This window comes from Cuneatibacter sp. NSJ-177, assembly GCF_022867805.1.
Taxonomy (GTDB): Bacteria; Bacillota; Clostridia; order Lachnospirales; family Lachnospiraceae; genus Pseudolachnospira.
The window spans coordinates 115,343-173,013 of the sequence record NZ_JALIFO010000014.1 but is presented as its reverse complement, the minus strand read 5'-3'; the positions used below and the strand labels follow the sequence as shown (position 1 = coordinate 173,013).

Below are 57,671 nucleotides of genomic sequence, written 5' to 3'. Positions count from 1 at the left end.
AAGGAGCGGGAGCCCCACCGGTTTGACGGCGCTTCCCACACGCTTAGCCGCGGGAAGGTTGTGGATTTTAACCTGATGCTGCGGAAGGGGATCTGCGAGGGTTCGCTCCAGGCTAAGATACTGGCTCAGGGAGAGCGCTGGAGCGGCTGTTATCGAGAGAGTTCGGTTCGTTCTACTTATTTTGTCTACTGTTTCCAGGGCTGCCTGACGGTATGCCATCCGGGCTGCCCGGATCAATCCCTGGAAGCTGGAGAAGGACTCCAGATTGATCGGAAAGCCGGGGAGGAAGAACTTTCCTGGCGTTTGGATAATCCTTCGGAGGAGAAGGAAGCGGTTGTTGTGATCGCTGAGATTTTTCAAAAATAGCAGTTTCAGCGCGGATCATCGGGACGTATGCGCAGCATGTGCCCGTTTGTGTTGTGGCTGCCGTCAACCTCAGGGCCGCTGGGAGAGGGATCGTGGATCCTTGCCCGCAGCGGCCCTTTTTGAATTCCCGATTTCTGCGATCGCTGCTAAAAAACGAAGGAACCGGCGGTTGGGAGCCCTGTGCTGGATCCCTTCTTGTTCAAACAGGAAATTCCCAGCTTGAAAAATCGTCTCCGGTAGCTTAAGATATTAATCAGATAGAAATGATCCGAATATTCCAGTGAGAGAGGAGGATGCCTTATGGAGCAGATGAACATTCGCCTTCTGCAATCCCCAACGGTAGAAAAAAAGGGCGAGGAGATTTTATTTCCTTATAAAAAGGCGGCAGGTCTTTTTTATTATCTGTGCGTGAAAAAAAGCGCTACCAGAGAGGAATTGATTCATCTCCTCTGGGCGGACGGGAGCGAGGCCTCCGGCCGGAAGAGCCTGCGGGAAGCCCTCTATCAGATTAAGAAAAAGGTGGGGGAGGATTTTTTGCTTTTATCCGGGCAGTCGTCGGTCCGCCTCAATCCCGAAGTTCCCTGCTTCGTGGATCTGGATCATCCGGAGGATATTTTAGAACACTATAAGGGCGGTTTTTTGGATCATTTTTATGTGAAAAACTGCTATGAATTTGAGGAGTGGGCCCAGGAGACCAGGGAATATTACCGGAACTGCTACCTGGAAGAAGTAAGACGCCGCCTGGATCTCGCGGCCGCCGCCGGGGATGAGTCCAAGATGGATGCCTATACTTCGATTCTGCTCCGGCAGGACCCTTATAATGAGGCGTTCTACCAGCAGGCCATGGGCATTTTTGCGGAACAGGGAAAGTACAGCATGGCGATCAAGCTCTACTATGATTTGAGGAAGCGCCTGAAAGAAGACCTGGATATGGAACCGGGGGAGGACGTCCAGGAACAGATGCAGCGGATCTTCCAGGTAAAGGAAAATCTGATGGGAGGATCTATCCAGAGGGAAGAATATTTCTTCGGCCGCTCCCAGGAAGTGTACCGGATTCACAACCGGATCAGCGCTCTGATCCGAGGGGATAGGGCGCTGTCTCTGGTGGTAGAGGGGGATGTGGGCGTGGGAAAAACTGCGCTGATGGAAAAAGTGCGCCGTATGTTTGCCTCTCATCGCGTGCTGATTTGGTCCGCCGCCTGCTATGAGACGGAGCGGGGATTCTATTTAAAGCCGTGGCAGGATATTTTTTCACAGATGGAGGATCTGGCCTCCCAGGAAAAAATGGATCTGCGCCCGGAGGAAGCGGAAATTTTCCGGAATTTTATGCGGGGAGGAAGCGAACTTTCCGGGGAGGGTGTCCCAGTCAGCTGCCAGATGGTGGAACGGACTTTGCTGGAGCTGGTGGGGAGGATCTCTAAGAAGCGGAAGATTTTGCTCTTTTTGGATGACATTCAATGGATGGATGCCATGAGCGTTCAGCTCTTGCAGAGACTGCTCCTGACATACGGTGGGCAGTCGGTGCTGCTGATTGCAGGGCTTCGCCCCTGTGAGGAGAACGGGTTCGCCGAGTCCATGGAGCTCCTTTTGCGGAAAGATTTGCTGGAGCGGATGGAGCTGCGGAATTTTACCAGGGAGGAGACCGGGGAGATTCTGGAAAAGCTTTTGCCGGAAATCGGAGGAAGCGCGGAACAGGTGGAGGAAATCTACCGGGAGACCGACGGAAACGCCCTGTTTTTGATGGAGCTGGCCGGAGAAATGCGGGAAAAAGGGTTCACCCTGGATATTCCGAAAAAAACGGCCGGCGTCATTGGCAGCCGGCTGGCCCGGCTGTCCAAGGAAGAAAATCAGATTTTGGACGCCATGTCGATTTTTATCGACAGAGGCAACGTGGAGGAGTTGGAGATCCTGCTTCCATGGCCGCGTTTGACGCTGTTGGAGCTGTTGGAGGAACTGGAGAAAAAGCATCTGATCTGGGAAAATGTGACCGGCGGGGAGGTTTATTACAGTTTCCGGCACCGGATGTACTGGGAATACGTCTATGGCCGCCAGTCGGAGGGGAAGAAGCGGCATTGGCACATGCAGATCGGAATGTTTTATGAAAAGGACTATGAGAAAGAAAAGAGCCTCCGCTTTCTTCCTTTAATGGTCTATCACTATGAGCGCGGCGGAAACAAAAGTAAATTTTATCAGTATAAACTGCTGTATCTCAAAGAGTTCTATACCTTCCGAAATGAGAATTACCCGGTTCTTCACGAGGAACTTTTCAGCGGGTCCAGCCGCCTGAGGGAAAGGGACGGGGAACAGGCGATGACCAGCCTGGCCAGGGAGGTGATCCGCTGGGAGGACTCGTCGCGGGAGAGCAAGGCCTTGAAGATGGAAAGCTACTATATTCTGGGCCGGTATGACATTGCGGTGGGGGATTACCGGGAAGGGACCATGGCGGTCCAGACCAGCATCCGCCTCGCCGGGGAGCTGGAAGACGGGGAATATCTGGCAGGCGGCTGTAAGCAGATGATATTCTATGGAATCCAGGTCCAGGATCTGGAGGTCATGGAGGAGTATCTAAAACAAGGGCGGGAAGCTCTGAAAACCTATGGGCTGGCCTCTGAAAAAGTGGTTTTCGACCGCCTGGAAGCTTTGTACCTGAGCTGCAAGGGCGAGTACCGGGAGGCGGAGATCCGCCTGAGGAGGATCCTTGACTACTATGAGGGGTTGAGCGGGAGCCAGGATCTGTATCGGATGGGCAGGGTAGCCTGTTATAATTACATGGGAGAAATATACCGGCAGCAGGGCTTATTTACTGAAGCCTGTGTGTTTTACCGGAAGGCTCTGGAAGGAAGCGGGGATGGTTATCCGGTCAACGGGGTCGGCCAGCTCTATCTGAATCTGGGCCAGGCGCTTTTGGCGATGGAGGAGCTTTCGGAGGCGGGGACCTGTCTCTTGCGGGCCGTCGAGTGCTTTCGATATAATGATTACCGATGGGGGTGGGACCGGGCCGAAGCCTGCCTGTGCCTGCTGCGCCTAAAGGAAGGGAAGTGGGAAGAGGCGAAAGAGCATCTCGCCAAAGCGGACGGGCTGGCGGAGCAGATCCGGACGCCGGAAACTCTGCGGCTGATCGGGCAGTTGAAAGAAAAGCTGGATGAGCAGGACAAGCACGGACATAAATAAGAGTGACGCCGGAAATCAATATGTTTTTGGAAATGAAAGCGGGAGGGGCTGGGTTTTGACAGTCTTTTGACGGTGGATGGAGTATAATAAAGAAAAAATTATTCTCGCAGGAATATCTGGGAGACCATAGGAAAGGATGGAGATGGAATGAATAAGACGAATCTGAACGCTCAAATCTTTCAGCTGGATGAGCTTCCGGAGTATCCCAGCTTTGTGGAGGGAGTCCGGCGCGCGCCTAAGAGAGAATCTCACATGAGCCAGTCCGACAGAGAGACGGCCATTATGAACGCTCTCCGGTATATTCCGGAACAGTATCATGAGCAGATGGCAAAAGAATTTGCCAAAGAACTGGAAGAGAGAGGCCGCGTCTACGGCTACCGCTTCCGTCCCCAGGGTGCGATTAAAGGAAAACCCATTGACGAATACAAGGGGAAATGCACCGAAGGAAAAGCTTTCCAGGTCATGATTGACAACAACCTGGATTTCGATGTAGCCCTGTATCCCTATGAGCTGACTACCTACGGGGAGACCGGTCAGGTCTGCCAGAACTGGATGCAGTACCGCCTGATCAAGAAATATCTGGAGGAATTGACCGACGAGCAGACTCTCGTGGTAATGTCCGGTCATCCTCTGGGACTGTTCCGCTCTCAGAAAACTTCCCCCCGCGTTATCATCTCCAACGGCCTGATGGTCGGCCAGTTTGACAACCAGGCCAGCTTCAACCGGGCGGCAGCCATGGGCGTAGCCAACTACGGCCAGATGACGGCGGGCGGCTGGATGTACATTGGGCCGCAGGGTATTGTGCATGGCACCTTTAACACCCTTTTGAATGCAGGACGTCTGATGCTTGGCATTCCGAAGGATAAGGATCTGGCGGGACGCCTCTTCGTATCCGCCGGCCTTGGCGGCATGAGCGGAGCGCAGGGCAAAGCTGCTGAGATTGCCGGAGCGGTCTCCATCATCGCTGAGGTTGACTTCTCCCGGCTGATGACCCGCTACGAGCAGGGCTGGGTCAGCCGCTATACCGCGGATCTGGAGGAGGCTTACGCCTGGGCTCAGGAGAAACAGGCGGCAGGAGAGGCCTGCGCCATTGCCTACCACGGCAATGTGGTGGATTTGCTGGAATTCCTGATTGAGAAAAATGCGAGAGTAGATCTGCTGTCCGATCAGACTTCCTGTCACGTTCCTTACGACGGCGGTTATTGCCCGCAGGGCCTGACCTTTGAGGAGAGAACCCAGATGCTGGCAGAGGATCCGGAGCATTTCCGGGAGCTGGTGGACAAAACGCTGCGCCATCACTATGAGCTGATCTGCACGCTGCATGACCGCGGAACCTATTTCTTTGACTATGGCAACAGCTTCCTGAAGGCTGTCTATGATGCGGGTGTTCCTTCGATCTGCAAGAACGGCGTGGATGAGACCGACGGCTTTGTCTTCCCGTCCTACGTGGAAGATATTTTAGGACCACAGCTCTTTGACTATGGCTATGGACCGTTCCGCTGGTGCTGCCTGTCCGGCAAGCCCGAGGATCTGGACGCCACGGACCGGGCGGCGATGGAGTGTATTGACCCGAACCGCCGGTATCAGGACCGCGACAACTATGTCTGGGTGAGAGACGCGAAGAAGAATAAACTGGTGGTGGGAACCCAGTGCCGGATTCTCTATCAAGATGCTCTGGGCCGCATGAAGATTGCGTTGAAATTTAATGAGATGGTGAGAAATGGGGAGATCGGGCCGGTCATGCTGGGACGGGATCACCACGACACCGGCGGAACAGATTCGCCGTTCCGTGAGACTTCCAATATCAAGGACGGATCCAACATCATGGCGGATATGGCGACCCAGTGCTTCGCCGGCAACTGTGCCCGCGGCATGAGCCTGGTGGCTCTCCACAACGGCGGCGGCGTCGGCATCGGCAAAGCCATCAACGGCGGCTTCGGTATGGTGCTGGACGGCAGCGAGCGGGTGGATACGATCCTTTCCATGGCAATGCCTTGGGATACCATGGTAGGCGTTTCCCGCAGAGCCTGGGCCAGAAATGAGAACGCGGTTTCCACCGTGAAAGAATACAACGAGCTTTACCGGGAATCCGATCACATCACAGAGCCTTTCATCGCAGACCGCGAGCTGGTGAAGGCAGTGCTGAAATCGGAATAGGAGGAAATGAATGGCAGTTCGCTTATTGATTGAAAATATTGGAATGCTTGCCACCCCCACGGGCCAATCGGCCTGCCGGGGGGCGGAGCAGGGAGAAATCACAGTCAGTAAAAACGCCTATGTCGCCGTCGGAGAGGACGGGAATATCGTGGAGGTAGGAACCGGAACAGTACCTGCCGGGCTGCGGGATGCGGAACAGGTTGTGGATGCAGAAGGCGGCCTGGTGACGCCGGGCCTGGTGGACGCCCACACCCATTTGGTGTTCGGTGGCTGGCGGGAACATGAGCTGGCGCTGAAACTGCGGGGCGTGCCCTATCTGGATATTCTCGCGCAGGGGGGAGGGATCCTGTCCACTGTGCGGATGACGCGGGAAGCGTCCTTTGAAGAGCTGGTGGAGAAATCCTGCAAAGCTCTTTCCATGATGCTTGCCCTTGGCACAACGACCTGTGAAGCAAAGAGTGGTTACGGGCTCAATTTGGAGACGGAGCTCAAACAGCTCCGGGTAATCCAAAAATGCGGCGAGATCCAGCCGGTGGAGCTTGCGGCGACGTTTTTGGGCGCCCACGCGCTTCCGGAGGAGTACAAAGAAAACCGGGAGGAGTATGTGCGCCTGGTCTGTGAGGAAATGATTCCGAAGGTTGCGGAGGAAAAACTGGCGGAATTCTGCGATGTGTTCTGTGAGACCGGCGTGTTTACCGCCGAAGAGACGAGGCAGATTTTGGAGGCGGGCATCCGCCACGGTCTTCCGGCCAAGGTTCATGCCGACGAGATTGATCCGATCGGCGGATCCCAGCTGGCGGGCCAGCTCCATGCCGTCTCGGCGGAGCATTTGATCTGCACTCCGGATGAAGGGATCGCTTCCATGGCCGAAGGCGGCACGGTGGCGGTTTTGCTTCCGGCCACGTCGTTTTATCTGGACAAGACCTTTGCCAGGGCCAGGGATATGATGGCGGCAAACGTTCCGGTGGCAGTGGCCACGGATTTTAACCCCGGATCCTGTCCGAACCTGTCTTTACCCATGGCGATGAATCTGGCCTGCTATAAGTATCGGATGACGCCGGAGGAGGTCCTGACGGCTGCTACCTTGAACGCTGCCGCTGCCATCGGCCGGGCGGACCGGATCGGAAGCCTGGAAGTGGGCAAACAGGGAGATCTGGTGATCTGGGATGCGCCGAATCTGGATTTCATCTTCTACCGGTTTGGAAACAATCTGGTCCGGAAGGTGGCGAAGAAGGGCGTACTCTGCTAAAGTGCGGGAGAGGAAAGTTTTTCTAAATCCATATTGGCACTAGGATGAGATAAAAGCCTGTGGTATGATGAGGATTACACATACTGCGGGCTTTTTGCGATTTTTTGCCGGACTCTTTGTTTCGGCCGGATATCCTGTGACCGAATGGTGAAAAATCAGGCCATATGCAAAATTACTTGGCTTCATGCCTAATTTATTTGCGATTAATGAAAGAAATTTGACCACGCAGCGCAGAATTTGGCGGGAGCCTGCTGGCATGGAAATTGCTATATAATTAAGAACGAGGAACAGAAGGAAACGGTGACGGAAAGGAAGAAAGGAAAGAATGCGGGAAGAGTTGAAATTTGTCGGTGCATCGCTGTCAAATGATCAGGCTTACGGGAAAGCGACCGGAGCCATAACCTACTGCAGCGATATGACTGCGCCGGGAATGCTTGTGATTCGTTTAAAGCTTTCCACGATTGCCCACGGATGGATCGACGAGATTGATATTGAGGAGGCCCTGGCTCTTCCGGGAGTGCGGGCCGTATACTACTGGGGAAATACGCCGGATCGGAAATATGACCGGGGCCGGGTGGCGTCCTACGAGGAGGCTCCCAACCAGGAACGGCTCTTTGACCGTCATGTGCGGTTCTACGGAGAGCGGGTGGCCGCGGTTGTGGCGGAGTCCGAGGAGATTGCGGCGGAGGCCTGCCGGAGAATCCGGGTCAGCTACCGGGAAATTCCGGCGATGCTGACCATGGAGGAGGCTTCCAGAGAGGGCGCGGAAAAAATCCATGAAGAGGGGAATGTCTATGAGGCCCCCGAAGCAGGATGGGGTGATTTTGAGAACTGTCAGGCTGAATACTGCCAAAAAACACAGGTGGCCCTGGGCCGGATGACACATTTGTCCATGGAGACCCATTCCTGCCGGGCTCTGTGGGACAAAAGCAGCGGGAAACTAACGGTGTGGACCGGCTGTCAGACGGTGTTCGGAATCCGCTCTACGCTGGGGGATTTTCTGGGACTGCCCTACTCGAAAATCCATGTGATCAAGACCGCCATGGGCGGTTCTTTTGGGTGCAAGCAGGAAACCCTTGTGGAACCTTTGACGGCCTGGGCCGCCTGTGATTTAAAGGCGGATGTCCGCCTGGTGTACACCAGGGAGGAACAGATCATCCATACGATGCTGAAACACAACCTGGAAGGAGTGATCGAGAGCAAGATCCATCCGGACGGAAAAATTGAGGGGGTACGGGTGTCCGTCATGCTGGACGCAGGCGCTTATCAGACCATCTCCCCTTCTTATCTCCGGACCATCGGAGGAAAGCTGGGAAAGGTTTACCGGATTCCCAATATTACCTATGGCGGAAAAAGTATCTGCACCAACACTGCGGTCAACGGGAGCTTCCGGAGCTGGGGGTCCTCGGAGGAAGCCGCGCTGCTGGAGACTCATTGGAACCAGGTCTGCGCGGACCGGGGATGGGACCCGGTGGAATTCCGCCTGAAAAATGTCCTGAACCCCTATGAGCAGGATGGGATGCACGGGGTGACCATCGGCAACGCCCGTCTGAGAGATGTGCTGACTGCCGGCCGGGAGCGGTTCCGGTGGGAGGAGAGAAAGCAAGCCTGCCTGGAGAAAAATAAGGCTCAGGGACGGTACCGGTATGGGGTCGGCGTAGCCATGGGAAGCCACACCAGTTCTTTTTATCCATACATTGCCGATGTGGCCACGGCCACGGCGCGCCTCCAGGAGGACGGCAGCCTGACGCTTCATATCGCAATCCATGACCACGGATGCGGCACGGTGATGGCGATGAAAAAAATTGCGGCGGAAGTGATGGAACTGGATTTGGAACAGATCCAGCTTGCAGAGGCGGATACGGAACACTGCATGTACGATTATGGATGCTATGGAAGCCGGACCACCTATGTTTTGGGAAATGCGGTGAAGAAATGCTGTGAGAAGCTGAAGGAAAAGGCAAAGCACGTGGCGGCTTATCAGCTTCAATGCAGCGCCAGTGTTCTTCGTTATCAGGACGGCCGGTTCTATCCCGAACCGGAACCGGAGCGAAGCGTTTCTCTGCGTGAGATTTCAGATTATGCACTGGGGACGCTGGGGGAGGACATTTATACGGCTTACACCCATAATTCCGTGGAAAACCCAGGCGTGGCCTGCGCTCATTTTGCGGAAGTGTCGGTGGACACGTTCACCGGGAGTGTGAAAGTGGAGCACTGCCTCTCCGTTCATGATATTGGACGCGCCATCAACCCGGATCTGTGCCGGGGGCAAGTGGGAAGCGGGATTCAGCAGGGAATCGGGATCGCCCTTTCCGAGGAAATTAAGCTGGATCCGAAAACCGGCGAAGTGCTGGTTTCGAACCTGAAAAATTATGAGGTGACTAACGCCTGCGATATGCCGGATTATGATGTGCTGTTTTTGGAAGAGCCGGATCATGAGGGACCTTTTGGAGCGAAATCCATCGGCGAGGTGGTTCTCGTGCCGGTGGCCCCTGCCCTGGTGGCTGCGGTAAACCAGGCCTTGGGGACGAGGCTTTACCGGATGCCGCTGACTCCGGCGGTTATTTTGGATGCGATTGAGGGAGGACACGATGAGAATTGAATACTGGCTCAACGGAGAGCACCGGGTGGATGAGGTGGACGGCAGCAGGCGCCTGTTGGATTATCTGAGGGAAGATCTCGGTCTGACCGGTACGAAGGAAGGCTGCGGGGAAGGAGAGTGCGGAGCCTGCACCGTGCTGCTGGACAATAAGGCGGTTCACGCCTGTCTGACCATGGTTGGACAGCTTCAGGGCCGGTCCCTGACCACCATCGAAGGGCTGGAGAAGAATGGGGAGCTGGACCGGCTCCAGCAGACTTTTATCCGAAACGGAGCGATTCAGTGCGGCTTTTGCTCGCCGGGCATGATCCTGTCGGCAAAGGCGCTTTTGATGGAAAATCCGAATCCCAGCGACGAGGAAATCCGCATGGCGATTGCGGGGAATATCTGCCGGTGCTCCGGCTACCGGGAGATCCGCGCCGCGATTCGGGAAGCAGCGGATTCTGCGAGGGAGGAGGCGGAAGAATGAGAGAACCCAGATGGGAATATTTGCAGCCGGCGGACCGGGAAGAATTGTTCGCCGCTATGGCGCAGATGACCGAAGACAGTGTGTTTCTGGCAGGAGGAACCGATCTGCTCTGCGAGATCCGGGAGGCAAAGATCAAGATTGACCGGATCGTCAGCCTTGGGCTGCTGAAAGAGTTTTCCGGCATCCGCCTGGAGGGAGACGGGATCCGAATCGGGTCCATGGCCACCCATGGGGAGATCGCGGCGGACCCCAGTGTCCGCAGGTATCTGCGCGCTCTCGCCGAGGCCTGCGCCCACGTCGGATCCAAACAGATCCGCAACAAGGGCACCATTGGCGGAAATTTGATGAATGCGTCGCCGGCCGGCGACATGATTCCTTGCTTTTTCCTGCTTCACGGCAAGGCGGAAATCCTGTCCTCCGACGGGACGACCCGTTTTGCCGAAGCCGGGGAGTTTTACCGTGGGGGCGGGGCCCCTGCCATGGAGCGAAACGAGGTGCTTGCCGCCGTCCATTTCCCGGTTGTTCCGGAGCGGGACAGCTTCTTTGTCAAGCTGGGGAGCCGCACGGAGGTGACAATTGCACAGATTTCCGCCTGTATGTCCGCCAAAAAAAAGGACGGCATGTTTGAAGATGTGGAATTTTACCTGGGCTCGGTAGACCGGACTCCGCTGCCGGTCCCGGAAGCCGCCGCTATCCTGGGCGGATCCCTGGGCACTGTGGAGGAACGGAACCGGCTGTCCGAGCTGCTCTCAAAACGGATTCAGGAAATTCAGGCAAAAAGAAAAAGGCCTCCGCGCCTAAAGATCCGGGAGAGCGAGAGACATTACAAGGAAAGAGCTGTTAAAGGCGTCGTATATGATTTGCTGGATGGGTTTGACCGGCCGTAGTGCGGCGTCTGAGCCATCGTTTGGAGCGATTCAGATGAGTTCGGCGAACACAGAAAAATGGTGCTGGTGAAAACCCAGCGCCATTTTTTGTATGGTTCTTCCGTTAAAATAAACAGGGAAGCCCGGCGGACTGCGCGGCAGTCACTATGTTTGATCCATCCAGCCCTTTAGACTTTCCATATCGTGGACCGTGATGTATCCTTTGGGGTTGGATATAATTTTTTTCTGCAGCAGATCATGGTAAATCTTTGAGACCGTTACCCGATTGAGATTGATCAGATTGGACAGTTCCTCGTGGGTAAAGCGGATGGAGATCCGGATGGAGCCGTCCGGCTGAACCTCCCCATACCTGGCGCACAGGGCGAGAAGAGCCGCGGTGACCCGCACCACGGAGCTTTTGGTGGAATACTCCATCTGGGAGCATAGAAGCCGGACTTTGTAATTCAGGCTGTGGATCACCTCCAGGGAAACCATGGGATGAAGGCTGATGATGCGCAGGAAATCCCGGATATTGATGCGGAACAGGGTGGTGTCAGTGATGGCATAGGCCGAGATGTGGGCGGGAGTGGAATCAAAAGCGGAATTTTCGCCGATCATGCCGCCCCGTTCTAGGATATAGATGGATTTTTCTGCGCCCGACCGGTCGGAATAAAAGATCCGCAGCCTTCCGGTCCGGACGATATAGACGTTTTTGTTGGATTCCCCCTGTAAAAACAGGTAGTTCTTTTTCTTTACTGTTGCAATGGACCCTATGCCTGCCAACAGAGTATTGTGTTCCTGATGGGAAACAATCCAGGGGGAGACGTAATTTTTCTCTTCCAGAAAGGAATGTAATTCAGAACTGAAATCATTCATAGTATTTATCCTTTGCATGGCGGGCGCGTGATGATGTAAAGTTGCGTTTTTAGCATATAAGCAAAATAGCTTTTTGTCAATTGAAAAAGGAGAAGGGGGGAAGAGTGAGATAGAAGCGCATAAAACGAGAATTATTTAGAATGGTGATGGGATGCGAGATAAAAGTTTGATGTTTGTAGCCTGGGCTACAAACAAAAAGATAAAAATGTTCTATACTACCAGATATAGGATGCTAGCATACGGAACCGGAACACTTATCAAATATTCAGGGAGGTTTGAACGATTATGAGATTTTTAGAGTACGAAACCTGGAGGCTGAAAAAGGACTGTCCCATGGACGATTACGAGCATATGATTGAGACTTGGTTTCAATATGTATGCGCCAACAAAAAGGAACTGTTCGACGAGTGGGTCAGCGCCAAATATTATAACCAGTGTGACAAAGAGGGAAATCCGACCGGCGTATTTGTGATGCTGTTTGAGTACGAATCCCTGGAAGGCCATCATACATACAAAAATAGAAAACTGCACAGCTACGAGGTAAACGACGGAGTTTACGCCGAGTACGCGTCCAACGATCCTTACCAGTTCTTTGACCTGGATCATGTGAACATTATCTGCATGCAGCCGGAGAAGACGGATCTTTGGTTTGACTACACGGAGGAAAAGAGAGCGATTGAGAAGAAGAACGGCGTATGCCTGCGCCGCTTCCTGGAATATGAGATCTGGAAAGTAGCTCCGGACGCAGTCTGGGAAGACTACGAGAACATGATCGAAACCTGGTTCCGGTATGTGGTGGAGAACAAGAAGGAACTGTTTGATGAGTGGGTCAGCGCCCGCTACTATCAGCAGTGCGATAAAGAGGGCAACCCCAACGGCGTCTATGTGATGCTGTTTGAGTATGATTCCCTGGAGGGCCATCATGCCTACAAGAGCCGCAAGCTTCACAGTTACGCTCTGAACGACGGACAGTACGCCCAGTATGCGGCCAATGACCCTTATCAATTCTTCGATTTGACCACGGTAAACATCGACTGCATGCAGCCGTTGAAGACGGATCTCTGGTTTGACTACAGCAAGGAAAAAGAGGAGAAGTAAAAAATAGCTGCGAAGCAGGAGCGCAATAAAAAATTTTACATAGGGAGGAAAAGATATGAAGAGAAATCGATGGCTGTGTTTGGCTATGGCGGGTCTGATGACTGCGTCCATGTTTCTCGCCGGCTGCGGAGGGAATGGGAATTCCACAACGGCGGCGGGCGGAGAAACGAAGGCCGGCGGGACGCAGGGAGCCACAGAGGCAAACGCTGGAGCCGGTACGGAAACTGGTGCGGCAACCACAGGAAAGGACAGCCTGATTATCGGGCATTGGGGAGATCCGCCAAGCTTGGATCCCAACAATTCCATGAACGACTGTTCCATGCGTGTGACCACCAATGTATTCGACACCCTGGTACGGATGGATGAACACTTCAAGGCTCAGCCCTGCATCGCAGAGTCCTGGACCATCTCGGACGACGGCACGGAATATACCTTTAAAATCCGAGGAGATGTGAAATTCCATAATGGTGACCTGCTGACCGTAGATGATGTGGTGTTCAGCATTGATCGGGGAATCAACTCACCGAAAGCTTCTCCCAGCTACGGCAAGGTTGCGGGCGTGGAGAAGGTGGATGATCAGCATGTGAAGGTCATCTTGAAAGCGCCCTACAACCAGGCCCAGATCCTGGCTAACCTGGCTCTTCCCTTCGGCCCCATCATGAGCAAATCCTATGTGGAGTCGGTCGGAGACGAGGAGTTCGCCAGAAAGCCCATGGGTACCGGCCCCTACAAGTTTGTAGAGTGGGTCAAGGGCGAGAAAGTGATTCTGGAGGCCAATGAGGACTACTTTATGGGCGCTCCCTCCATCAAGCATGTGGAGCTGGTCACCATCGCGGACACCAGCGCAGCCCTGCTGAACCTGGAGAGCGGCGACATCGACGCTTACTGCGACATTCAGACCTCCGATTATGGATTGGCTCAGTCCAACCCGGATATCAAGATCGTGGAAGGAAACGCTCTGGGCTATGAGTTCCTCCAGTTCAACACGAAAAAAGCGCCTTTTGATAATGTGAAGGTGCGCCAGGCCGTTGCCTATGCGCTGGACAAAGACGCCATGCTCCAGGGAATCAACGACGGCATCGGCACCAAACTGGATACGGTGGTTTTGGAAGACGCCATCGGCTACACCGACAAGATTACCAAGTATGACTACAATCTGGAGAAGGCAAAAGCCTTGCTTGCGGAGGCCGGATATCCGGACGGATTCACCTGTGACATCCACGTGATCAGCGACCTGTACGCCAAGTATGCCCAGGTGCTTCAAAGTTCCCTGCTGGAGATCGGAATCAAGGCAGAGATCAAACAGGAAGAGCTTTCCGCCTATAAGGTGACCACCGGCGGTGGAAACTATGACATGGCCATCAACGGATGCAGTTTTACCGTTATGGATGTCTATGAATCCTGCGGCGACAGCGTGATCGGCTCCAAGATTGGCGAGACCAACAATACGTTCTATGACAATCCCCGCGTCAACGAGCTGTTTGATGAAGCGCTGGTAACGGTGGATGATGCAAAGCTGGGAACTCTGTATGAAGAAATCTTGGTCACCCTCAGCGAAGACGTTCCCATTGTTCCCTTTATCTGGCGGGTCAGAAACGTTACCTGCAATAAAGACCTGAATATTCCGTACATGGATCCCTATGCGTTCCATTACCTGAAGGATTGGAGCTGGAGCAGCTAAACGATAGACGGCAACTGGATCTCTAACCGCAATGTGCCCGGATATTGGGAGAGTAAGGCACAAAAATGTCTTGCCCAATATCCGGGTTACTTTCATATCAGACACAGCAGAGCTGTGTGATAAACTGCGGAGCAGACATCATTGTTAAAATGGGAGTGACAAAATGTACAAATATGTGGTAAAAAGGATTCTTTTAATGATACCGGTCCTATTGGGAATCTCCTTTGTGGTGTTTTTCCTGATGGATCTGACGCCGGGCTCGCCGGCCGATATTATCATGGGGGATTTGGCCACGGCGGAGGCAAAGGCGCAGCTGAACGAATCGCTCGGCTGGAACCAGCCGTTCCTGCAGAGGTATGTGGAATATATCGTCAATGTATTCCATGGAGATTTCGGCACTTCCTACGTGTCGGGCCTGCCGGTCTTCCAGGAACTGTTTTCCCGTTTCCCCACCACGTTCCGTCTGGCCTTGTACAGTATGGTACTGGCCTCTCTGATCGGAATTCCCGTCGGCATCGCCTGTGCCGTGAAGCAGTATTCTTTGATTGACAGTTTCAGCACAATCTTTGCCTTGATCTTTATTTCCATCCCTTCCTTCTGGCTGGGCCTTCTGATGATTATCGTATTTTCCGTACAACTTCACCTGCTGCCTTCCTTTGGCTCCGAGTCGTTCGCCCACTTTATCATGCCGGCCATCACCTGTTCGGGCGCTACGCTGGCCACGCTGATTCGAATGACCCGTTCTACCATGCTGGAAGTCATCCGTCAGGATTACATCAGGACCGCCTATGCGAAAGGAGCCACCAAAGGGCGTGTGATCGTCAAGCACGCGCTGCAGAATGCAATGATCCCGATCATCACCATCGTGGGCGTGAATTTCGGCTACATGCTGGGCGGAGCCGTGATCACGGAGAACGTTTTCGGAATGTCGGGCGTTGGCAATCTGCTGCTGGGGTCGATCCGGAACAAGGATATTCCCATGGTTATGGGAGGCGTCCTGATCATCGCCGTTATGTTCAGCATCATCAATCTTCTCCTGGATATTTTGTACGCCTTTGTGGATCCGAGAGTAAAAGCACAGTATAAGAAGGGAGGCACCTGATGATGACGGTAGCAGGAAAACAGGAAGTAGACTTGAATGCAGAAAAGAAGCGGTCTCAGCTTCTTGAGGTTTGGCGCAGGCTGAAAAAAAGCAAAGTGGCAATTGTAGGGCTGGTCATTTTGATCTTTCTGATCTTTATCGCGGTCTTTGCCGATCTTTTGGTAGATTACAATGTGGCGATTAAGCAGGATTTGGTTCATAAGCTCCAGGGCCCTTCGGCGGAGCATTGGCTTGGCACTGATTCCTTCGGCCGCGATATTCTGGCCAGAATTATCCATGGCAGCCGGATTTCTCTGAGCATCGGATTTATCGCTGTGATTATCTCCCTGATTGTGGGAGGGGCCATCGGATCCATCGCCGGTTATTACGGGGGAAAGCTGGACATGATCGTCATGCGTTTCATCGATGTCTTGATGTCGATCCCGTCCATGCTGATGTGCATCTGTGTGGTGACAGTCCTGGGGCCCGGCATGTCCAATCTGATGGTTGCCGTTACCATCAGCTATGTGGCTACCTTCTGCGTCATCGTCCGTTCCTCCATACTGACGATTAAAAATTCCGACTATATCGAGGCGGCAAGGGCCACGGGAGTGGGAACCTTCCGTATCATCTTGAAGCATATTATTCCAAATACAATGGGCCCCATCATGGTGCAGGCCACCTTGAGCATCGGCAGCGTGATCCTTTCCGCCGCAGGCCTGAGTTTCGTGGGACTCGGCGTTATGCCGCCGACGCCGGAGTGGGGAGCCATTCTGACCGAGGGCAAGGAATTCATCCGCACGGCGCCCCATATCGTACTTTTCCCCGGCATTGCTATTATGCTGGCTGTGATGTCGCTGAACTTTTTGGGCGACGGACTTCGGGATGCCCTGGATCCCAGACTGAAACAGTAAGGGGGAAGAAAGATGGAAGACAATAAGAAGACACTGTTGGAGATAGAAGATCTGGATGTAATCTATCAGACGGATCTGGAAACGGTTCACGCGGTCAACGGAATCAGCTTTTCCATGAAGCAGGGCGAAACCCTGGGACTGGTCGGGGAGACCGGAGCAGGAAAATCCACAACGGCTCTCAGTATCCTCCGGCTTCTGGCGGAAAACACCGGGAAGATCCGGAAAGGAAAGATCCTTTTTAACGGAGAGAACATCCTGGATATGAATAAGCTGGAGCTCCAGTGTCTGAGGGGAGAAAAGATCTCCATGATTTTTCAGGACCCGATGACCAGCTTGAACCCGGTGCTCACCGTGGGCAAGCAGATTGCAGAAGTACTGGAGCTGCACAATCAAAAACATCTAAGCGCCCATCAGATTGAAGAGCGGGTGGATGAAATGCTGCGCCTGGTGGGAATTTCATCGGAGAGAAAGCATGACTATCCCCATCAGTTCTCCGGCGGGATGAAACAGCGGGTGGTAATCGCCATTGCCCTGGCTTGCCAGCCTCAGCTTTTGATCGCGGACGAACCCACCACGGCCCTGGATGTCACGATCCAGGCCCAGGTCATCGATATGATGGAGAAATTGAAATCTCAGCTGAACACCTCCATGATTTTGATCACCCATGATCTGGGGATCGTGGCGGAGATCTGCGACAATGTAGCAATCATGTACGCCGGGGAAATCATTGAGAGGGGGACCGTGTATGACATCTTTGAAAATGAGGATCACCACCCTTACACGGAGGGCCTGTTCGGTTCCATCCCCCGCCTGGACGACGAGACGGACCGTCTGAAGCCCATCAAAGGGCTGATGCCGGATCCCACCAGGCTTCCGGAGGGGTGCAAATTCTCCCCCCGGTGTCCCAAGTGCATGGAGATCTGCAAAAAGGAGCAGCCTCCGGCCTGCCGGAAGGGCACCCATGAGATCTGCTGTCACCTTTACCGGAAGAATGACGAGAAGTAGGGGAGGAAAAACGTATGGATACGCAAGTTCCGCTGATTGAGACGAGAAAGCTGAAAAAATATTTTAAGACAGGAAAAGGAATGCTGCACGCGGTGGACGACATCGACATGCAGATACAAAAAGGTTCGACGCTGGGCGTGGTCGGGGAATCCGGCTGCGGAAAGTCAACCCTGGGCCGCGTTGTGCTGGGCCTGATCAATGCCACCGGTGGGGAAATCTATTATAAAGGCAAGGATACGGTCAAGTACAGCAGCAGAGAACAGAAAAGCCTGCGGAAGGAAATGCAGATCATCTTCCAGGACCCTTACGCTTCTTTAAACCCTAGGATGTCCGTCAGCGAGATTATCGCGGAGCCCATCCGGGTGAACCATATCCTTCACGGCAAGAAGGAGATCGATCAGAGAGTCAAAGAACTGATGGAAACCGTGGGAATCGCAAGGCGTCTGGCTTACGCCTACCCCCACGAGCTGGACGGAGGAAGACGCCAGCGGGTGGGCATCGCCAGGGCGCTTTCGGTGAATCCGGAATTCATCGTCTGCGATGAGCCGGTATCTGCCCTGGACGTCTCCATCCAGGCGCAGATTTTAAATCTGATGATGGATTTTCAGGACGATTTGGGGCTGACCTATATGTTCATCACCCATGATTTGTCCGTGGTCAAACATATCAGCGACGAGATCATGGTCATGTATCTGGGACAGTGCGTGGAGCGGGCGCCCAGCCGGGAACTCTTTGAGAATCCCAGGCACCCTTATACCGAGGCACTTTTGAAGGCTGTGCCCATCCCCAGCCTGAAAAACAGAGGAAAGCCCAGGGAGATCCTGAAAGGCGAGGTGGTCAGCCCCATCGATCCCGCGCCGGGCTGCCGGTTTGCGCCGCGGTGCCGTTACGCCACGGAGCAGTGCAAGGCCCCGCTGGAATTCCGGGAAGTGTCCGACCGGCACTTTGTAGCATGCAGACTGACCGAATCATAGAAGAGGAGAATAAGAAATGTTGAAGACCAACCGTGAAAAATTAGTAAAGCTTTCAGTCCAGGGAAAGATCCATCATCCTCTGGGGGGCAGCGCGAGGATTACCTCGGAGGGAACCGTGGTGGCGCTTCCGGCCATCGGCGGTATCACCTATAATGTAAAGGTGGGAGACCGGGTGTTCGGACTGGTCAGCGACCACATCGAGCCCGGCGTGTCGATCAAGAATCCGGACCCGTCGGAGAGCGACGCTTTGAATGTGTTTACTTGTATCGGAAATAAGGCCCGCGTCGTCAGCGGAAAGGCAGAGGGCGCGGTCGGAACCGTGACCGGAATCCACGGCGGCTGCGAGCATGTGATCATCTATTTCCCGGATGAGGTGCTGGAAAAATTAAAAATCAACGACGAGATTCTGGTAGAATCCTGCGGACAGGGTATGAAAATCGAGGGTTGTGAGGAGATCATCGTCCAGAATCTGGATCCGGATCTTCTGGAGCACATGGACGTTCAGGTCACGGAGAACGGCGGGCTGACCGTTCCGGTGGCGGGGATTATTCCCTCCTACCTGATGGGATCCGGCCTGGGCGCTTCCCACAGCTATTCCGGTGACTATGACCTGATGACCTCCGACTGGGCCGCCATTGAGGAAAACCATCTGGAGAACCTACGGTTTGGGGATATCGTCCTGATCGAGGACAGCGACAACACTTTCGGGAGAGGATACCTAAAAGGCGCCAGAGCGATCGGCATCGTGATCCACGGGGACTGCATCGCTCACGGCCACGGCCCTGGAATCACCACCGTGCTGGTGACGAAAAAACCGATCATTGAAGGCCGGCTCAGCGAGAAGGCCAACATTGCAGATTTTGTTTTGAGCAGAGAATATTAAAAAATCCGGGGCTCCGCCGCAGGGCGGGCAGCCCCAATCAGAAAACAGGAGTGAGACAGATGAGCTTAATGCAATTATCATCGCAGGTAACTTTTTTGTACTTTACGGATATGGAGAAGGCGACCAAATTTTTTGATGAGGTCCTGCAGCTGGAAAAGGTGTATGATCCCGGATGGTCCACGGTTTGGAGAACCGGTGAGCACGCCTTTGTCGGAGCCGTGAAAGCGGACGAGGGTTCCATCCAGGTCAAAGAGCGGGGCGGCGTGCTGGTCAGCCTGACCGTGCACAATATCGAGGAAGTGCGGGAGCATCTTTTGCCTCTGATTCCGGATGTGTCGGAGATCAAGCAGGTCAAGGAGCTGGCATTAAAGTCCTTCTTCCTGACCGGACCGGAGGGGTATCCCTTCGAGATCCAGCAATTCACCTCCGGCGAACTGAATCAGCTCTTTTAAGGGGGAACATGGATAAGAAAATTTATCGGCAATTTGCCCGCGTGCTGGTGGAGGTCGGCGCCAATTTGCAGCCGGGGGAGACGGCTGTGATTCAGGCGCCGCCGGACCAGTACCTGCTGGTCCGGGAGATCGCTCAGGTCTGTTACCAGATGGGGGCCCGGTATGTGAAGGCGGAATATGAGGACGACGCACTGGGATTGATCCGGGCGGAGTACGCGAAAGCAGAAAACTTGAGCGGATATCCCCAGTGGCTTGCCGATTACAGGAAGGCCTACGGGGAAGACAACATCTGCGTGATCAGCCTTTCCGCCCCTTGCTTTGATGCCATCCCGCCCTCCCTGAGCCAAAAGCTTAGGGAGGTGCAGGAGGGAGAGAGAAGGTGCGGGGAGGGATTTACGGAAGCCATTTCCGATGGGACCGTGAGCCTGGTCAAGACCGTGGTTCCCAACCTCTCCTGGGCCAAAGCCGTCTATCCCGGCCTTGACGGGGAGGAAGCTCTCGCAAAGCTCTGGGAAAGTTTCCTTCGTATCTGCCGGCTGGATCAGGAGGATCCGGTGAAGGCTTGGCGGAAGCATCAAAAAAATCTAGCGGACAAAAAGAAGATTTTGAACGGGTTGGGCCTGAAAATGCTCCACCTAAAGGGCGGGCAGACAGATCTTAAGGTCGGGCTGGTTCGGGGCGGACGCTGGATCGGCGGATGCGCCTACAACCAGAAAAACGGGCTGGAATACGTTCCCAATATCCCGACGGAGGAGATTTTCTTCGTGCCGGACAAATATCAGGTCAATGGGCGCGTGGCTTCCACTGTCCCGCTGAATTACAAGGGACGCCTGATTGAAGGGATTGTCCTGGATGTGGAGAACGGTAAGGTGACAGGGCACTCCGCCGCGCAGGGGGAGGAGCTCCTTTCCTCCATCCTGGAGACGGACGAAGGGTCCTGCTATTTCGGGGAAGTATCTCTGGTATCAGTCCGTTCCCCGATCTACCGGACCGGAACCGTGTTCTACAATACGCTGCTGGACGAGAACGCAGTCTGCCACATGGCTCTCGGAAAGGGGACGCCTGGTATTTTGGAAAACGGATACGAGCTGTCCCGAAAGGATCAGGAGGCGGCGGGAATCAATTTCAGCAAAATTCATGTGGATTTCATGATTGGATCCCCCGAACTGGATGTGGACGGCTTGACGGAGACGGGAGAGAACATTGCAATCTTCCGCGCAGGAGACTGGGTCATCTGAGTCCGGAGGATCGAGCGAAAACGAGGCAAGGAGGAGAACATGGGGGAACAAATTTGGGACAGACATCTGAAACATTTTATAGACGGTTTGGCGGAGAGCGGAATTGCAGTCTTTTTTTCGGACCCTCAGTTCTTTGATTTCATGCAGCCGGCTTTTACCCCTTATCTGGATCGGAACTTTTATTACCTGACCGGTCTCACCCAACCGGGACTCTGCCTTTTGGCGGACAAGGAGAGCGGGGAGGCGGTCCTATACGCATCGGATGAGGGGGCCGGGCTGCCGGAGGGCAGCCGGTACCGGGAGAACTGCCGTCCTCTTCAAGCACTGACGCAGGATGTGGCTTCGCGGATGGACCGTACAGGGGCCACGGCCTGGTTTTTTACCTATGAGGATTCCCCTTTAAAGGAAAAAAATAAGTATGGGGAGATGGCGGCTAAGATTGCAGAGCGCAGCGGACCGGAGGCGCTGAAAAATTCTTTCTCTCTCTTGGCGCGTCTGCGGCAGAAAAAGGAGCCCTGGGAACTTCAGGAAATCCGTACGGCCATCCGGTACACCAAGGAGGCCTTGGACTTTACAGCCCAGGGGCTGAGGGAGGGGATCTGGGAGTACGAAGCCCTGGCGGATTATGACTACCATCTGGCAAAAAACCAACGGGCCCTCAGTTTTCAGATGGCTGCCTCCGGGCCGAACGCGCTGCAGCCCCACTATCTGGAATCCGGAAGAAGAGCAGAGCAGGGGGAGATGATGCTGTTTGACCTGGGAGCACTCAGCCATTGCTACACCAGCGATATTTCGCGGACCTACCCGGTTGGCGGACGGTTTACCGAAAGGCAGAAGGAGCTGTACCGGTTTGTGCTGGAGGCACAGCAGTTAGCTTATGAGATGCTGCGGCCGGGAATCCGCTACCGCCAGATCGACGAGGCGGTCTGCGCCTACTACGGAGATGCTCTGAAGGCGGCCGGACTGATCAGCGGCCGGGAGGAAGTGGGGCGGTATTACACCCATGGCATCGGGCATCCTCTGGGCCTTTATGTCCACGATCCGGGAAGCATGGAGGATTTGGTGGTGGAGGGCGGAGTCTATACCCTGGAGCCGGGGCTTTACATTCCGGAGGAAGGGATCGGAATCCGGGTGGAGGACGATTACCTGGTGACGGCGAATGGAGCGGAAAATCTCTCCGCGGATATCGAAAAGCAGATTGTGGAATTGGAAAACATGGTGGGAAGCCGGTGCCGGAAATTGGGCTAGAAGAAGGTGGAGCCGATTGAAAAAGCGTCACAGTGCGATTGATTTGACCAAAGGTCCGGAACTGCGGGTTATTCTGTCCTTTTCCGTTCCGTTATTGATTGGAAATCTATTTCAACAGATGTATAATGTGGTTGACAGCATTGTCGTGGGAAATTATGTGGGTTCTCAGGCGCTGGCGGCTGTTGGGTTATGTTTTCCAATCATCGTGACAATTCTCTCCTTAATTATGGGAATTGGGACCGGAACCAGCGTGGTGGTATCCAACTATTGCGGGGCGGGAGATCAAGAACGGGTGGAGAGGACGATCAAAACCTCTTACTGGATTGTATTTCTGGGGTGCATTCCCATCAGCATTCTGGGGGTATTGGGAGCGGAGACAATCCTAAAGCTCATTCAAGTCCCGGAGGATATTCTGCCGGATGCCGCGCGCTACCTGCAAATTTATTTCTTGGCCTCTTTTGCCAATCTCGGCTATGGGATCAATGACGGGATCCTGCGGGGATTGGGGGACAGCCGTTCCTCCCTTCGGTTTGTGATGGTGGCTTGTTTCATGAATGTGGCTCTGGATTTGCTTTTTGTCCTGCGGTTTAATCTGGCGGTGGTAGGTGTGGCGGTTGCGACCGTGACAGCCCAGACGGCCGCCTGGATTTGGAGTACGGTCTACATCCGGAGGCACTATCTCCTCGCCAGGAGAAAGAAGGGAAATCTCCGGCCGGATTCGGCGATTGCAGGCCAGATTTGCCGGATTGGGATTCCCGCAGGGATCCAGCATATGTTCTTTTCCTTTGGAGCCATTGTGACCCAGGCCATGATCAACGGGTGCGGATCCTCTTTTATCGCGGGCTTTAACGCGGCCAGCAAGATTGATTCCTTTGCCTTTCTTCCGATTCTGAGCTTTTCTACGGCAACGACATCTTTTGTCGGACAGAATCTGGGGGCAAAGCGCTGGGACCGGATCCGGCGAGGCGCGGTTTCCGCATTAAAACTGGCGCTCGGACTGGATGTGATTCTTGTAGGGGTTATCCTATGTTTTGGCTCCCTCTTGCTGGGGCTGTTTAACCAGGAGGCGGATGTGATTCATGCAGGGCTCGGATACCTGTACCGCATCATGCCCTTTTACCTGATTTACACTGTCATTTCTATGATGTATGCGGTGCTGCGGGGACTGGGGGACAGTATGATTCCCATGGGAATTATGATCGCCGCGCTGTGGCTGGGAAGAGTGCCGGCCGCTTATCTGCTGCTTCATTATTTTGGAGAGAACAACCTGTTTTTCTGTTATGGAATCGGCTGGCTGATTGAAATCGGGCTCCTGAGTATTTACTATCGCTCCGGCCGGTGGAAGCGGTTTCTTCGGTAAAACGGGATCAGAATAAAAGACGGAAGCGGCGTCCTCTTTCATGTAGGAAGCCGCAAAAGCAGAGAATTCAAAAATGGGGAGGGGTACGATTCATGAAGCTTACGTCGCAGACTACTTTTCTGTATGTGGATGATATGCAGGAAGCACGTCGTTTTTTTGACGATATCATGGGATTCGAGGTGGTGTATGATCCGATCTGGGCCTGTGTTTGGAGAACGGGAGAAAATTCCTTTCTGGGAGTGGTGGACAACAAGAGCCAGCGGGGACTGATCCAGGATCGGGATAAAGGCGGCGTTCTGGTCAGCTTCACCGTAAGGGATATCGAGGATACCTATCTGTACATGGGACAGCAGAGCTGTATCCCTTACCTATCCCCCATTCGTTTTGTGGAAGATATTGGATTGAAATCCTTTGTGTTTCAGGGGCCGGAAGGATATCTGTTTGAGGTGCAGGAATTCACCAACGTAGAATTGCAGAATTTGTTTTAAATTCAGAGGGATTTCCGATGAGAGAACAAGGTGTGCCTCCATAGCGGAGCGTAAATAAAAAAGGATCCTGTTTGCTCAGGATCCTTTTTAAGCTTATAGGATTCATGGAAGATCTCTAATTAGAGAAAAACGGTATTTAAGGCCGGTAATTGGTTTTGCAGACGCCGTGGTGCAGAAATATAATTGCCGTGCCGATGTCAAAGACAGGGAGGGCAAACTGCTTAGAAATCTCGTAGCCGTAGGTGGCCAGGTTGCTGCATTCCAGAAGCAGCGCTCCGATTTTAGGACCGCGGGACAGGAGACGTTCCACTGCGTGCAGTACATCTTGTTTCATGAGGTCATAGTCGTGGGGACCGCTCCCCTCCAGGATCGCCTGCCGGAAGTGAGGTTCCTCCTCCATGCCCTGGATTACCAGGCCTTCCATGCGTCCGGCGCCGGCAGCGATCAGATGAGAATATCCCAGCAGTTGGGAATGCCCGGTCAGGATGCCGATGGATTGGTCTTTTCCGGTGATCTGCCGCAGGAGGGGAAGGAGAATCAGGCTGGAGGAGATTACGGGAATGCCCGCCTGATCCGCCAGCTCCCGCTGATACAGGGACATTAGGCCGCAGTCGCCTGCGATGGCTGCTGCGCCTTGCCGGACCAAATCCTTTGCCGCCCGGCACAGCTCTTCGCAAATGGCGGGCGAGCCTTCAATCAGATCCCGGTAGCTTCCTGAGACAGTCCCAAAGAGGACGGGAAAGGGGAAGGATCCGGGAAGTCCCGGATCCCCCAACCTCCGTTCCCCGGCGCTCTCAAAAAGGAGAACCCCGATGGCGGGGGAAGTTTCCCTTACCATTTTTTCTGATAATCCGGCTGGCGGCCGATCTCGGCAATCAACTCCTTCATGCCGGCGATCATGCGGTCGATATCTTCCTTGTTGTTAAAATACTGGCAGGAAATCCGGAAGCCGCCGACATAATCCGTGAAGCGCTGTGCGATGAAAATCTTGCGGGCGTGGAGCTGCTTTAAGATCCAGCGCTCGGTCTCCAGGTCCTCATACAGCCGGGCGATCACGATACTAGAACGGTGGTCCGGGTCTCTGTGGGTGATCAGAGTCCCCCCCAGCTTCTCGATTTCATCCATGCAGTAGGTGCTGATGTCAAAGATATGGGCTTCGATGTTCTCCACGCCCAGTTCATTGACCAGCCCTAAGGTTTCGCCAAGGGCGATGGCTCCGGGGTAGTTGGAGGTTCCGCCGATCTCGAATTTCCGCGCAGTCATCTCATACTCCCAGTTATTGACAGAGGGCGCCGCCGGGTTTTCCCAGTAAGCTCCCCATCCGCCTTCCGGCACCTTGGTGTTCAGGTAGCCCTGATAGACAGCCTTTAATTTGGGGAGGGTCTCCTTATTGATGTACAGAATTCCGGCTCCAAAAGGAGAATTCAGCCATTTGTGGCCGCCGGCGGTCATGACATCCACGTGGAAGGTCTTGGTGTCCAGTTTGGATACGCCCATCTGCTGCACGGCGTCCACAACCAGATAAATGCCGCGGGCCTTGCACATGTCGCCGATCTCCTTCAGATCCATCTTCCAGCCGTTGCACCATTCCACGGAGGAGATAACCAGGATTCGGGTGCGGTCGTCGCAGAGAGCCTCAAAGTCTTTGGCCTCGAAACGGCTGTCCTTGGTCTTGGCCACCCGGATTTCAATGTCTCGGTCGTTGCGGATGGCGCACCAGGGCAGGGCTACCTGGATGAATTCCAGATTGGTGGTGATGATGTTGTCGCCGTCTGTCAGCTCGATGCCGGCCGCGGCAATGTTGAGTCCGTGGGAGGTGCTCTCCACAATGGCGATCTCTTCCGGGTCGGCGTTCAGAAGTTTGCACGCCTCTTCGTAGGCCTTATGCCTCTTCGCGTCCATGGCGATGTGGTGGGCGCTGGAGTTTTCTTCATCCTGGCGGGCGGTGAAATCGGCAAAATCCTTTAAGGCCCGGACGGTTCGCTGGGGGGCAAAGCTGACGCAGGCGGCGTCCAGAAAGGTCATGGTTTCCAGAACCGGCCATTCTTCTTTGCGAAGCTGTTCCCAATTGATGTTCATGTGTTTTTCCTCCTGTAAGAAAATACATATCTCCGGGGCATGCACACCTCGGAGGAGTCGTGCAAGGGTTTCGCCCTTGAAGTTCCTGATACTGACATGGTAACAGTTTTGAAAAAAGGATTCTGTTAAGTACTTTACACTTTCAAAATTTTTGGGATAACAGAGGGGTAGGATATGTTTATGGAAGAATTGTCTCCGTGGATTTCCGCGGAGCTCGGACAATGGGATTCCTTTCTGGAGGGCCAAGTTCCCCGGATGTTGAAAAAAAATACCGTACTGTTTCAGCAGGCGGATCCGTCCTGCTTTGTCTATGTGGTGAAATCTGGCCGGATCCGTATCACCTCTTTCGAGGGGGACGGCAATGAGAAACAGTTGTTTATCGCGGAGAAAGGCGCCATGTTCGGGGAGTCTTCCTGCCTGATGGGACTTCCCCGTCCGGCGGCGGCGGTGGCTATTGTGGATTCTCAGGTGTATGCGGCTCCCTACGAGAGGCTGGAGGAGGCCATGCGCCGGGACTTTGAGCTGTGCCGCCGGGTGATGCAGATGATCAGCCGGAAAAATATGGTGCTGCTGCACCAGGTGATGGAACTCTCCCTGGCGGATGCGTTCCAGCGCATTGCCCAGGTGCTGGTGAACCTGAGCCGGCAGTACGGCGCCCCGGAAAGGGAGGGAATCCGGATTAACATTCGTTTTACCCACCAGGACGTAGCCAATCTAATCCACGCCAGCCGCGTGACGGTCAGCAACGTGTTTCAGGTTCTGATGGGGGAAGGAATTTTGAAAAAGTGCGAAGGACGGTTCTGGGTGGTTCGGCCGGAACGGCTCCAGGAGCTGGCGGAGGGCTGGTCCATCGGAACCTCCTCCCCAGCTAAGAAATAAATGGCATAGAAAAAAAGAACAATTTCCGGTAATTGAAAAACACCATTTTGTCTCGGACGGGATATCAATCATGGATTGGATTGGAGACAGCGGTGTAGGATAGAGGAAAGCTCTCCGTTGGGCGCGGGCCAGGGGGGCGACCAGAGAGGGATTTCGAAAAAACAAAAAGAGGCAGAATGGGTTCTTTAAGGATCCATTCTGCCTCTTTTTAAAACAATGAATATAGGAAGGATTTACCGGAAGACAAAGAAAAAGAAAGAAAAAACGGCATAGATAACAGCAGGATCACATGGGCCGCTTTTTCTCTGTGGGGACGGTTTCTCTTCCCACTTTCTGGGTGGCCATGCTGCTCCAGCTCTTGTTCTACAGCCTCTTAAAACTGCTTCCCATCGGAGGGCGGCTCAGTATGGACGTGCAGCTTTTTGAACAGATCCCCCATGTCACCGGCTTCCTGCTGCTGGAGGATTTGAAGAAGAAATTTAAGATGACTTATATCTTGATTTCCCATGACCTCAGCGTCGTCAATTATATGTCGGATAAAATTGCCGTTATGTACCTGGGGAAATTGATGGAATGCGGACCGTCGAAAGAGATTTTTGAAAAGCCGGTCCACCCCTATACGAAAGCCCTGTTCGGCTCGATTCCGGACATCCATACCAAAAGCCTGGAGGATATCACCACCTTGGAGGGGAATGTCCCAAGCCCCATCCATCCGCCCTCCGGCTGCTATTTCCACACCCGCTGCCCCATGGCGCGGGAGAGGTGCGGCAAGGAAACGCCGGCTTTGCAGGATATCTGCCTGAATCCTCCCTGCGGTGTGCTTTCCGCCCCGATCACCCTGACGATCGAGAACGGGTATGTCAAGAAAGTAGCCGGGGGAAGCCAGGCCAAGCAGTTTGAGAGCTGGCTGGCTCATTTTAATGATCCCTTGATGTACCGGATGGCCCATGTGTGTTACGGCCTTCATCCCAACGCCAAACTGACCGGCGTCTGCGTGGAGGACGAACGGATCTGGGGCTCCACCGAGTGGGGCATGGGCTATCTGCCCGTGGCGGACGCGCCGCCAACCGGAATCAACGCCGCCTCCCACTGCGACGGCATCACGTTAAATTCTTCCCTGTGGTTGGACGGCGTCCAGGTCTTGGATCAAGGCGAGATCGTACATCCGGAGCTGGTGGAGATGGCGAAGAAGCTGAAAGGATAAAAAGGCGAAAGGATAAGAAACGCAGGGGAACCTGGGAACACGCGCTCTTCCTCCGCCAAAACGGCCGGCACGGCAAAAAAAATTGCCGTCCGGTAACGCGGCGGCGGAAGAGTCTTTTCCCCGTAAGAAAATAGCTGGATAGGCAAAAAAAGAGCGGCTGTTCAAAATAAGAACCGGCCGGAAAGGCCCCGATGGATCTGGAATACCAGCTTTCCCTGCCGGTCATCGACGTAGCCCTGGCCGCCCTGTTTGAGGCCGTCCACCAGATAACGGTCAAAGAGCGCTGCGGGTGGTCCGTCAGCAAAGCTCAAAGTTACAAAGCGCCTCCCAAAGGTCAGCTCCGCCGGTGGGATCTGGAAGAATTCTATCATTTGGAAGGACTATTCTAATCCAGGAACTTCCTTCCATTATTGATTCAGCAGTTTGGTCAGATCTTCGACAGAAGCCCCCATTTTTACGGATGTTTCTTCCATTGTCATTCCTGAATTTAAGAAACGGTGGATCACCATTTTCATATCTTCCCCGACTTCTATGATATGTCCGTCTAAATCATAAAACCGGACGACGCGCTGCCCCCAGTCATGCTCCACCACGTCCCCTAAAAACTCGAGATCCGGGTACTTTTTGAGCTTCTCTAAGAATCCGTCAAAGTCCGGTTCTTCAAAGCAGATCTCCATATTATTGGATTTCTTCCCGATTCGTTCTTTCGGCAAATGGACAAGCCAGTCAAAATCCTGCTGCAAAGCCAATCCGCAAGTAAACGAAATATTTCTGCCGTAATCCTGAAATAGTTCCAGGCCGAACAGATCCTCATAAAACTTCCGCGCAGCCGTAATATCCGCCACGGAAAGCAAAGCGCAAGTGTATTTCATATAAAACTCCTTTCCAAAGCTCTAATCGTTATATAGCCTGCTGTATTGTTTCGGGGTGACTCTGGCATATTTTTTAAAGAAATTGGTGAAATGACTCTGGCTGCTGAACCCTAGCTGATATGTGATATCAGCTAGTTCCGCCCCTTCTTTTAACAACCGTTTCGCCTCCGTCATCTTGACACATTCGATAAAGCGATAAGGCGAGATTCCCTTTTCACGTGTAAACGTCCGCAGAAAGTGATACTTACTAAGCCCCGTAAGATCGCTCAAATCCTGTAATGCAATGCGGCCGGCATAGTTCAGTTCAATGTAGCCGCAGGCTCGCTTTATGAGAGAAGAGGCGTCCGGCGATTCCTCTTTTCCCGGTTTCGAGCAGTCCGGCACCAAATCTCCGATGATCAGATAAAGCAATTCCTCTTTCTGAAATTGATCGCAGGAGCCGCTGGTAATCAGGGCGGTCAATTCCGTCATCTGCAAAACCAGATCGCTCTGGTAAAGGACTTGCGGCTCAAAATACGGACAAAAATCATGTCCAATACACTCTCGGATCAACTCTTTCATCCGTTCTGCCGTAATGTGAAGACACCGAAAATCCAAAATCTCCTTTTCCAGCTCGAAACAAGCGTGATTGTCGAGGGGATTAAAAAGGAGCATATCATTCTTTGCCACCACATATTCCTTATTTTGACAGACCACCCGCCTGCTGCCGCCGGAAAGGAACCCCAATTCATAATAATCATGAAAATGGTTTGGCAGCTGCTCAATCTCTCCCATAAGCGTCAGCACTTCAAGATCCAGCTGCCGGTCAAATACAATATTCCCCGTTGAAACCTCCATCATACCCACCCCACTGTGCCATCACCGCCAATACTATTATAAAGAAGAAAAAGAAAGAAATCTTGCAAAATATTGCGCTCCGCATATCATACGATCACCATTTTTGGAGTTGGCAGAAGGTGCTGAGGAATAGGAGCGGCCGCAATTTTATTCGAAGGGACGGCTGTTCTTTGCGTGATAAATTTCCAGAACCCGATCCTCAAAATGGACCATGGATCCCTTGTTCAGCTGATAATCAAACGGGATGATCCTCCCACCGTTAGAACGGTATTCCGCAATCAAAGCCGAAGCATCCGGGTAGTCGGAGGGAGAGTAGGCGGGAGGGACCATCAGGACATCAGTGTCATGCAGGCCCTTAGCCATCTCCGCCAGATTGTTTTCCCCAACATAGGTCCTTATTTGTTCCAGATTGTCGAAATTTTCCAGGACTTCCAGCATGATGTCCAGGAAAGTCTGACTGCCGCTCCAGAGAGAAACATGGCAGTTCGAGGGAATCTTTACGATCTCAATCACGCTGTCTAATTTTAGATCCAGCATTACTTTTTCCAGATGATCCACCCGTGCGGGAACAGAAAAAGCAACCTCATCATAGTGCTTGGAGGTGGTGACGATCAGGTCGGCGTTCTCCTCCACCTGCCGGGGATTGCGCCGGAAATCCTGTAAAACCATGGTGTCCAGCACGATCCCCCTCATGTTTTTTAACTGAAGCCGGATCGAGGAAAGGCATTCTTCGCAGCAGTCAATCCATCCCACCCGTACCTTGGCGTTGTCGTGGAGGAACTCTTCCAGAACCTGGGAGAAAATTTGTCCGCACTCCGGCGGAGTGATGCCGAGGGCTCTCATCTGCTCGATGGCTCGCTGGAAGGTCTCACGGGCCACGCGGCGCGATTCTTCCCGGTTATATTTAGCCACAAAGGAACCACTTCCCTGGATTGTAATGATTTTTCCGGATTTTTGAAGCTCCCGGAAGGCCGTTTTGATTGTTCCGCGGGACAGGCCGGTTTCCTCTTCCAGCATACGCTCGGTGGGCAATTTATCCCCGGGCTTTAGCGTCCCGGAAAGAATCTGCTCTTCAATTTGTTCGCTCAGCTGCTTATAGGCCGCTGTCTTACAGGATTTGTCAATGGATAGATTCATAAGAAATTCCTCCTTGGCTGCAAAAATCAAATGGCTTGCTATCACTTTATCATGATAATGCAGCAGTGTCAAGAAGATAATATGTACCAAATAAAAAAGAACTAAACAAATTTGGGGCCTTTTCAATTATTTGATTTGGAAAAAAGGATAATACAGCGGGACACCAATTAATAAAATACCATTTATCTCAAATTGGTATATAAATAATGGTTAAATTTGTTGACATTAATATAAACCAATGATATGATAAAGAAAAAATAAGAAGAGTCAACATAGAATACGGAGGAAATGAAATATGGTACAGACAGGAATGGAGAGAAAGATCGTTAACCCGGCGGAAATTCATGAGATTCGGCTTTCCGGACAGGGTCTTACCGTTGAGATGGTGGTCGCCGCCGCCCGGTTTGGAGCCCATGTCACCATCGAAGAAAAGGCTGTCGCTGCGATGCAGGAATCCCGTCAGCTGGTGGAAGAGATTGTGGAAGGCGATACCCCGGTTTACGGGATCAACACCGGATTCGGTGAATTCAGCAAAGTGAGGATCGGCCACGACAGCATCGACCAGCTGCAAAAGAATTTGATCATGAGTCACAGCACGGCGACGGGCCAGCCGCTGAAAGAGGAGGTTGTCCGGGCCATGCTGCTGCTGCGGGCCAACGCTCTTTGCAATGGTTTCTCCGGAATCCGCCCCCAGGTGGTACAGCTCCTGGTGGATATGCTGAATGCCAGGGTCCATCCGGTTGTGCCGGAAAAAGGCTCCCTCGGCGCCAGCGGCGATCTGGCTCCTCTTGCCCATATGGTTCTTCCGATGCTGGGCATGGGGGAGGCGGTCTATCAGGGAGAGCGGATGTCCGGCGCTGCTGCGATGGAAAAAGCCGGATTAACCCCGGTATCGCTGAAAGCAAAAGAAGGTCTGGCCCTGATCAATGGAACCCAGGTGCTGACCTCCATCGGAACCCTGGCTTTCTATGATACCCTTCAGGCCGCACGTATGGCGGATATCGCCGTGTCTCTTTCGATGGAGGCTTTGACGGCTCTACTCAATGCCTTTGATCCCAGAGTCCATGCCGTGCGCCCCCACCAGGGACAGAGTCTGGTGGCCGCCAATGTACGGACCATCACCAAGGACAGCCCGATCCTGGCGAAATCCCAGAACCTTCGGGTGCAGGACGCCTACGCGATCCGCTGTACCGGTCAGGTCCACGGCGCGGTTCGGGATACCTTGGATTTCATCCGCCGCACCATTGAGACAGAGCTGAATTCCGTCACCGATAATCCGATTTTGTTTACCGAGGAAGGCGATGTGATCTCCGGCGGAAACTTCCACGGCGAGCCGATGGCTTTTGCTTTTGACTTCCTTGGAATCGTCTGCTCCGAGCTTGCCAATATTTCAGAGCGCCGTTTGGAGCGCCTGGTGAATCCGGCTCTCAGCAACGGCCTTCCCGCTTTCCTGACCAACGAAGGCGGTGTGAATTCCGGTTTCATGATCGTCCAGTACAGCGCAGCCTCCATGGTATCGGAGAACAAGGTGCTGGCCCACCCGGCCAGTGTGGATTCGATTCCCAGCTCCGCCAACCAGGAAGACCATGTCAGCATGGGAACCACGGCGGCCAGAAAAGCGGCCCAGATCGTGGAAAACACGCTGTCTGTGATTGCAATGGAACTGATGGGAGCGGCCCAGGGGATTGACCTGAGAGGAGGAGAGCCTTCGCCGGTCAGCAAGAAAGTGTATGGGCGGATCCGTGAGAAGGTGGATTTCTGGGATCGTGACCGGGAGATGTGGCGCGACGTAGCCGCAATGAACGAGCTGGTGAGAGACGGAAGCCTGGTTGAGATCGTTTCTGAGCTCTGCCCGGAATTCCAGTAAATCATGATGACGAGTCCTTTTCCGGCGAGAGAAATCAAGCGCTGTTTCATGGGAGAATTTATATTTATTTTACAAAATCATAAGGGATTTGTTAAACACAAATCCGCGAAAGTATGTTACTATAATATTGCGATTAGCAAAGCGATACCTACCTATTATGTTGAATGACAGTACTCACAAGCAAAGAAGGGGAGCCATCCGGTTCCCCTTCTTTGCGTCTGAAAGAAATTGGTGGTTCCCAAAAAGTGGTTTTTCGTTTATAATAAAACAGTATGAAAAAGCGGCAAAACGGCCCGAAGATCCAACAGGATCTCCAGGGAGGCTTTGCCGTGGGAAAAATATTCGGAGAAGGAGGAACCGGAATGCGCGCATATGACTGGATCTTTTTTGACGCGGACGGTACGCTGCTGGATTTCGCGGCGGCAGAACAACACGGGCTGGAGCATACGTTCCGGCAGTTTGGCTACCCCTTTGACGAGACAATACGAAAGCGATATATGGAAATCAACCACGGTCTCTGGAAGGATTTCGAACGAGGGCGGATCACCAAAGACGACGTGCTGAATCAACGGTTTTCCCGGTTGTTTCAGGAAATTGGCGTCGTCCGCGGTGAAAATGACAAAGCCTTTGAAGAAGCCTATCAGAATGCGCTGGCAAATGGAGCGGATGTGACGGAAGGGGCGGAGGAAGTGCTTTCCTATTTGAAGGGGAAATACTCTCTTTATGTGGCGACCAACGGAGTTGCCTCCACCCAGTACAGACGTCTGGAACTGTCCGGATTGAAGCGCTATTTTGACGGGATTTTTGTGTCGGAGGAAATCGGCTTTCAGAAACCGCAGAAAGAATATTTTTCTGCCTGCTTCGCCCAGATTCCGGGGATCATCCCGGAACGGACGCTGATTATAGGGGACTCCCTGACCTCCGATATGGCGGGAGGGTTGGCCGCAGGAATTGCGACCTGCTGGTTCCATGGAGAAAATGAGAAAAATGAAGAGCAGCTTCCCATTACCATGGAGATCCGCCGCCTGACGGATTTAAAGCTGATTTTATAGCGGAGAGGCGGGACTGGCCGCCTCTCCGAAGAAGGGAGGCAACGATGGAGAAACAGGCCATGGAACTCTTGGAGCAGAGAAGATTCAGCGAGCTCCGGGAGCTTTTAAAAGAGATGGAACCCTTTGATATTGCGACTTTGCTGGAAGGTGTTCCGGAAGAAGAACTTCCTTTGATGTTTCGGATTCTGCCGAAGGAGCTGGCGGCAGACACTTTTGTGGAGATGGACTCCGATATGCAGGAGCTTTTGATTGCAAGCTTCAGCGACCGGGAGCTGAAGACGGTTATGGATCAGATCTATCTGGACGACACGGTGGATATTATCGAGGAGATGCCCGCCAATGTCGTCAAGAGAATTTTAAAGCACACGGAGCCGGAGCTTCGGATGCGGATCAACGGAATCCTCCAGTACCCGGAAGATTCGGCCGGTAGCCTGATGACGATCGAGTATGTGGACCTGCGGAAAGACATGACCGTTCTGGACGCATTCACGAGGATCCGCCGGACCGGCGTCAATAAGGAGACGATTTACACCTGCTACGTGGTGGACCAGAACCGGACGCTTCTTGGACTGGTCTCCGTAAAAACGCTGCTGCTGTCCAACTATGAGGATGTCATCGAGGACATCATGGAGACCAATGTCATCTATGCGACAACGCTGGAGGACCAGGAAGCGGTCGCGGAAACTTTTAAAAAATACGATTTGCTGGCGCTGCCGGTGGTGGACATGGAGCAGCGGCTGGTCGGGATCATCACCTTCGACGATATCATGGACGTTATGCAGGAGGAGGCCACGGAGGATATTGAAAAGATGGCCGCCATCATGCCCACCGATCGCCCTTATATGAAAACCGGCGTCTGGGAAACGTATAAGAAGAGGATCCCCTGGCTGATGTTTTTGATGATATCAGCGACATTTACGAGCACGATATTAAATCATTTTGAAGGGTCGCTGGCGGTGGTCCCTGCGCTGATCGCCTTCATCCCGATGCTGATGGACACCGGCGGGAATGCTGGCGGACAGGCTTCGGTCACGATTATCCGCGGACTTTCTCTGAATGAGATTGAATACAGTGATATGCCCGCGGTAGTCTGGAAGGAAATTCGGGTGGCGTTTTGCTGCGGGGCGACATTGTCGGTGGTGTGTTTCCTCAAAGTAATGCTGGTGGACCGGAAGGATGTCCTGACAGCCCTAGTCGTGGCGGTCACGGTCTTCGCGGCGGTCTGCGTGGCAAAGATGGTCGGCTGCACGCTGCCGGTTCTGGCGAAAAAGATCGGCTTTGACCCGGCGGTCATGGCGAGCCCGTTTATCACCACGATTGTGGATGCGGTGTCTCTGATGATCTATTTTGCGGTTGCTTCGGCTATCTTTCATTTATAGACGAATAAAAGAAAGAATCACTTTGGACCGGCAAGCTTCCGGTCCAAAGCGGTTCTTTTTTTCGTATTGGGAAAGTATGAGAGCTTCCCAGCAGGTGCTGCCTTCCCCGTCGGAGTTCAGGACATTGTTGATGCGTCATAATCGCCTAGGCCAGAAAGCGGATGCCGGTGTCGGGGAGCTGCCGGAAGATCTCCAGGGATTGTGTGAGGGCGCGGTCGATCTCCCTCGTATCAATGCCGATCAACCGGGGGAAAATGGAAAAGATCAGAGAGACGCCCTCCTGAATGTCGAGGGGGAGCCGGCCGGAGAGATATTCCCGGTAGAATTCGCGCCGCCCTCCAAAGTTGATGGCGATACAGGCTTTCAGCTGTTCATCGGAGACGGAGATCTGGTATTGATCCACATATTTCTGGGAGGTGTATTCCACGTACCGGCCGATCAGGCGGGCATTGGTGGAGGATTCCAGAATCTCGCCGTAGACCCGGCTGTTGCAGGGATCTTTCAGCAGAATATCATAATAGATCCGGTTATTCAGGGCATGGGCCAGAAGAATATCCTGTTCAATGCCCTGATCGGCATATTTTGTATAGAGAAACAGGTCAATGTTGTTACAAAAATCACTGTAAACGGTGCGAAGGATATCGTCTTTTTTTTGGAAATAATAGTGGACAAGGCTGACCGGATCCCCGCTTTTGGCGGCAATTTCCCGGATCGTGGTGTTGCGGTATCCTTTTTCGTAGAACAATTCCTTGGCATTTTTCAGCAGGATGTCTTTCCTGTATTCCCCTTTTGAGTACACGTTTTCCCCTCCTCCGAAATATCCCCTTTAGAATAGCACAGCTTACCTGAAAAAGAAACCGAAAAATACCGGTACGGGATTGACAGACAGCAGGCAGATGGTATAATAAAAAAAGAAAATTGATTATTTCTCTTAAAAATCAATTTCGAAGGGAGGCAGTGTATGTTGACAGCAAAAGAAAACTTGATGGAGCTGCTGAAAAAGGACGGACAGCCGGACCGGCTGCTGAAGCAATTTGAAGCTTTCGATGTCGTTTTAACGGACCCGATCAATCAGTTTTGCCGTGGAAACCGGAAGCGTGGCATGACCACCTACGACAAGTGGGGAACCTGCATTCTGTTTCCGGAGGATGCGCCGGGCCCGATGCCCCATGTGACGCCGGAGAACAAGGTTTGCCCCGATGTCACCGAATGGAGAGACACCGTGAAAGTCCCGGATCTGATTGCCAACTGCTCGGAGGGCTGGGAGCCTGCGGTAAAGCTGGCGGAGGAGATCCGTGAAAAGGGGCAGATTTCCATGGGCTTTATGGGAACCGGGATCTTCGAACAGTGCCATTATCTGATGGGCTTTGAGGATGCTCTGGTGAACCTTCTGGCTGAGCCGGATGACATGCACGAGCTGGTGGACGCCATTGCGGAATACCGCTTCACCTACGCGAAACTGCTGGTGGATCACCTGCATCCGGATGCGATCCTGTCCCATGACGACTGGGGTTCCAAGACCAGCCTGTTCATGAGCCCGGAAATTTGGCGGGAATATTTTAAAGAGCATTACCGCAGGATTTATGGATACATGAAGGACCATGGCGTTATCGTTATCCATCACGCGGATTCCTACTGCGAGCCGATTGTGGAGGATATGGCGGAGATCGGTATCGATATCTGGCAGGGCGTGCTTCCCTCCAACGATATCCCGGCGATTCAGAAAAAGCTTCAGGGACGCATGGTTTTGATGGGCGGCATCGATGCGGCCGTGGTGGACCGCGCTGATTCTACGGAGGAAGAGATCCGTGCGGAAGTGCGCCGCGCCTGCGAGTCCTATGGCCCCGGCGGCCACTTTATTCCGTGCCTGACCTATGGCTTGAAAGATTCCGGGATCTATCCCAACGTGGACGCCACCATCGAGGATGAGATCGACCGCTATAACCAGCAGAATGCAAAGGAATAACGGAGCTTAATCCTTGTTACTGTATAGGGCGCTTCAAAATGAAATTCTTCCTGAGACAAGGCGTGGATAGATGCGCCGGGAAACGGACCAGACGGAATTGGTTTCATTTTGCGGCGCCCTATCCTTTTTTGTTTTCTCTCTGGAAACAGAAGCGCTGGATCCCCCCCTCTGCTTATTCTTTCATGAATTTAAATACAAATAGACTTGACAGAACCCATCGCATATGTTATTCTATGAAAAAAAGTTAGTTAAAGCTAACCGGCGATAAAATTTATTCTTCTACGGTATATTTTTTTATACATTAGTTAGCTATAACTAACCAAAACTACCAATGGATCAGCCGGTACAAGATATAACAGAAAGGGTGAATGTATGAGCGTTGTGATTGTCGGAGGCAATGAAGGAATGGCCTGCCAATATGAAAGTATCTGCAAAGAGTATGGCTGTAAAGCCAAAGTGTTTACAAAAGAAAACGGTTCCCTGAAAAGAAAGCTGGGCTGTCCGGATCTTTTGATCCTGCTGACCAATACGGTCTCTCACAAGATGGTGATCAGCGCATCTCAGGAAGCAAAACGCAACCATGTTCCGATTGCCAGAGTCCATGGCAGCAGCGCCGCGGCTCTTCATTCCGTTTTAAAAGAACGCTGCGTTCTGGCCTAGAGGAGAAAAAACGTGTTGGAGGACTACTTGATTGAGTATTGCGCTCCTACGCTGGCATCGCTGAAAACGGCCAATCTGTTTAACTGCCGCTTTTATTCAGAAACGGAGCTGAACCGGCAGCTTGCCGTATGGAATGAAGCGTTGGGCCAAAAAGGGATCGCGCTTTTGACGCTTCACCGTGAGGAAAATAAGGCTCTGATTTATGTTTACCGGAAAAGCCGGTTGGAAGCGGATCTGAACAAGGAAGGCGTGGCTGATTTTCTGACCCGGTTTGGGTATGAGCGGCGCGGCCCGGACAGCGCTCTCGATTTCCTGAAAAAGCGGATCCGGGAGGAGAAAAACTTTCCCCACGAAATCGGGATTTTTTTGGGATATCCTCTGGGGGACGTCCTTGGTTTTATTCAGAATAAAGGAAAAAATTGCAAGTGCGCCGGCTGTTGGAAAGTCTACTGCGATGAATGCGAGGCAAAGAGGATGTTCGAAAAATTCGGAAAATGTAAGTCTGTCTATCGGAACCTTTGGAGCCAGGGCAGAAGCGTCTGGCAATTAACCGTGACGGCTTAAGAGATAGAAACACAATTATAATCTAAGAAAAGAGGGAATGACATGAGCAAGATTGCAGTTGTCTATTGGAGCGGAACCGGAAATACCGAGGCTATGGCGAAACTGGTGGCCGAGGGAGCGCGGGAAGCCGGTGCTGAGACCGAGATTTTTACCGCGGATGCGTTTGACGGAAAAATGCTGGATCAGTACGACGGAGCCGCCTTCGGCTGCCCTTCGATGGGCTCGGAGGAATTGGAAGACAGTGTATTCGAGCCGATGTTTGCAGGCTGCGAGCCGAAGTTGAAGGGAAAAAAGATTGCTCTGTTCGGCTCCTACGGCTGGGGAGACGGAGAGTGGATGAAAAACTGGGAGGAAACCTGTAAAAATGATGGGGCCGAGTTGGCCTGCGGCAGTGTTATCTGCCAGGAAACGCCGGATGAGGAGGCGGAAAACGCCTGCCGGGAACTGGGGAAGGCTTTGACCTGACTGAGGGGATAAAACGGTAAAAGAAACAAAAAACGCTGAACGGATGCAACATACAATCCTCCGTCTGCCGCTCCACATTGAGGCAGGCGGCAGGAAGATGCTCCTTTCAGCGTTTTTCTATTTTGATCTGAACTTATTTATCACCGGAGACACCGGATGAAGAAACCGCCTTGCCCGGCATTTCCTTTATTGCCCGCACATGGGCTTTAATCGCGTCAAAGCTTTCGGCGCTGATCACATGCTCGATCCGGCAGGCGTCCTCGGAGGCGATGGAAGGTTCCACGCCCAGAGCGGTCAGCCAGTCGGACAGGAGACGGTGACGCTCATATATTTTTTCCGCTATTTCCCTCCCTTTGTCCAGAAGAGTGATATAGCCGCCTGGATCCATTTCAATATACCCGTTCTCACGCAGGTTTTTCATGGCAACGCTGACGCTGGGCTTGGAGAATTCCAGTTCGTTGGCAATGTCGATGGAGCGGACGGCTCCGCTGCGCTGATGGAGAATCAAGATGGTTTCCAGATAGTTTTCTGCAGATTCCTGTATTTTCATGATTATGCACCGCCTTTCGGAATCCTTCGTTTCAATCGTATATGTTTCATGGTATGGCGTCTTCTCCCTCACGGCTTCCTTCAGGATATCCCGGAACAGATCGTCCGCATCGAAAAGAGCGGAATTCAGACTATTTTGTGAACATTATAGCATAGATCGGCCTGGAAGTTCAAGGGGAGAAAAAACACTTGACAACCGGGTTAGCTCATGCTAACATATAGATGGTTAGATTTCCCTAACCGCTTGTTTTGCTTTTGAAGTTAGCTGACACTTACTACACGGGCCAGCGAAGTAGAGTCGTTTTCAAAATCATAAGCGAGGAGAAAGATGATGCCATTAACGTTTGCTGATGTTGGAGAAGAAAATCAAATTCGGAAGATCGGGGGGAAGCCGGAGGTGCGCGCCCATCTGGAAAACCTTGGATTTGTAACCGGAGGCAGGGTTACAGTAATTTCCACCATGGGAGGAAATCTGATCGTCAATGTCAAGGATACCCGCGTGGCAATCAGTAAGGAGATGGCCGGCAAGATTATGATTTGATTGGGAGATAACCCAAGATTGATCCGGAAAAGACAGGCAATAATGTGGAAAGGAGCGTATGGGATGAAGACGCTGAAACAGGTAAAGATCGGCGATACGGCACGGGTCGTAAGGCTCCACGGCGAAGGAGCGGTGAAGCGCCGCATCATGGACATGGGGATCACCAGAGGGACGGAGGTGACGGTCCGCAAGGTGGCGCCTCTGGGTGATCCGGTGGAAGTGACGGTCCGCGGCTATGAGCTGTCGCTGCGAAAGGCAGATGCGGAGATGATTGAAGTCGGCGAATGAGAGGGGCGGAACGCCCCGCTTTTTCTGGCCTGGCGTTAGTCTGAACTAATCAAAGATCGAAAGGATAGGTAGGATGCCATGAAGATACGTATTGCCTTGGCAGGCAACCCGAACAGTGGTAAAACAACTTTGTTTAACGCGTTGACCGGTTCGAACCAGTTTGTCGGGAACTGGCCCGGCGTGACAGTGGAGAAGAAGGAAGGAAAACTGAAAAAACACGAGGATGTCGTGATCACGGACCTTCCGGGAATCTATTCCCTGTCCCCTTATACTCTGGAGGAGGTGGTCGCAAGAAATTATCTGATCGGGGAGCGGCCGGATGCGATCCTGAATATCATTGACGGGACGAACCTGGAACGCAACCTCTATCTGACCACGCAGCTGACCGAGCTGGGAATTCCGGTTGTGGTGGCGGTGAACATGATGGACCTTGTGCGAAAGAGCGGAGACCGGATCTATCCGGAAGAGCTGTCCCGTGAACTGGGCTGCCGGGTTGTGGAGATATCCGCTCTGAAAGGGACGGGAATCATGGAGGCGGCCGAGGCGGCTATCGAGGCTGCCAGCGGGCCAAAAACGATTCCGCAGCACAGCTTCAGCGGAGCGGTGGAACATGCGATCGCCCATATTGAGGAAGCTGCCGTTCATCAGATGCCGGCGGAACAGCAGCGCTGGTACGCAATTAAAATATTTGAACGTGACCAGAAGGTCCTGGAGCAGATGAAACTTCCAAAGGAAATCAGGGACCACATCGAGGAGGACAGAAAGGCGGCGGAAAAGGAGTTGGACGACGATGCGGAAAGCATCATTACCAATGAGCGCTATCTCTATATCGCCTCCATCATCAAGGGCTGTTATAAAAAGCAGCATACGGGACGGTTGTCCACCTCCGATAAAATTGACCGTGTCGTCACCAACCGCTGGCTGGCGTTGCCAATCTTCGCGGTGGTCATGTTTATCGTGTATTTTGTCTCGGTCTCCACGATTGGAACCTGGGCGACGGATTGGGCGAATGACGGCCTGTTTGGAGACGGCTGGCATTTACTGGGAATTGGTTCTTCCGATTATGAAGAGGCGGCGGACGCTTACACTGAGCCGGGGGCAATCGTGGAGGCTTTTGAGGCGGCTGCCGGGGAAGCGGGCCTGGATCCGGAAACAGCGACTGCCCTGACCGCAACGGCCGCCCTCTACGATGACGACGGCAATTTGGAAGAAGAGATACCGGTGGACTATCCTTCCTACATAGAAGCGGCAGCCATCGAGGAACCGGATCCCGCTGAATACGGGGTTTGGGTGCCGGGTATCCCAGTTCTGGTGGGAGACGGGCTTGCAGCAATCGGCTGCGCCGAATGGCTGGAAGGACTGATTCTGGACGGAATTGTGGCAGGCGTCGGAGCCGTGCTCGGATTTGTCCCGCAGATGCTGGTTCTTTTCCTGTTCCTTGCCTTTTTGGAATCCTGCGGTTATATGGCGCGGGTGGCGTTTGTCATGGATCGGATTTTCCGCAAGTTCGGACTGTCCGGAAAGTCCTTTATTCCGATGTTGATCGGCACAGGCTGCGGCGTGCCCGGCATCATGGCGTCCCGTACCATCGAGAATGACCGCGACCGGAAGATGACGATTATGACCACGACCTTTATCCCCTGCGGCGCAAAGCTGCCGATCATTGCACTGATCGCCGGAGCTTTGTTCGGAGGAGCCTGGTGGGTGGCCCCCAGCGCTTACTTTATCGGGATCGCCGCGATTATTATTTCCGGTATTATGCTGAAAAAGACACGGATGTTTGTCGGAGACCCGGCCCCGTTCGTCATGGAACTTCCGGCCTACCATTGGCCGACCGTCAGCAATGTGCTCCGCTCGATGTGGGAACGCGGCTGGTCCTTCATCAAAAAGGCCGGAACCATCATTTTACTGGCGACAATTCTGGTTTGGTTTACTTCGAATTTTGGCTTTGCAGACGGATCCTTCGGTATGGTGGATATGAACGACAGCATTCTGGCCGCCGTCGGCTCTGCAATCGCGTGGATTTTCGCTCCTCTTGGCTGGGGGAACTGGCAGGCGGCGGTGGCGTCCATCACCGGCCTGATCGCCAAGGAAAACGTGGTCGGTACGTTCGGCGTATTGTTCGGAGGTTTTGACGAGGTGGCGGAGAACGGCTGGCAGATCTGGGCCAATATGCGTGTGGCATTCACCCCTCTGTCCGCATACTCATTCCTGGTGTTTAACCTGCTGTGCGCTCCCTGCTTTGCTGCCATCGGCGCGATTAAGAGAGAGATGAACAGCGCAAAGTGGACCTGGTTTGCCATTGGCTATCAGTGCGGTTTTGCCTATGCGGTTTCACTGGCGGTGTACCAGCTTGGAATGCTCTTTTCCGGTAACGGTAACGGGGTCGGTTCCGCTGTGGCCATCGCAGTCGTGGCGGTGATCCTGTTCCTGCTGTTCCGTCCCCAGCCCAAAGAAAAGGACGTATGGAAAGCAAAATCCATCGCATAAGAGAGAAAGGAGGATGTGCAGATGTTGACTTTTATCCTGGCAAATGGAGGGACCATCCTGGTCGCCGCCTTGCTGCTCGCGGTGGTCTTCCTGATTGTTTGCAGCATCAGAAAAGACAGAAAACGCGGTAAATCTAGCTGCGGATGCGGCGGAGGATGCGCGCACTGTGCTTCCTCCGGGATCTGCCACGGAAAAGGGCAGAATACAAAATAGAGGATTCAAAAAACACCCCCTGCCGGCGTTTGCCTGTGGCAGGGGGTGTTTTTCGATAGGATTTTTGTCTGAGGAAAGTTCGAAATTACTATTTCCCGGTACTAATCGAGGTCATCGTATAGTCTCTGCAGTCCACAAGACCACGGTTGGTCAGCCGGAGCTCCGGAATGCAGGCCAGGGGGATTAACGCCATGGTCATGAAAGGCGCCGGAAGCGTGCACCCGATGTCGGACCATGCCTGACCGAGCCGGCCGGCGAGGAGCGCCATTTCATCCGGGGAGCCTTCGCCCATCAGCCCGGCGATCGGCAGCGGGATGTGGCCGAGAACAACGCCGTCCTTCACCACACACATGCCGCCCTGGGAGCCGATCAAGGTGTTGGCTGCCAGGGCCATATCTTCGTCATTGGACCCAACTACCAGCAGATTGTGGGCGTCGTGAGCCACGGTGGAGGCCATGGCGCCGGCTTTGATTCCAAAGCCATGGACAAAGCCAAAGCCTCTGGTGCCGGTATGTTTGTGCCGTTCCCACACGGCTGCTTTCAGGATATCCTGGGAGAGGTCGGCTTCCAGCCTGCCGTCCTTCGGTGTTAGGACAGCCAGATGTTCCTCGGTCACCGCCTTGCCCGGAATCACCCGGATCGTCCTTACTTCCTGGGGACCGGGGGCAGGGGCGGCGATCCGGAATTCGCCGGCGCGTATCGGATCTAAGTGAACCGTGGACCGAGTCCAGTCCGGATAGCTGCTTTCCGGTAACTCTACCGTAAGTTCTCCGTCCTGGGCGACGAGAATGCCGTCCACAAAAACTTTTTCTGCATGGAATTCTTTCAGATCCGTAAACAGAACCAGGTCGGCGCATTTGCCGGGGGTCACAGAACCCAGTTCATGATCCATCTGGAAGCATTGGGCGCAGTTAATCGTCGCCATCTGGATCGCGGAGACGGGGGCGATTCCTTCCTCCACGGCACGGCGGAGCAGGCGGTCCACATGTCCCTCTGTCTTCAAGGTATGAGGATGAGCATCGTCCGTGACCAGCACCGCAAAGCGGCGGTCCACCTGATGTTTTGTGACGGCTTTGGCAACCTCATGGAGATCCCTCCAGCCGGAGCCTTCCCGCAGCATCGCATACATTCCCAAACGCATTTTCGCCAGGGCTTCGCCTGCCTGGGTGGATTCATGGCAGCAGCGGACGCCGGAAGCAATGTAGGCGTTTAACTGCCGGTCAATATCCGGGATCGTATAATGCCCGGTCACGATCTTGTCGGCTTTCAGCGTCTCCGCCACAATGGCGTGGGGGGAATCGGAGCCGGCCAGGATTCCGGGATAGTTCATCATTTCCCCCAGCCCTACGGTACGGGGGTCTTCCATGGAAGACGCCACTTCCTCCGGGCCTACGAAGCCGCCGGTATCCTCAAAACCAGGGACAGCCGGAACGCAGGACGGCATGGTCAGCATGGCTTTCAGCGGGGTCAAAGCAGCGTCTTCTTCCATAAATTCCACGCCCTTCGGGCCGAGAACATTGCAAATTTCATGGGGATCGTAATAGACTCCCGTGGTGCCATGGGGCAGTACGGCCCAGGCAAATCCTCTCGGCGTCATCATGGAGGATTCGATATGGATGTGTCCGTCCAAAAGACCGGGGGACAGATAGGCACCGCGGGCTTCGATGACCTGCGTCTTTGGTCCCGTGCAGTGACCGGCGTCCGGCCCCACATAAGCAATCCGTCCCAGAGAGCAGGCTACATCGATGTGTTCCAAAAGCTCCCCGGTGCAGACATTGACCAAGGTAGCGCCTTTGATCACCAGCTCGGCAGGCGTTTGGCCCTGTGCCACGGCGGTAAGTGTTTTGGCGGCTTCCCACAAGGGAGTGCGGCAAAAGCTGTTTCGCATAGATACGCTCCTTTTCAAAAGCGGGGGGCCTTTCGGTCCCCCGCGTACGGTTCCGCTTCCATATTTAGAAGCGGCGTTTCTTTGTTACTTTAAATAATGAAGTACTTGGCTGCAAAGAGCACGGCCAGCACATACATCAGCGGACTGATGGTTTTGCGCTTTTCTGCTCCGGCAAACAGGTTGATCACTACGTAGGAGATAACGCCCATAGCGATTCCTTCGGAGATGGAGTACATGAACGGCATACAGATCATGCAGATAAAGGCCGGGATGGACTGAGCCGCATCGTCGAAGTCCACTTTTAGGATGGAACTGACCATCAGGAAGCCAACCACGATCAGAGCCGGGGCAGTGGCAAAGGACGGGATGGCCAGGAAAATCGGAGAGAGGAACAGGGCCAAGCCGAAAAGAAGCGCGGATACCAGACCGGTCAGACCGGTGCGGCCGCCTTCGGCAACGCCGGAAGCGCTCTCTACGAAGGTGGTGATGGTGGAAGTTCCAAGAACCGCGCCGGCGGAGGTGCCGACGGCGTCGGCCAGCAGGGCGCTGCGGATCTTCGGCAGTTTGCCGTTCTCATCCAGCATATTGGCTTTCGAGGAGACGCCGATCAGGGTTCCCAGGGTATCGAACATATCCACAAACAGGAAGGCAAAGATGACCACCAGGAATTCCGGCTTGAATATGCTGGAAAAATCCATCTGCATAAAAGTGGGCGCCAGGCTTTGGATGTGGATACCGTTTGAGAAATCCGGCAGCAGGCTGAAGAAGGACACATTGTCGGGGACATAAAGCCCGGTGAACTGACAGAGGATGCCCACCACCCAGGTTGCCAGAATCCCGATCAGGATGTTGCCTTTCACTTTCTTGACGATTAAGAAAGCGGTGAACAGAACTCCGATCAAAGTCAGAATGACCGTGATCCCTTCCGTGTGGAACGTGCCTGCCTTGATGGAATCTTTCATGGAAAATACCGATAGCAGGGTGGAATCGTTGTTGACGACAAGCCTTGCATTCTGCATTCCGATGAAGGCGATAAACAGCCCGATACCGGCGGAGACCGCATGTTTCAGCGGAGTCGGAATGGCGTTAAAAAGAGCTTCCCGCACATGAGTCAGAGATAGAAGGATAAAGATCAGGCCTTCCACAAAGACTGCGGCCAGCGCCATCTGCCAGGAATATCCCATCTGGCCCACAACAGTAAAGGCAAAGTAGGCGTTCAGCCCCATGCCGGCGGAGAGCACGAAGGGGTAGTTGGAGAGCAGCGCCATCAGCACGGTGGCAATCATGGAGGCCAGACAGGTAGCGGTGAAGATGGCTCCCTGGTCCATGCCGGAGGCGCTGAGGATGTTCGGGTTGACGGCCAGGATATAGGCCATGGTCATGAAAGTGGTGACGCCGGCGATGACTTCGGTTTTCACGTCGGTGTGCCGTTCTGACAGGTGAAACAGTTGATCCAATTTACTACTCATAGTATGCCTCTCTTTCTTGTTTCAGTAGGTTCCGGCGGCCGGTTACCAAGGGCCGGCCGAAAATGAGTGGTAGCTGATGCGGTTGTTTCCAGGAGAACTTGATTTAAAACAGTTTCATGCCGCGGACAAATTTGTGGACGATATCGGAATCTTCCGACAGATAAATGGTGCGTTCCAGACGGTCCTCGACGGAAAAATTTCCGAAAGAGCCGTACCGGCTGTCGTCGACTACCAGGATATCGCATTCATATCCTTTGGCAAAAGAGCCCACCTTTCCGAAAAATGAGCCTCCCCCGGCGGTGCCCAGATAAAAAGCTTCCGCTGCGGAAAGAGGGGAAAGAGACTGGTCCACCAGCCGCCAGCGCAGCTTGGAGACCTTGATGGCATCCGCCATGGCCCGAAAGATGGAGCAGTGGGTGCCTCCCGCTACATCGCTGCCCAGACCGGCCGGAATCCCTTCATCCAGATACCGGCGGACCGGCGCGATGCCGGAAGATAAATTGGTGTTGGAGGCGGGGCAGTGAGCGACATAGACCTGCCGCGCCTTCATCAGAGCGATTTCCGTCTCATCACAGAGCACGCAGTGAGCCATCACCGTCGGGCAGTCTTTCCCGCCGAACAGCCCAAAGGCGTCGTAAGCGCCGCCATAGCAGGATACATCCGGGCAAAGCTCTCTGACCCATTCCACCTCGCCTTGGTTCTCCGACAGATGGGACTGGACAGGGAGTTTCCTCTTCTGCTGGATGGCGTGCAGCTGATCTAACAACTCGTCGGTGCAAGACGGAATAAAGCGAGGCGTCAGAATCGGGGTGACGCGGGAAAAACGGCCCTCGATCCGGTCCAGCCAATGTAACGTGGCCAAAGCCGAAGCTTCTGCGCTCTCCTCCTGGAGATCTGCGGAACTGTTGCGGTCCATATTTACTTTTCCTACCATAGCCACGAGCCCTGATTTCTCCAAAAACTCCATCAGAAGAACGGTGGCCTCCTCGTGGATCGTGGCAAAGACGCAGGCTCTGGTGTTGGGGCCTTGACGCACGTCGCTCACAAACCGTGCATAGGCCCCTTTCGCGTAGTCCGGGTCCTGGTATCTGGCTTCCTCCGGGAAGGTATGGGTATTCAGCCAATCCAGCAGCTCCAAATCCATTCCCAGTCCGCGGAACGCGTACTGGGGGGCGTGGACATGCAGATCGACAAGCCCCGGAAGGATCAGACGGCCGCTGTAATCGAGGATAGGCAGCGACGCATACGAGTCGGGGAGCGTTTCAAACGCACCTTGTGAGCGGCCGGCCTCACAGACGAGATAGCCGTTCGGAATGGTCCGCAGTGTGCGGGAATCCTGACAGTAACAGATGTCGCCTTTCAGGATAAAAGTCGAATCAACCATGGCATTCTCCTTTCCATAACAATGATTCCTGAGACAGCGCATCCTGCTAAAGTAAACAGGCGGGCAAGGCTGCGCAGAGTCTCCCTGCAACGGGAAACTTATAGCGCAGTTGTTCCGGCAACTGGTAGAAACGCCCAACCGATTATGGGCCTATATAAGTTCCTCTCCATACATCATATGAGAAAAGCGGTCGATTTGGCTGAAAAACAGAAAAACTACCGCCAAAGCTGCGCAATAAATTCCCTACCTTCCTTTCGGGAACTTATAGCACAGCTATTTACGGTAGCTGGTAGAGACGCCCAACCTTATTATGGGTCTATATAAGCTCATTCTGTTTTTATAGTCAAGTTCTTCCGGAACTCTTCTCATTTTTACTATAATACTTCCAAAACTTTTTGTCAATGTTTAAATTTGACTTTGTTTTCACTGTGCCGCGCCTCTTTTTTGGAAAGAATCAAAAGAAAATGACTTGGTTCTTGCCATATATTATCGAATTTGTTATGATAACGGGAGGAAAGAGCAAAGGGGGATCAATATGAATCGAAATACGATTCTGATTGTCGATGATATGGAGATCAATCGTGTGATTCTCCGATCGCTTTTTGAACAGGAATACAATCTTTTGGAGGCGGAAAACGGGGAACAGGCGTTGATGCTGCTGGAACAATACCACGATACTCTGGCCGCCATACTCCTTGACCTGGTCATGCCGGTGAAAGACGGGTATGAAGTGCTGTCTGAGATCGCAAAGAGCGGACGAACGGATGTGCCCGTCATCGTGATTACGTCGGAAAATTCCGCCGAGAGCGAGATGCGAGTTTTTGATATGGGGGCCTCCGATATCATTGGAAAGCCTTTTGAGCCCCATGTGGTCAGAAGGAGAGTGCAGAACACGGTGGAGCTGAACCGTCACCGCCTGCACTTGGAAGAGATGGTGGAGGAACAGGCGGTCCGTCTCCGCGAGTCCAAAGAGATTTTGATGGATACCCTCTCCTCCGTGATTGAACACCGAAGCGCGGAAACCGGTCAGCATGTTCTCCGAATCCGGATGTTCACGAAAGTTCTCCTGGAAGATGTGATGCGGTGCTATCCGGAGTACGGGCTGACCGAGCATTCCGTCGGGGTCATTGCCAGCGCCGCCTCTCTCCATGATATCGGGAAGATTTCAATTCCGGATGCGATCCTCAACAAACCGGGACCGCTGACCAGGGAAGAATTCAATATCATGAAGACCCATACCGTAAAGGGCTGTGAAATTTTAGCGGGTTTGGACCGCATGGACGATAAAGAATACCTGGGGTATGCCTACAATATCTGCCGGTTTCATCATGAACGCTGGGATGGGAGGGGATACCCGGACGGCCGGAAGGGAGATATGATTCCCATCTGCGCCCAGGCGGCCGGTATCGCCGACGCCTATGATGCTTTGACGACGGATCGGGTTTATAAAAAGGCATTTCCGCCGGAAAAGGCATTCAGCATGATTCTGAACGGGGAATGCGGCGCGTTCTCGCCCAAATTATTGGAATGTCTGAAAAACGTTCGGGATCAGTTTCAGGATTTGACAAAGAAATACGCCGATGGACATTCCCCGAAGGCGGACGGGAGGTTAGAAGTAGCGTTGCTGCCGGACCGGCCGATGGAAAGCGTGGGAACCCTGGAGCTGGGACAGATGAAATATTTTGCGATGCTGCGCTACGTGGGTTCTACCGTGATGGAAGTCGACCCGGACAGCGGGGTCTATCATCTGGTCTACCAAAAAAATGATGATTTTCAACTGCTGCGCACCGGCGGCAATTTCGAAGAATCTATGCGTACGTTTATCGAGATTGCCGTACACCCGGAGGATCGCCCGGAAGCTTACGGCACCTTGGAGAAGTTTCCCGGACAATTCCTCATGAGCGGAGAGCTGAAGCGGACCTGGCGGTATCGTATTTACAACCGGGATTCCGGGGAGTATATATGGTATGAAAATACGGTTTTGCGTGTGGACCTTCAGGATCTCCGGCAGCACCGTGTGCTTCTCGTCTGGCGGCAGGATCAGGAGGACACGGCGGTAAAAGTGGAGACGAAGCCCCGTGATATTCAAAGCGTCCAAAATCTGAAGGTCGGAATCTGCCAATGCCTCAATGACCGTCAATTAACCCTCGTGGATGTCAACGAGGGGTTCTTTCATCTGTTCGGCTACAGCCGCCGGGAGCTGGAACAGTGTTTTGAAAACCACTATCTTCCTCTGGTCCACCCGGAAGACCGGGAAATGGTGATCCATTCTATAAGGAACAAACTCTTGTCCAGAGAACAGTTTGAGCTGGAATACAGGGGTGTGGCGAAAGATGGTCGGCAGGTTTGGATTCTGGATCAATGCCAGCTGGCTGCGGGCACGGATGGACAGGAGTATCTTTGTAGCGTGCTGATCGATATCACGAACCGGAAGCAGGCGCAGGATGAACTGCGTCTGACGTTGGAGCGCCATCAGGTGATTATGGATCAGACCAATGATATTATTTTTGAGTGGGATATCCCGACGGACCATATTCATTATTCTTCGAATTGGCATAAGATCTTTGGTTATGAGCCGGTCAGCGACAGCGTCAGCAGCCGGCTTCTCACTGCTTCCCGGATTTTGCCGGAAGACCTCCCGCAGCTTTTAGCGCTGATGGAGAAGGTGAAAAAAAGCAAACCATACGGGGAGGCGGAACTGCGTATCGCCAAAGCGGACGGACAGTATCTCTGGTGCCGGGTCCGCGCGACCACCCAGTTCGATCACTACTCCGGCAAGCCGATCAAGGCAGTCGGCGTGATTCTCAATATTGACAGTGAGAAGCGGCGTGCACAAGAACTGCTGGACCGTGCCGAGAAGGATTCCCTGACGTCCCTCTATAATAAGAGCGCGGCATTCCGGAAGATCCGGCTTCTTCTGAGCCAGTGGGATGAGCAGGAATTGGCTGCCATGTTCATTCTTGATATGGATAATTTTAAACTGGTGAATGATTCTTTTGGCCATATGTTCGGCGACGCAGTGCTGGCGGAAATCGCATCCAGGCTGAAACGGCTGTTTCAGGTGGAGGATATTGTGGCCCGGATCGGCGGGGACGAATTCCTGGTATTCATGCGCCATGTGAGGGGAGAGCAGGCGGTCCGGGAGAAGCTGGCTGAGGTGCTCGAAGCGTTTCAAAAAGAAATCACGGGAGGCATGGAGAGCTGTCCGCTGTCTTGCAGCATCGGCGTAGCTTTCTGGCCCGGCAGCTGCGCAGACTTTCAGGATCTTTTCAGCCACTGCGACCAGGCCTTGTATCATGCAAAGCTGAGCGGAAAATCGCGCTATCTGTTTTATGACGGCGAGAACATGGAAAATCCGTTTGGCAGAGATGCGCCGTATGCACTGGCGGCCAGTACCCGTATTGAGTCGGACGACAGCAATAATTTTGACTCGGATGGTATCGTGTCGCAGGCATTCCAAAAGCTCTATGAGTCCGGGGATGTCAAGCAGGCTGTAAACTCGATCCTGGAGCTGGTCGGCCGGAAATTCAATGTCAGCCGGGCCTATATTTTTGAAGATTCCAAGGACGGCGCCCATTGCAGCAACACCTTTGAGTGGTGCAACGAGGGCGTAAAGCCGGAGATCGACACCCTGCAAAACATTTCCTATGAGGAGCTGGGAGGGAATTACCAGGACAATTTCAATGAAAACGGGATTTTTTACTGCCCGGATATTTCGTATCTTCCGCAGAAGCAGGTTGCGGTTTTAGCTCCGCAGGGAATTCGTTCCATGTTGCAGTGCGCGGTTCGGGACGGCGGCCGTTTTGTTGGGTACGTGGGTTTTGACGATTGTACCATGACGCGTCTTTGGACTCAGAACCAGATCGATGCGCTTACCTTCATTTCCGAACTGATTTCCACTTTCCTGATGAAACAGCGGGCCCAGGACCGGGCGCTTCAGACGGCGGAAAATATGCGTATGATGATGGATCATCAAAACTCCTGGATTTATGTGATTGATCCGGATTCCTATGAACTTTATTATATCAATGCGAAAACGTATCAGAGCGTGCCCGATGTACAGATGGGGATGCGCTGCTACAAAGCGTTTTTTAACCAGGACAAGCCGTGTGATCCGTGCCCTGCGAAAAACATTCGAACGTGTATTAATCAAACCCTGGAAGTTTACAACCCGATTCTAAAGGTCTGGTCCATTGCGGATGCTTCCTTTATTCGCTGGGGAAGCCAGGACGCCTGCCTCCTATGCTGTCATGATGTGACGCAGTATAAGGAGGCCTGCGGCGAAGGACAGGAAAAGCAGAAATCGGCAAGATAGGGCGGGGCCGGGAGGTAGGCAGCATGAGTAAGGGGAATGGGAAGAAACAGGGCATTGCTGAAAATTTCAAACCGGTGGAAAGTCTTTTCCACCGCTTCATTCCAGGGCTTCTGCTGGCCGCTTTCGTTCTGCTCAGCATGGCGTCTCTGCTCTCGATTCAGCGGCTGCAAGGGGATGCCCGGACGATCAACTATGCCGGGATTGTCCGCGGCGCTACCCAGCGGTTGATCAAACAAGAGATGAATGCTGCGGAAAACGATGAACTGATCGGAACGTTGGACGGGATTCTGACTGGGTTAAGCGCAGGGGGAGGAGAATATCAGCTGACCGTACTTCGCTCTCCGGAATTTCAAAGTGATCTGTCCGAGATGGAAAAATCCTGGACTCGGATCAAGGAGGAAATCTACCAGGTCCGGGGAGGGGCGGATACCAGAACGCTTTATGAGCTGAGTGAATCCTATTTTTCCTTGACGAATCAGGCGGTTTCCGCTGCCGAAGCCTATTCGGAGAAGAAGGTGCTAAGCAGTACCCGCTGGATTTCGCTGCTCAACGGAGTCTTTGTGCTGGTTGCCGTTTTATTCGGCATCTATCAGAGCCGTCAGAAAAAGGTGTACCAAGAACTGGTGATTGCCGAGCGCGCAAGCCGGGAGAAGAGCCGGTTTCTGTCCCAAATGTCCCATGAAATCCGCACGCCGATGAACGGTATTATCGGGATGACACAGATTGCAAAAGAATCTATTAATAATACAGAAAAGCTGGAAGAATGCCTTGGCAAGATTCAGTTGTCTTCGGATTATCTGCTTTCCTTGATCAATGACATCCTGGATATGTCCCGCATTGAAAATGGGAAAATCGAGCTTTATCACACGGCGTTTGATCTTCGTTCCTTTGCGGAACGGCTGAGCACGATGTTTACTCAGAAGGCGGCGGATGCCGGGCTGAGTTTTTCCGTGACAACCGGCAACATCACGGCGCCGGCCGTTGTCGGCGATGAACTGCGCCTGACTCAGATCGTGGTAAATCTGATTTCCAACGCGTTGAAATTTACGCCGGAAGGCGGGGAGATCCTGGTGGCTCTCCGTCAGGAACGGCAGGAAGACGATTTCTGCCGTTTGACCATTGAGGTCAGGGATACGGGAATCGGCATGACGGAAGAGTTCCTGAAAAAGATATTTGAGCCCTTTGAGCAGGCGGATTCTTCCATCTCCCACAAATATGGAGGGACTGGGCTGGGACTTGCTATCAGTCATAATCTGATCCAACTGATGGGCGGCCAGATTTCCGTTCAAAGCAAAGAAGGGGAGGGAACCTGTTTCCAGGTCGGCCTCCGGCTTCCCGTCACGGACAGCAACGTTCCGGAGATTGCCCCGTCCGCAAGAATCCAGTCCGAAGAACGTCTGGACGGATACCGGATTCTCTTGGCGGAGGACAATGCGATCAATTCGGAAATTGCAACGTCTCTCTTGGCGATCAAGGGGGCCAAGGTGGATCCTGTCTGGGACGGGAAAGAAGCTTTGGAGCAATTCGCCCAATCCACTCCCGGAGCGTACCAGGTCGTTTTGATGGACATCCAGATGCCGGTGATGAACGGTCTGGAGGCCTGCCGGAAAATTCGATCCTGTGGTCACGCCCAGGCCAAGACAATTCCCATCATAGGCCTGTCGGCCAATGCCTTCCAGCAGGACGCCGGGGAAGCAATGGACTCCGGCATGAACGGGTATGTGTCGAAGCCGTTTGACTTAAAAGAGCTGGTCCATGCGATCCGCCTGGCCTGCGGGGAGTGAGAGAGATAGGAAAGAGAAAACGGGAAACCGGCGGAAGTTTATTTAATGCGGAATGTTGGAGGTGTGCTGGAACATACTTCCAACATTTTCTGATTATTATAGAACATCGAAATCTACCATAAAAGGTACATTAAATTGGAAAAATATTGCCACAAGAAAAAAGAACAAATGTTCCGCATTACGGCTATACATTTCGATCTGTCCATGTTATAATTTGACTTGTCAGCAGGAAAGCAAGCGCGACCGTAGGGAGCATTTGCTTTCACCTGACAAGTAGGCGAGGAACAGTATGTTCCGAGTGATGCAAAGGACTGCGAAGCAGTCTTTGTATCGTTTCGTGAACTTTAGGAAGACTATTTTCGCCAGGCATGATCTGGTGTTATGGTGTTTCACATAACCGGGGTTAGTGACTTTTACCAGGTCACCAAGGAGGGAAAAAGACGATATGGAAAATCAAGGACATTCGCAAGCCGCTCCGCTGCTTGCTCATGAAACTGGCATGAAAAGCGATGCTGGTTTCAAACTGCATTCCGAATACCAGCCCACCGGCGATCAGCCCCAGGCGATCGACGCCCTTGTCCAAGGTTTTCGGGAAGGCAACCGATTTGAAACTTTGCTGGGCGTCACCGGCTCCGGCAAGACGTTTACCATGGCCAACGTCATTCAGCAGTTGCAAAAACCGACCTTAGTGCTGGCCCATAACAAGACCCTGGCCGCTCAGCTCTACGGCGAGTTTAAGGAATTCTTCCCGGAGAATGCGGTGGAGTATTTCGTCAGTTATTCTATGAAACGAATTTTCAGCCACTACTGATTGATGTTGTTTAGTGCTATTTACATAATATTTTGTGGACTATATGGACTGCATGGACGGAATAACACCAGGTGGACTAGGTGGACAGGTGACCGCCATTCGTAAAGAGATACATTAGTTACTTGAAAATTGAATGTAGTGTATAGACGACTTGAAAATATGATGATAGAATGGAAACATGCAAAGGAGGAAATAAAATGGATTGGAATTTAATTTTGACGTTAATAGGGACTGTAGCTACAGTTATTTCAACAGTGTTGGCAATAAGAGCTAAAAATGAAGCTAAAGATATTTTGAAGCAGATACGGGAAGAAAAAAGTAGGAACATTCAGAATAGTGGCAGTGTTCAAATCAGTAATAAAGGAACAAATTCCGGTATAATGAGTGGCATAAACTCTGGAGATATTCGAAATGAAAAGTAAGGATATTCAGATTGAAAACAGTGGAAATAATAGTGGTGTGCTTGTTGCTGACAATAATGGGGTAATTCAAATCTCTATGAAAGAGACAATTAAGATTCCATCATTAATTTCCAAAGTAGTGCAATCATTAGGTGTGGCATGCTTAGATGCAGATATATCTGGTGCATTATACAGTCTAGAAGAATATAAACCGGATGAAAAGATAACATACAATAATGTAATCCGATATAAATATATTATTAAAGAATATGTTACATATTATATGTACTGTGATAATTTTTTGAATATATATGATGATTCTAACGTGCGCGGGAAAGCAAAAATATTGAGGTGTATTCATTTATGGTATTTAGAGGCAAAAGGTCAAATTTTTTCTGAGAACCAAGATTCGGGTAAAGACGAAATGGATTTGATCAGACTTTACTCAGATAGAATAATAGATATGGTTAAGGATAGGATTTATGATACAGTGAAAAATTCTGATGAATTTGGCAGTGCTTGCGCTGAGGATTTAGAGTTGGGAATAGCCTGCTTTACTTGTTATTGTTTTATGGAGTGTAAAATTTTGGAGAAGCCGAAATGATTATAAATGTTGAGAGAGCACCAGAGTTGTCTTTGTACTATTTGGGTGGAATTATATTGAAGATTTTAAATAAAGATTTAGTCATAGGAATAGATGAACTTTTGGCTAAGGTAAAATTAGAAATAGACGAAAATATACATATTGATTTTTTGTATTATACTTTAGATTGGTTATTTTTATTGTCATTGATAAAGCTAGATGAAGGGAAGGTGTATTATGCGAATAAAAAAGTTAATAGTGCGTAAAACGAAACCTTCCGAAGAAACTATCCGAGAAATTACCTTTAATGAAAAGGGATTAAATTTAATTGTAGATAATACATCGGAAGAGGTTTTAGAGAGTGGAAATAGTGTAGGAAAATCTACGGCTATAAAGATTATTGATTTGTGTTTGGGAGCTAAAAGTGTACGAGAGCTTTATTATGATTCAGATACAAAAAGTGAAAATGTTGAAGTACGGGAGTTCTTGAAGACATATAAAGTTCAAGCTGAATTGGTTTTAATAGATGAGAAAGAGACATATTCAATAAAGCGAGATTTATTTAGAAATGGGAAAAAATATATTGCTGATATACCTTATACAGAAAATGAATTTTGGACAGAGCTGAAAAAAATAATATTTGGACTTGAAGAACCTTGTCCTACGTTTAGACAGTTAATTCCGAAGTTTGTTAGGATTTCAAACACTTCTGAAGACGGTATGATAAAGTTTTTACCTTCAATGGTAAGTAATGATAATTATGATACTATTTATTGCTTTTTATTCCAAATTTACAGCAAAATATTATTGAGTAAAAAGAGTGAAATAAGGGAACAACTTTCTGGATGTCAGAAATCCATACAAACTTTCGAAAAAAGCAAAAGTATTGGTTCTTTAAATGTTCTACGACAATCTATGGAATTGATTGATTCGGACTTGACGGATTTAAACAACAAAAGACAAGAATTGTCTTATATGGATATGTATCGCAATGAATTAGATGTAAAGAGACAATTAACTTTACAGATAAATGAGTTGCAAGAAAGAATGGAAATCACAGAGTTTGAAATAAATACTATTAAGAAGAGCATAGATAAATTAGCGCAAGAAAAAAAAGATATAGATTTAGAGACATTACGGCTTATATATGAAGAAGCAAAATCTTATATGCCGGAGTTGCAAAAGCAATTTGAAGATGTTGTGCATTTTCATAATGCTATGATTCAAAATAGAATAGATTTTATTGAGGAACAGTTGAAAAGTAAAGAAACTTTGAATGCCCAATATTCAAAACAATTGCAGGAAATATTAGATGAAAAAGAGAAGATTACAATAGAAGTCTTGGACGAGGGATTACTAGATGAACTAAATATGCTAAATCAAAAGATTGAAGATTTAGCATTGAAAAAAGGAGAACTACAAAAATCGATTGCTTTGTTAGAAGAGCAGGAGAAAATAAAGTTAAAGCTCAACGATGAATTGACAGAGATTGAGAAGCAAATGAGTAATGATGGGATAAATGATAAAATTAAAAAGTTCAATCAAGTTTTCTCTGAGTACTGTGAAAAATTGTACGGTGAAAAATATTTATTAGCTTACAATGAAGAGTGGAAGGAGGAAAAGAAATTTCCAGTAAGTATTGCATCGCTTGGTGGCAATGTGGGAACTGGTAAGAAAAAAGCAGTTATTGTTGCTTTCGACTTAGCATATATGCAATACAGCATAGAATTGGGAATAAAGGCACCGCAGTTTGTTATTCATGATAAAATGGAAAATACTCATATCAATCAGTTAAAGACTATCTTTGAAATCTGTGAAA

The 57,671-nt window shown here is 52.1% G+C and carries 50 protein-coding genes, 1 pseudogene and 2 riboswitches (2 of these 53 running past the window's edge); of the genes and pseudogenes, 40 read left to right on the top strand and 11 right to left on the bottom strand.

Annotation, left to right across the window (positions count from 1 at the left end; genetic code table 11):
• From MUB23_RS17575 to MUB23_RS17545, 7 genes are all read left to right on the top strand, one after another.
• Positions 1–366, top strand: partial view of a HutD/Ves family protein gene (locus MUB23_RS17575; RefSeq protein WP_244802052.1) — the 3' portion only. Its footprint begins 249 nt before the window's first position; the window shows 366 of its 615 coding nt (coding positions 250–615); the start codon falls outside the window, past its left edge; its stop codon occupies positions 364–366.
• A 300-nt stretch (positions 367–666) separates the two neighbouring features.
• Positions 667–3,537, top strand: a complete 2,871-nt coding sequence (locus tag MUB23_RS17570; protein WP_244802051.1) for an AAA family ATPase — start codon at positions 667–669, stop codon at positions 3,535–3,537.
• A 147-nt stretch (positions 3,538–3,684) separates the two neighbouring features.
• Positions 3,685–5,694, top strand: coding sequence for a urocanate hydratase (locus MUB23_RS17565; protein WP_244802050.1), 2,010 nt, complete (start codon positions 3,685–3,687; stop codon positions 5,692–5,694).
• A gap of 10 nt (positions 5,695–5,704) precedes the next feature.
• A complete protein-coding gene (gene hutI, locus MUB23_RS17560) occupies positions 5,705–6,943 on the top strand; it encodes an imidazolonepropionase (protein WP_244802049.1) in 1,239 nt (412 codons plus the stop codon).
• 325 nt (positions 6,944–7,268) lie between these two features.
• On the top strand, positions 7,269–9,545 hold the full coding sequence (locus MUB23_RS17555; RefSeq protein ID WP_244802048.1) for a xanthine dehydrogenase family protein molybdopterin-binding subunit: 2,277 nt from the start codon (positions 7,269–7,271) through the stop codon (positions 9,543–9,545).
• A complete protein-coding gene (locus tag MUB23_RS17550; protein ID WP_244802047.1) occupies positions 9,535–10,011 on the top strand; it encodes a (2Fe-2S)-binding protein in 477 nt (158 codons plus the stop codon). Before MUB23_RS17555 ends, MUB23_RS17550 begins: the two co-directional genes overlap by 11 nt.
• Positions 10,008–10,898, top strand: coding sequence for an FAD binding domain-containing protein (locus MUB23_RS17545; protein ID WP_244802046.1), 891 nt, complete (start codon positions 10,008–10,010; stop codon positions 10,896–10,898). The genes MUB23_RS17550 and MUB23_RS17545 overlap by 4 nt, the downstream gene beginning before the upstream one ends.
• A 144-nt stretch (positions 10,899–11,042) precedes the next feature.
• Here the strand turns inward: MUB23_RS17545 and MUB23_RS17540 are convergent, their stop codons facing one another.
• On the bottom strand, positions 11,043–11,753 hold the full coding sequence (locus tag MUB23_RS17540; RefSeq protein WP_244802045.1) for a Crp/Fnr family transcriptional regulator: 711 nt from the start codon (positions 11,751–11,753) through the stop codon (positions 11,043–11,045).
• A gap of 285 nt (positions 11,754–12,038) precedes the next feature.
• Here MUB23_RS17540 and MUB23_RS17535 point away from each other — a divergent pair, with 285 nt between their 5' ends.
• From MUB23_RS17535 to MUB23_RS17480, 12 genes are all read left to right on the top strand, one after another.
• On the top strand, positions 12,039–12,851 hold the full coding sequence (locus tag MUB23_RS17535; RefSeq protein WP_244802044.1) for a hypothetical protein: 813 nt from the start codon (positions 12,039–12,041) through the stop codon (positions 12,849–12,851).
• A 55-nt stretch (positions 12,852–12,906) separates the two neighbouring features.
• Entirely contained in the window at positions 12,907–14,532 is a 1,626-nt protein-coding gene (locus tag MUB23_RS17530; protein ID WP_244802043.1) for an ABC transporter substrate-binding protein, read from the top strand.
• A gap of 163 nt (positions 14,533–14,695) precedes the next feature.
• Complete coding sequence (locus MUB23_RS17525) at positions 14,696–15,634, top strand: ABC transporter permease (protein WP_244802042.1); 939 nt, start codon at positions 14,696–14,698, stop codon at positions 15,632–15,634.
• The gene (locus MUB23_RS17520; protein ID WP_330641934.1) at positions 15,634–16,527 is read left to right on the top strand and encodes an ABC transporter permease; all 894 of its coding nucleotides are present in this window, start codon (positions 15,634–15,636) and stop codon (positions 16,525–16,527) included. Before MUB23_RS17525 ends, MUB23_RS17520 begins: the two co-directional genes overlap by 1 nt.
• Before the next feature lie 12 nt (positions 16,528–16,539).
• Positions 16,540–17,532 carry an ABC transporter ATP-binding protein gene (locus MUB23_RS17515; protein ID WP_244802041.1) on the top strand — a complete coding sequence of 331 codons (993 nt, stop codon included), beginning with the start codon at positions 16,540–16,542 and terminating at the stop codon, positions 17,530–17,532.
• Between the two features lie 14 nt (positions 17,533–17,546).
• Positions 17,547–18,506 (top strand): ABC transporter ATP-binding protein, encoded by a 960-nt coding sequence (locus tag MUB23_RS17510; RefSeq protein WP_244802040.1) that lies wholly within the window; start codon positions 17,547–17,549, stop codon positions 18,504–18,506.
• Between the two features lie 16 nt (positions 18,507–18,522).
• Positions 18,523–19,389 carry a DUF4438 domain-containing protein gene (locus MUB23_RS17505; RefSeq protein ID WP_244802039.1) on the top strand — a complete coding sequence of 289 codons (867 nt, stop codon included), beginning with the start codon at positions 18,523–18,525 and terminating at the stop codon, positions 19,387–19,389.
• A gap of 59 nt (positions 19,390–19,448) precedes the next feature.
• Entirely contained in the window at positions 19,449–19,841 is a 393-nt protein-coding gene (locus tag MUB23_RS17500; protein WP_244802038.1) for a VOC family protein, read from the top strand.
• Between the two features lie 8 nt (positions 19,842–19,849).
• Positions 19,850–21,079, top strand: a complete 1,230-nt coding sequence (locus MUB23_RS17495; protein WP_244802037.1) for an aminopeptidase — start codon at positions 19,850–19,852, stop codon at positions 21,077–21,079.
• A 39-nt stretch (positions 21,080–21,118) separates the two neighbouring features.
• Positions 21,119–22,327 (top strand): M24 family metallopeptidase, encoded by a 1,209-nt coding sequence (locus MUB23_RS17490; protein WP_244802036.1) that lies wholly within the window; start codon positions 21,119–21,121, stop codon positions 22,325–22,327.
• 16 nt (positions 22,328–22,343) lie between these two features.
• A complete protein-coding gene (locus MUB23_RS17485; protein ID WP_244802035.1) occupies positions 22,344–23,687 on the top strand; it encodes an MATE family efflux transporter in 1,344 nt (447 codons plus the stop codon).
• A gap of 92 nt (positions 23,688–23,779) precedes the next feature.
• On the top strand, positions 23,780–24,175 hold the full coding sequence (locus tag MUB23_RS17480; protein ID WP_244802034.1) for a VOC family protein: 396 nt from the start codon (positions 23,780–23,782) through the stop codon (positions 24,173–24,175).
• 136 nt (positions 24,176–24,311) lie between these two features.
• On the opposite strand, the gene MUB23_RS17475 is transcribed toward MUB23_RS17480, so the two are convergent.
• Both MUB23_RS17475 and MUB23_RS17470 read right to left on the bottom strand, forming a co-directional pair.
• A complete protein-coding gene (locus MUB23_RS17475) occupies positions 24,312–25,013 on the bottom strand; it encodes a hypothetical protein (protein ID WP_244802033.1) in 702 nt (233 codons plus the stop codon).
• The gene (locus MUB23_RS17470) at positions 25,007–26,254 is read right to left on the bottom strand and encodes an aminotransferase class V-fold PLP-dependent enzyme (protein WP_244802032.1); all 1,248 of its coding nucleotides are present in this window, start codon (positions 26,252–26,254) and stop codon (positions 25,007–25,009) included. Before MUB23_RS17470 ends, MUB23_RS17475 begins: the two co-directional genes overlap by 7 nt.
• A 255-nt stretch (positions 26,255–26,509) precedes the next feature.
• Here MUB23_RS17470 and MUB23_RS17465 point away from each other — a divergent pair, with 255 nt between their 5' ends.
• From MUB23_RS17465 to MUB23_RS17455, 3 genes are all read left to right on the top strand, one after another.
• Positions 26,510–27,133 carry a Crp/Fnr family transcriptional regulator gene (locus MUB23_RS17465; RefSeq protein WP_244802031.1) on the top strand — a complete coding sequence of 208 codons (624 nt, stop codon included), beginning with the start codon at positions 26,510–26,512 and terminating at the stop codon, positions 27,131–27,133.
• Between the two features lie 289 nt (positions 27,134–27,422).
• Positions 27,423–28,337 (top strand): oligopeptide/dipeptide ABC transporter ATP-binding protein, encoded by a 915-nt coding sequence (locus tag MUB23_RS17460; protein ID WP_244802030.1) that lies wholly within the window; start codon positions 27,423–27,425, stop codon positions 28,335–28,337.
• Between the two features lie 191 nt (positions 28,338–28,528).
• Positions 28,529–28,726 (top strand): hypothetical protein, encoded by a 198-nt coding sequence (locus MUB23_RS17455; protein ID WP_244802029.1) that lies wholly within the window; start codon positions 28,529–28,531, stop codon positions 28,724–28,726.
• A gap of 18 nt (positions 28,727–28,744) precedes the next feature.
• Here the strand turns inward: MUB23_RS17455 and MUB23_RS17450 are convergent, their stop codons facing one another.
• The 3 genes from MUB23_RS17450 to MUB23_RS17440 form a co-directional block, all read right to left on the bottom strand.
• Positions 28,745–29,209, bottom strand: coding sequence for a VOC family protein (locus MUB23_RS17450; RefSeq protein WP_244802028.1), 465 nt, complete (start codon positions 29,207–29,209; stop codon positions 28,745–28,747).
• A gap of 21 nt (positions 29,210–29,230) precedes the next feature.
• Entirely contained in the window at positions 29,231–30,046 is an 816-nt protein-coding gene (locus MUB23_RS17445; protein WP_244802027.1) for an AraC family transcriptional regulator, read from the bottom strand.
• A gap of 147 nt (positions 30,047–30,193) precedes the next feature.
• Positions 30,194–31,183, bottom strand: a complete 990-nt coding sequence (locus tag MUB23_RS17440) for a GntR family transcriptional regulator (RefSeq protein WP_244802026.1) — start codon at positions 31,181–31,183, stop codon at positions 30,194–30,196.
• A gap of 295 nt (positions 31,184–31,478) precedes the next feature.
• Between MUB23_RS17440 and hutH the strand changes: the two genes are divergently transcribed.
• From hutH to mgtE, 3 genes are all read left to right on the top strand, one after another.
• Positions 31,479–33,050, top strand: coding sequence for a histidine ammonia-lyase (gene hutH, locus MUB23_RS17435; protein ID WP_244802025.1), 1,572 nt, complete (start codon positions 31,479–31,481; stop codon positions 33,048–33,050).
• 362 nt (positions 33,051–33,412) lie between these two features.
• On the top strand, positions 33,413–34,102 hold the full coding sequence (locus MUB23_RS17430; RefSeq protein ID WP_244802024.1) for a YjjG family noncanonical pyrimidine nucleotidase: 690 nt from the start codon (positions 33,413–33,415) through the stop codon (positions 34,100–34,102).
• Between the two features lie 44 nt (positions 34,103–34,146).
• Positions 34,147–35,481, top strand: coding sequence for a magnesium transporter (gene mgtE / locus MUB23_RS17425; RefSeq protein WP_244802023.1), 1,335 nt, complete (start codon positions 34,147–34,149; stop codon positions 35,479–35,481).
• Positions 35,482–35,626: 145 nt separating this feature from the next.
• Here the strand turns inward: mgtE and MUB23_RS17420 are convergent, their stop codons facing one another.
• On the bottom strand, positions 35,627–36,280 hold the full coding sequence (locus tag MUB23_RS17420) for a TetR/AcrR family transcriptional regulator (protein WP_244802022.1): 654 nt from the start codon (positions 36,278–36,280) through the stop codon (positions 35,627–35,629).
• 162 nt (positions 36,281–36,442) lie between these two features.
• Here MUB23_RS17420 and MUB23_RS17415 point away from each other — a divergent pair, with 162 nt between their 5' ends.
• From MUB23_RS17415 to MUB23_RS17400, 4 genes are all read left to right on the top strand, one after another.
• Positions 36,443–37,447: a uroporphyrinogen decarboxylase family protein gene (locus MUB23_RS17415; RefSeq protein WP_244802021.1), complete on the top strand. Its 1,005-nt coding sequence runs from the start codon at positions 36,443–36,445 to the stop codon at positions 37,445–37,447.
• Positions 37,448–37,819: 372 nt separating this feature from the next.
• Positions 37,820–38,107, top strand: coding sequence for a DUF2325 domain-containing protein (locus MUB23_RS17410; RefSeq protein WP_244802020.1), 288 nt, complete (start codon positions 37,820–37,822; stop codon positions 38,105–38,107).
• A gap of 12 nt (positions 38,108–38,119) precedes the next feature.
• Positions 38,120–38,671 (top strand): DUF3793 family protein, encoded by a 552-nt coding sequence (locus tag MUB23_RS17405; RefSeq protein ID WP_244802019.1) that lies wholly within the window; start codon positions 38,120–38,122, stop codon positions 38,669–38,671.
• Positions 38,672–38,713: 42 nt separating this feature from the next.
• Complete coding sequence (locus MUB23_RS17400) at positions 38,714–39,136, top strand: flavodoxin (RefSeq protein ID WP_244802018.1); 423 nt, start codon at positions 38,714–38,716, stop codon at positions 39,134–39,136.
• Between the two features lie 133 nt (positions 39,137–39,269).
• Here MUB23_RS17400 and MUB23_RS17395 read toward each other — a convergent pair whose 3' ends face one another.
• Positions 39,270–39,686, bottom strand: a complete 417-nt coding sequence (locus MUB23_RS17395) for a metal-dependent transcriptional regulator (RefSeq protein WP_244802017.1) — start codon at positions 39,684–39,686, stop codon at positions 39,270–39,272.
• A gap of 327 nt (positions 39,687–40,013) precedes the next feature.
• Between MUB23_RS17395 and MUB23_RS17390 the strand changes: the two genes are divergently transcribed.
• The 4 genes from MUB23_RS17390 (at position 40,014) to MUB23_RS17375 (ending at position 43,217) form a co-directional block, all read left to right on the top strand.
• Positions 40,014–40,226, top strand: coding sequence for a FeoA family protein (locus tag MUB23_RS17390; protein ID WP_244802016.1), 213 nt, complete (start codon positions 40,014–40,016; stop codon positions 40,224–40,226).
• Positions 40,227–40,289: 63 nt separating this feature from the next.
• Positions 40,290–40,514, top strand: coding sequence for a FeoA family protein (locus MUB23_RS17385; protein WP_244802015.1), 225 nt, complete (start codon positions 40,290–40,292; stop codon positions 40,512–40,514).
• 78 nt (positions 40,515–40,592) lie between these two features.
• Positions 40,593–43,004 carry a ferrous iron transport protein B gene (gene feoB, locus MUB23_RS17380; RefSeq protein WP_244802014.1) on the top strand — a complete coding sequence of 804 codons (2,412 nt, stop codon included), beginning with the start codon at positions 40,593–40,595 and terminating at the stop codon, positions 43,002–43,004.
• Between the two features lie 21 nt (positions 43,005–43,025).
• The gene (locus tag MUB23_RS17375) at positions 43,026–43,217 is read left to right on the top strand and encodes a FeoB-associated Cys-rich membrane protein (protein WP_244802013.1); all 192 of its coding nucleotides are present in this window, start codon (positions 43,026–43,028) and stop codon (positions 43,215–43,217) included.
• 88 nt (positions 43,218–43,305) lie between these two features.
• Here MUB23_RS17375 and ade read toward each other — a convergent pair whose 3' ends face one another.
• The 3 genes from ade to MUB23_RS17360 all read right to left on the bottom strand — a co-directional run bounded on the left by ade (position 43,306) and on the right by MUB23_RS17360 (position 47,958).
• The gene (ade, locus tag MUB23_RS17370) at positions 43,306–45,105 is read right to left on the bottom strand and encodes an adenine deaminase (RefSeq protein WP_244802012.1); all 1,800 of its coding nucleotides are present in this window, start codon (positions 45,103–45,105) and stop codon (positions 43,306–43,308) included.
• 89 nt (positions 45,106–45,194) lie between these two features.
• A complete protein-coding gene (locus MUB23_RS17365; RefSeq protein WP_244802011.1) occupies positions 45,195–46,574 on the bottom strand; it encodes an NCS2 family permease in 1,380 nt (459 codons plus the stop codon).
• 103 nt (positions 46,575–46,677) lie between these two features.
• Positions 46,678–47,958, bottom strand: coding sequence for an amidohydrolase family protein (locus MUB23_RS17360; RefSeq protein ID WP_244802010.1), 1,281 nt, complete (start codon positions 47,956–47,958; stop codon positions 46,678–46,680).
• An 81-nt stretch (positions 47,959–48,039) separates the two neighbouring features.
• Positions 48,040–48,136, bottom strand: a riboswitch (purine riboswitch).
• Positions 48,137–48,203: 67 nt separating this feature from the next.
• Positions 48,204–48,302: riboswitch (purine riboswitch) on the bottom strand.
• A gap of 191 nt (positions 48,303–48,493) precedes the next feature.
• Here MUB23_RS17360 and MUB23_RS17355 point away from each other — a divergent pair.
• The 7 genes and pseudogenes from MUB23_RS17355 to MUB23_RS17325 form a co-directional block, all read left to right on the top strand.
• Positions 48,494–52,273: a diguanylate cyclase domain-containing protein gene (locus tag MUB23_RS17355; protein WP_244802009.1), complete on the top strand. Its 3,780-nt coding sequence runs from the start codon at positions 48,494–48,496 to the stop codon at positions 52,271–52,273.
• A gap of 23 nt (positions 52,274–52,296) precedes the next feature.
• A complete protein-coding gene (locus MUB23_RS17350; protein WP_244802008.1) occupies positions 52,297–54,057 on the top strand; it encodes an ATP-binding protein in 1,761 nt (586 codons plus the stop codon).
• Positions 54,058–54,556: 499 nt separating this feature from the next.
• A pseudogene (locus tag MUB23_RS17345) lies at positions 54,557–54,838 on the top strand (DEAD/DEAH box helicase family protein); the annotation flags it as partial.
• A gap of 227 nt (positions 54,839–55,065) precedes the next feature.
• Entirely contained in the window at positions 55,066–55,290 is a 225-nt protein-coding gene (locus MUB23_RS17340) for a hypothetical protein (protein ID WP_244802007.1), read from the top strand.
• Complete coding sequence (locus MUB23_RS17335) at positions 55,280–55,873, top strand: hypothetical protein (RefSeq protein ID WP_244802006.1); 594 nt, start codon at positions 55,280–55,282, stop codon at positions 55,871–55,873. The genes MUB23_RS17340 and MUB23_RS17335 overlap by 11 nt, the downstream gene beginning before the upstream one ends.
• Positions 55,870–56,118 carry an ABC-three component system middle component 6 gene (locus tag MUB23_RS17330; RefSeq protein WP_244802005.1) on the top strand — a complete coding sequence of 83 codons (249 nt, stop codon included), beginning with the start codon at positions 55,870–55,872 and terminating at the stop codon, positions 56,116–56,118. The genes MUB23_RS17335 and MUB23_RS17330 overlap by 4 nt, the downstream gene beginning before the upstream one ends.
• On the top strand, positions 56,090–57,671 hold the 5' portion of the coding sequence (locus MUB23_RS17325) for a DUF2326 domain-containing protein (protein WP_244802004.1). 122 nt of this gene lie beyond the right edge of the window; only the first 1,582 of its 1,704 coding nucleotides appear in the window; its start codon is at positions 56,090–56,092; its stop codon lies off the right edge, out of view. The genes MUB23_RS17330 and MUB23_RS17325 overlap by 29 nt, the downstream gene beginning before the upstream one ends.

Coding starts and splice junctions, on each gene's coding strand:
- MUB23_RS17570 (WP_244802051.1), top strand. CDS start 667: ATGGAGCAGATGAACATTCGCCTTCTGCAATCCCCAACGGTAGAAAAA.
- MUB23_RS17565 (WP_244802050.1), top strand. CDS start 3,685: ATGAATAAGACGAATCTGAACGCTCAAATCTTTCAGCTGGATGAGCTT.
- hutI (WP_244802049.1), top strand. CDS start 5,705: ATGGCAGTTCGCTTATTGATTGAAAATATTGGAATGCTTGCCACCCCC.
- MUB23_RS17555 (WP_244802048.1), top strand. CDS start 7,269: ATGCGGGAAGAGTTGAAATTTGTCGGTGCATCGCTGTCAAATGATCAG.
- MUB23_RS17550 (WP_244802047.1), top strand. CDS start 9,535: ATGAGAATTGAATACTGGCTCAACGGAGAGCACCGGGTGGATGAGGTG.
- MUB23_RS17545 (WP_244802046.1), top strand. CDS start 10,008: ATGAGAGAACCCAGATGGGAATATTTGCAGCCGGCGGACCGGGAAGAA.
- MUB23_RS17540 (WP_244802045.1), bottom strand. CDS start 11,753: ATGAATGATTTCAGTTCTGAATTACATTCCTTTCTGGAAGAGAAAAAT.
- MUB23_RS17535 (WP_244802044.1), top strand. CDS start 12,039: ATGAGATTTTTAGAGTACGAAACCTGGAGGCTGAAAAAGGACTGTCCC.
- MUB23_RS17530 (WP_244802043.1), top strand. CDS start 12,907: ATGAAGAGAAATCGATGGCTGTGTTTGGCTATGGCGGGTCTGATGACT.
- MUB23_RS17525 (WP_244802042.1), top strand. CDS start 14,696: ATGTACAAATATGTGGTAAAAAGGATTCTTTTAATGATACCGGTCCTA.
- MUB23_RS17520 (WP_330641934.1), top strand. CDS start 15,634: ATGATGACGGTAGCAGGAAAACAGGAAGTAGACTTGAATGCAGAAAAG.
- MUB23_RS17515 (WP_244802041.1), top strand. CDS start 16,540: ATGGAAGACAATAAGAAGACACTGTTGGAGATAGAAGATCTGGATGTA.
- MUB23_RS17510 (WP_244802040.1), top strand. CDS start 17,547: ATGGATACGCAAGTTCCGCTGATTGAGACGAGAAAGCTGAAAAAATAT.
- MUB23_RS17505 (WP_244802039.1), top strand. CDS start 18,523: ATGTTGAAGACCAACCGTGAAAAATTAGTAAAGCTTTCAGTCCAGGGA.
- MUB23_RS17500 (WP_244802038.1), top strand. CDS start 19,449: ATGAGCTTAATGCAATTATCATCGCAGGTAACTTTTTTGTACTTTACG.
- MUB23_RS17495 (WP_244802037.1), top strand. CDS start 19,850: ATGGATAAGAAAATTTATCGGCAATTTGCCCGCGTGCTGGTGGAGGTC.
- MUB23_RS17490 (WP_244802036.1), top strand. CDS start 21,119: ATGGGGGAACAAATTTGGGACAGACATCTGAAACATTTTATAGACGGT.
- MUB23_RS17480 (WP_244802034.1), top strand. CDS start 23,780: ATGAAGCTTACGTCGCAGACTACTTTTCTGTATGTGGATGATATGCAG.
- MUB23_RS17475 (WP_244802033.1), bottom strand. CDS start 25,013: ATGGTAAGGGAAACTTCCCCCGCCATCGGGGTTCTCCTTTTTGAGAGC.
- MUB23_RS17470 (WP_244802032.1), bottom strand. CDS start 26,254: ATGAACATCAATTGGGAACAGCTTCGCAAAGAAGAATGGCCGGTTCTG.
- MUB23_RS17465 (WP_244802031.1), top strand. CDS start 26,510: ATGTTGAAAAAAAATACCGTACTGTTTCAGCAGGCGGATCCGTCCTGC.
- MUB23_RS17460 (WP_244802030.1), top strand. CDS start 27,423: ATGGGCCGCTTTTTCTCTGTGGGGACGGTTTCTCTTCCCACTTTCTGG.
- MUB23_RS17455 (WP_244802029.1), top strand. CDS start 28,529: ATGGATCTGGAATACCAGCTTTCCCTGCCGGTCATCGACGTAGCCCTG.
- MUB23_RS17450 (WP_244802028.1), bottom strand. CDS start 29,209: ATGAAATACACTTGCGCTTTGCTTTCCGTGGCGGATATTACGGCTGCG.
- MUB23_RS17445 (WP_244802027.1), bottom strand. CDS start 30,046: ATGGAGGTTTCAACGGGGAATATTGTATTTGACCGGCAGCTGGATCTT.
- MUB23_RS17440 (WP_244802026.1), bottom strand. CDS start 31,183: ATGAATCTATCCATTGACAAATCCTGTAAGACAGCGGCCTATAAGCAG.
- hutH (WP_244802025.1), top strand. CDS start 31,479: ATGGTACAGACAGGAATGGAGAGAAAGATCGTTAACCCGGCGGAAATT.
- MUB23_RS17430 (WP_244802024.1), top strand. CDS start 33,413: ATGCGCGCATATGACTGGATCTTTTTTGACGCGGACGGTACGCTGCTG.
- mgtE (WP_244802023.1), top strand. CDS start 34,147: ATGGAGAAACAGGCCATGGAACTCTTGGAGCAGAGAAGATTCAGCGAG.
- MUB23_RS17415 (WP_244802021.1), top strand. CDS start 36,443: ATGTTGACAGCAAAAGAAAACTTGATGGAGCTGCTGAAAAAGGACGGA.
- MUB23_RS17410 (WP_244802020.1), top strand. CDS start 37,820: ATGAGCGTTGTGATTGTCGGAGGCAATGAAGGAATGGCCTGCCAATAT.
- MUB23_RS17400 (WP_244802018.1), top strand. CDS start 38,714: ATGAGCAAGATTGCAGTTGTCTATTGGAGCGGAACCGGAAATACCGAG.
- MUB23_RS17395 (WP_244802017.1), bottom strand. CDS start 39,686: ATGAAAATACAGGAATCTGCAGAAAACTATCTGGAAACCATCTTGATT.
- MUB23_RS17390 (WP_244802016.1), top strand. CDS start 40,014: ATGATGCCATTAACGTTTGCTGATGTTGGAGAAGAAAATCAAATTCGG.
- MUB23_RS17385 (WP_244802015.1), top strand. CDS start 40,290: ATGAAGACGCTGAAACAGGTAAAGATCGGCGATACGGCACGGGTCGTA.
- feoB (WP_244802014.1), top strand. CDS start 40,593: ATGAAGATACGTATTGCCTTGGCAGGCAACCCGAACAGTGGTAAAACA.
- MUB23_RS17375 (WP_244802013.1), top strand. CDS start 43,026: ATGTTGACTTTTATCCTGGCAAATGGAGGGACCATCCTGGTCGCCGCC.
- ade (WP_244802012.1), bottom strand. CDS start 45,105: ATGCGAAACAGCTTTTGCCGCACTCCCTTGTGGGAAGCCGCCAAAACA.
- MUB23_RS17365 (WP_244802011.1), bottom strand. CDS start 46,574: ATGAGTAGTAAATTGGATCAACTGTTTCACCTGTCAGAACGGCACACC.
- MUB23_RS17360 (WP_244802010.1), bottom strand. CDS start 47,958: ATGGTTGATTCGACTTTTATCCTGAAAGGCGACATCTGTTACTGTCAG.
- MUB23_RS17355 (WP_244802009.1), top strand. CDS start 48,494: ATGAATCGAAATACGATTCTGATTGTCGATGATATGGAGATCAATCGT.
- MUB23_RS17350 (WP_244802008.1), top strand. CDS start 52,297: ATGAGTAAGGGGAATGGGAAGAAACAGGGCATTGCTGAAAATTTCAAA.
- MUB23_RS17340 (WP_244802007.1), top strand. CDS start 55,066: ATGGATTGGAATTTAATTTTGACGTTAATAGGGACTGTAGCTACAGTT.
- MUB23_RS17335 (WP_244802006.1), top strand. CDS start 55,280: ATGAAAAGTAAGGATATTCAGATTGAAAACAGTGGAAATAATAGTGGT.
- MUB23_RS17330 (WP_244802005.1), top strand. CDS start 55,870: ATGATTATAAATGTTGAGAGAGCACCAGAGTTGTCTTTGTACTATTTG.